Origin of the sequence: Streptococcus panodentis (genome assembly GCF_017884005.1) — a bacterium.
Taxonomy (GTDB): Bacteria; Bacillota; Bacilli; order Lactobacillales; family Streptococcaceae; genus Streptococcus; species Streptococcus panodentis.
Genome location: NZ_QFAY01000014.1, coordinates 1 through 57,671, shown reverse-complemented (window position 1 = coordinate 57,671; position 57,671 = coordinate 1). Strand labels below are relative to the sequence as shown.

At 46.5% G+C, this 57,671-nt stretch carries 50 protein-coding genes and 2 pseudogenes (1 of these 52 running past the window's edge); 7 read left to right on the top strand and 45 right to left on the bottom strand.

Annotated features, from left to right (window positions below):
- Both trkA and DHL47_RS07625 read left to right on the top strand, forming a co-directional pair.
- Nucleotides 1-371, top strand: the 3' portion of a protein-coding gene (trkA, locus tag DHL47_RS07630; protein WP_128835599.1) for a Trk system potassium transporter TrkA. It extends 979 nt beyond the left edge of the window; 371 of the gene's 1,350 nt are visible here — the last part of the coding sequence; its start codon lies off the left edge, out of view; it ends in the stop codon at nucleotides 369-371.
- 4 nt (nucleotides 372-375) lie between these two features.
- Nucleotides 376-1,815, top strand: coding sequence for a TrkH family potassium uptake protein (locus DHL47_RS07625; protein WP_128835596.1), 1,440 nt, complete (start codon nucleotides 376-378; stop codon nucleotides 1,813-1,815).
- 98 nt (nucleotides 1,816-1,913) lie between these two features.
- On the opposite strand, the gene DHL47_RS07620 is transcribed toward DHL47_RS07625, so the two are convergent.
- The 22 genes from DHL47_RS07620 to DHL47_RS07515 all read right to left on the bottom strand — a co-directional run bounded on the left by DHL47_RS07620 (nucleotide 1,914) and on the right by DHL47_RS07515 (nucleotide 22,606).
- Nucleotides 1,914-2,303: a hypothetical protein gene (locus DHL47_RS07620; protein WP_209551450.1), complete on the bottom strand. Its 390-nt coding sequence runs from the start codon at nucleotides 2,301-2,303 to the stop codon at nucleotides 1,914-1,916.
- A gap of 226 nt (nucleotides 2,304-2,529) precedes the next feature.
- A complete protein-coding gene (gene yidD, locus DHL47_RS07615; RefSeq protein WP_209551449.1) occupies nucleotides 2,530-2,772 on the bottom strand; it encodes a membrane protein insertion efficiency factor YidD in 243 nt (80 codons plus the stop codon).
- Nucleotides 2,769-3,494: a pseudouridine synthase gene (locus DHL47_RS07610; RefSeq protein WP_209551448.1), complete on the bottom strand. Its 726-nt coding sequence runs from the start codon at nucleotides 3,492-3,494 to the stop codon at nucleotides 2,769-2,771. The genes yidD and DHL47_RS07610 overlap by 4 nt, the downstream gene beginning before the upstream one ends.
- A complete protein-coding gene (gene scpB, locus DHL47_RS07605; RefSeq protein WP_128835586.1) occupies nucleotides 3,481-4,050 on the bottom strand; it encodes an SMC-Scp complex subunit ScpB in 570 nt (189 codons plus the stop codon). Before scpB ends, DHL47_RS07610 begins: the two co-directional genes overlap by 14 nt.
- On the bottom strand, nucleotides 4,043-4,753 hold the full coding sequence (locus tag DHL47_RS07600) for a segregation/condensation protein A (RefSeq protein ID WP_209551447.1): 711 nt from the start codon (nucleotides 4,751-4,753) through the stop codon (nucleotides 4,043-4,045). The genes scpB and DHL47_RS07600 overlap by 8 nt, the downstream gene beginning before the upstream one ends.
- On the bottom strand, nucleotides 4,753-5,484 hold the full coding sequence (xerD, locus tag DHL47_RS07595; RefSeq protein WP_128835581.1) for a site-specific tyrosine recombinase XerD: 732 nt from the start codon (nucleotides 5,482-5,484) through the stop codon (nucleotides 4,753-4,755). Before xerD ends, DHL47_RS07600 begins: the two co-directional genes overlap by 1 nt.
- Nucleotides 5,481-5,942 carry a cyclic-di-AMP-binding protein CbpB gene (cbpB, locus tag DHL47_RS07590; RefSeq protein ID WP_209551446.1) on the bottom strand — a complete coding sequence of 154 codons (462 nt, stop codon included), beginning with the start codon at nucleotides 5,940-5,942 and terminating at the stop codon, nucleotides 5,481-5,483. The genes xerD and cbpB overlap by 4 nt, the downstream gene beginning before the upstream one ends.
- The gene (locus DHL47_RS07585; RefSeq protein WP_209551445.1) at nucleotides 5,939-6,460 is read right to left on the bottom strand and encodes a metallophosphoesterase; all 522 of its coding nucleotides are present in this window, start codon (nucleotides 6,458-6,460) and stop codon (nucleotides 5,939-5,941) included. Before DHL47_RS07585 ends, cbpB begins: the two co-directional genes overlap by 4 nt.
- Nucleotides 6,439-7,449: a nucleoside-triphosphate diphosphatase gene (locus tag DHL47_RS07580; protein ID WP_128835574.1), complete on the bottom strand. Its 1,011-nt coding sequence runs from the start codon at nucleotides 7,447-7,449 to the stop codon at nucleotides 6,439-6,441. Before DHL47_RS07580 ends, DHL47_RS07585 begins: the two co-directional genes overlap by 22 nt.
- Nucleotides 7,446-8,240: a glutamate racemase gene (gene racE / locus DHL47_RS07575; protein ID WP_209551444.1), complete on the bottom strand. Its 795-nt coding sequence runs from the start codon at nucleotides 8,238-8,240 to the stop codon at nucleotides 7,446-7,448. The genes DHL47_RS07580 and racE overlap by 4 nt, the downstream gene beginning before the upstream one ends.
- Before the next feature lie 184 nt (nucleotides 8,241-8,424).
- Nucleotides 8,425-8,673, bottom strand: coding sequence for a YneF family protein (locus DHL47_RS07570; protein WP_128835570.1), 249 nt, complete (start codon nucleotides 8,671-8,673; stop codon nucleotides 8,425-8,427).
- A gap of 927 nt (nucleotides 8,674-9,600) precedes the next feature.
- Nucleotides 9,601-11,670, bottom strand: coding sequence for an extracellular solute-binding protein (locus tag DHL47_RS07565; protein WP_128835568.1), 2,070 nt, complete (start codon nucleotides 11,668-11,670; stop codon nucleotides 9,601-9,603).
- 255 nt (nucleotides 11,671-11,925) lie between these two features.
- The gene (locus tag DHL47_RS07560; RefSeq protein ID WP_128835566.1) at nucleotides 11,926-12,543 is read right to left on the bottom strand and encodes an HAD family hydrolase; all 618 of its coding nucleotides are present in this window, start codon (nucleotides 12,541-12,543) and stop codon (nucleotides 11,926-11,928) included.
- 4 nt (nucleotides 12,544-12,547) lie between these two features.
- Nucleotides 12,548-13,216: an MgtC/SapB family protein gene (locus DHL47_RS07555; RefSeq protein WP_128836273.1), complete on the bottom strand. Its 669-nt coding sequence runs from the start codon at nucleotides 13,214-13,216 to the stop codon at nucleotides 12,548-12,550.
- Between the two features lie 46 nt (nucleotides 13,217-13,262).
- Nucleotides 13,263-14,948 carry an ABC transporter permease gene (locus tag DHL47_RS07550; RefSeq protein WP_209551443.1) on the bottom strand — a complete coding sequence of 562 codons (1,686 nt, stop codon included), beginning with the start codon at nucleotides 14,946-14,948 and terminating at the stop codon, nucleotides 13,263-13,265.
- Between the two features lie 9 nt (nucleotides 14,949-14,957).
- A complete protein-coding gene (locus tag DHL47_RS07545; protein WP_128835561.1) occupies nucleotides 14,958-15,965 on the bottom strand; it encodes an ABC transporter ATP-binding protein in 1,008 nt (335 codons plus the stop codon).
- A 33-nt stretch (nucleotides 15,966-15,998) separates the two neighbouring features.
- A complete protein-coding gene (locus tag DHL47_RS07540) occupies nucleotides 15,999-17,054 on the bottom strand; it encodes an extracellular solute-binding protein (RefSeq protein ID WP_128835558.1) in 1,056 nt (351 codons plus the stop codon).
- A 304-nt stretch (nucleotides 17,055-17,358) separates the two neighbouring features.
- Nucleotides 17,359-18,171 (bottom strand): glycerophosphodiester phosphodiesterase family protein, encoded by an 813-nt coding sequence (locus DHL47_RS07535; RefSeq protein ID WP_128835555.1) that lies wholly within the window; start codon nucleotides 18,169-18,171, stop codon nucleotides 17,359-17,361.
- A gap of 782 nt (nucleotides 18,172-18,953) precedes the next feature.
- Nucleotides 18,954-20,204, bottom strand: coding sequence for a diaminopimelate decarboxylase (locus DHL47_RS07530; RefSeq protein WP_209551442.1), 1,251 nt, complete (start codon nucleotides 20,202-20,204; stop codon nucleotides 18,954-18,956).
- A 410-nt stretch (nucleotides 20,205-20,614) separates the two neighbouring features.
- Nucleotides 20,615-21,298, bottom strand: a complete 684-nt coding sequence (locus DHL47_RS07525) for a Bax inhibitor-1/YccA family protein (protein WP_209551441.1) — start codon at nucleotides 21,296-21,298, stop codon at nucleotides 20,615-20,617.
- A gap of 30 nt (nucleotides 21,299-21,328) precedes the next feature.
- Nucleotides 21,329-21,820, bottom strand: coding sequence for an HDIG domain-containing metalloprotein (locus DHL47_RS07520; protein WP_128835548.1), 492 nt, complete (start codon nucleotides 21,818-21,820; stop codon nucleotides 21,329-21,331).
- 45 nt (nucleotides 21,821-21,865) lie between these two features.
- Complete coding sequence (locus DHL47_RS07515; RefSeq protein ID WP_209551440.1) at nucleotides 21,866-22,606, bottom strand: TrmH family RNA methyltransferase; 741 nt, start codon at nucleotides 22,604-22,606, stop codon at nucleotides 21,866-21,868.
- Nucleotides 22,607-22,963: 357 nt separating this feature from the next.
- Here DHL47_RS07515 and DHL47_RS07510 point away from each other — a divergent pair, with 357 nt between their 5' ends.
- Nucleotides 22,964-23,242: an acylphosphatase gene (locus DHL47_RS07510; protein WP_209551439.1), complete on the top strand. Its 279-nt coding sequence runs from the start codon at nucleotides 22,964-22,966 to the stop codon at nucleotides 23,240-23,242.
- A gap of 80 nt (nucleotides 23,243-23,322) precedes the next feature.
- Nucleotides 23,323-24,246, top strand: a complete 924-nt coding sequence (gene yidC / locus DHL47_RS07505) for a membrane protein insertase YidC (protein WP_128835546.1) — start codon at nucleotides 23,323-23,325, stop codon at nucleotides 24,244-24,246.
- A 71-nt stretch (nucleotides 24,247-24,317) separates the two neighbouring features.
- On the opposite strand, the gene DHL47_RS07500 is transcribed toward yidC, so the two are convergent.
- The 15 genes and pseudogenes from DHL47_RS07500 to nrdR form a co-directional block, all read right to left on the bottom strand.
- Nucleotides 24,318-25,553, bottom strand: a complete 1,236-nt coding sequence (locus tag DHL47_RS07500) for a sensor histidine kinase (RefSeq protein WP_209551438.1) — start codon at nucleotides 25,551-25,553, stop codon at nucleotides 24,318-24,320.
- The gene (locus DHL47_RS07495) at nucleotides 25,543-26,244 is read right to left on the bottom strand and encodes a response regulator transcription factor (protein WP_164828364.1); all 702 of its coding nucleotides are present in this window, start codon (nucleotides 26,242-26,244) and stop codon (nucleotides 25,543-25,545) included. Before DHL47_RS07495 ends, DHL47_RS07500 begins: the two co-directional genes overlap by 11 nt.
- Before the next feature lie 5 nt (nucleotides 26,245-26,249).
- Nucleotides 26,250-26,870 (bottom strand): GTP pyrophosphokinase, encoded by a 621-nt coding sequence (locus tag DHL47_RS07490; RefSeq protein ID WP_209551437.1) that lies wholly within the window; start codon nucleotides 26,868-26,870, stop codon nucleotides 26,250-26,252.
- Between the two features lie 542 nt (nucleotides 26,871-27,412).
- Nucleotides 27,413-27,895: a transcription elongation factor GreA gene (gene greA / locus DHL47_RS07485; RefSeq protein ID WP_128835538.1), complete on the bottom strand. Its 483-nt coding sequence runs from the start codon at nucleotides 27,893-27,895 to the stop codon at nucleotides 27,413-27,415.
- Between the two features lie 423 nt (nucleotides 27,896-28,318).
- Entirely contained in the window at nucleotides 28,319-29,818 is a 1,500-nt protein-coding gene (mltG, locus tag DHL47_RS07480; protein ID WP_209551436.1) for an endolytic transglycosylase MltG, read from the bottom strand.
- A gap of 43 nt (nucleotides 29,819-29,861) precedes the next feature.
- Entirely contained in the window at nucleotides 29,862-30,383 is a 522-nt protein-coding gene (locus tag DHL47_RS07475) for a GNAT family N-acetyltransferase (protein ID WP_209551435.1), read from the bottom strand.
- Complete coding sequence (locus DHL47_RS07470; RefSeq protein ID WP_209551434.1) at nucleotides 30,380-30,895, bottom strand: GNAT family N-acetyltransferase; 516 nt, start codon at nucleotides 30,893-30,895, stop codon at nucleotides 30,380-30,382. The genes DHL47_RS07475 and DHL47_RS07470 overlap by 4 nt, the downstream gene beginning before the upstream one ends.
- A 15-nt stretch (nucleotides 30,896-30,910) precedes the next feature.
- A complete protein-coding gene (murC, locus tag DHL47_RS07465; RefSeq protein WP_128835531.1) occupies nucleotides 30,911-32,245 on the bottom strand; it encodes a UDP-N-acetylmuramate--L-alanine ligase in 1,335 nt (444 codons plus the stop codon).
- Nucleotides 32,246-32,296: 51 nt separating this feature from the next.
- Entirely contained in the window at nucleotides 32,297-32,956 is a 660-nt protein-coding gene (gene zapJ / locus DHL47_RS07460) for a divisome accessory protein ZapJ (protein ID WP_209551433.1), read from the bottom strand.
- 41 nt (nucleotides 32,957-32,997) lie between these two features.
- A pseudogene (locus DHL47_RS07455) lies at nucleotides 32,998-36,110 on the bottom strand (pilus expression-regulating Snf2 family helicase).
- Nucleotides 36,111-36,636: 526 nt separating this feature from the next.
- Nucleotides 36,637-37,947 carry a ribosome biogenesis GTPase Der gene (gene der, locus DHL47_RS07450; RefSeq protein ID WP_209551432.1) on the bottom strand — a complete coding sequence of 437 codons (1,311 nt, stop codon included), beginning with the start codon at nucleotides 37,945-37,947 and terminating at the stop codon, nucleotides 36,637-36,639.
- Nucleotides 37,948-38,195: 248 nt separating this feature from the next.
- The gene (locus tag DHL47_RS07445; protein WP_209551431.1) at nucleotides 38,196-38,909 is read right to left on the bottom strand and encodes an NADPH-dependent oxidoreductase; all 714 of its coding nucleotides are present in this window, start codon (nucleotides 38,907-38,909) and stop codon (nucleotides 38,196-38,198) included.
- Nucleotides 38,906-39,805, bottom strand: a complete 900-nt coding sequence (dnaI, locus tag DHL47_RS07440; protein WP_128835522.1) for a primosomal protein DnaI — start codon at nucleotides 39,803-39,805, stop codon at nucleotides 38,906-38,908. Before dnaI ends, DHL47_RS07445 begins: the two co-directional genes overlap by 4 nt.
- Nucleotides 39,806-40,954 carry a replication initiation and membrane attachment family protein gene (locus DHL47_RS07435; RefSeq protein ID WP_209551430.1) on the bottom strand — a complete coding sequence of 383 codons (1,149 nt, stop codon included), beginning with the start codon at nucleotides 40,952-40,954 and terminating at the stop codon, nucleotides 39,806-39,808. It lies immediately after the preceding gene.
- Complete coding sequence (gene nrdR / locus DHL47_RS07430; RefSeq protein WP_128835518.1) at nucleotides 40,955-41,428, bottom strand: transcriptional regulator NrdR; 474 nt, start codon at nucleotides 41,426-41,428, stop codon at nucleotides 40,955-40,957.
- Between the two features lie 92 nt (nucleotides 41,429-41,520).
- Here nrdR and DHL47_RS07425 point away from each other — a divergent pair, with 92 nt between their 5' ends.
- Entirely contained in the window at nucleotides 41,521-42,114 is a 594-nt protein-coding gene (locus DHL47_RS07425) for an excalibur calcium-binding domain-containing protein (RefSeq protein WP_245335581.1), read from the top strand.
- A gap of 324 nt (nucleotides 42,115-42,438) precedes the next feature.
- On the opposite strand, the gene DHL47_RS07420 is transcribed toward DHL47_RS07425, so the two are convergent.
- From DHL47_RS07420 to DHL47_RS07395, 6 genes and pseudogenes are all read right to left on the bottom strand, one after another.
- The gene (locus tag DHL47_RS07420; protein WP_209551429.1) at nucleotides 42,439-43,254 is read right to left on the bottom strand and encodes an endonuclease/exonuclease/phosphatase family protein; all 816 of its coding nucleotides are present in this window, start codon (nucleotides 43,252-43,254) and stop codon (nucleotides 42,439-42,441) included.
- Between the two features lie 17 nt (nucleotides 43,255-43,271).
- Nucleotides 43,272-45,455: a PTS transporter subunit IIBC gene (locus DHL47_RS07415; RefSeq protein WP_209551428.1), complete on the bottom strand. Its 2,184-nt coding sequence runs from the start codon at nucleotides 45,453-45,455 to the stop codon at nucleotides 43,272-43,274.
- 479 nt (nucleotides 45,456-45,934) lie between these two features.
- Nucleotides 45,935-46,624, bottom strand: a complete 690-nt coding sequence (locus tag DHL47_RS07410; protein WP_128835514.1) for a response regulator transcription factor — start codon at nucleotides 46,622-46,624, stop codon at nucleotides 45,935-45,937.
- Between the two features lie 9 nt (nucleotides 46,625-46,633).
- A complete protein-coding gene (gene gndA, locus DHL47_RS07405) occupies nucleotides 46,634-48,058 on the bottom strand; it encodes an NADP-dependent phosphogluconate dehydrogenase (protein WP_128835512.1) in 1,425 nt (474 codons plus the stop codon).
- Nucleotides 48,059-48,361: 303 nt separating this feature from the next.
- Nucleotides 48,362-48,598, bottom strand: a pseudogene (locus DHL47_RS07400) (flotillin family protein); the annotation flags it as partial.
- A 30-nt stretch (nucleotides 48,599-48,628) separates the two neighbouring features.
- Nucleotides 48,629-49,159, bottom strand: a complete 531-nt coding sequence (locus DHL47_RS07395; RefSeq protein WP_209551427.1) for a DUF177 domain-containing protein — start codon at nucleotides 49,157-49,159, stop codon at nucleotides 48,629-48,631.
- A gap of 98 nt (nucleotides 49,160-49,257) precedes the next feature.
- On the opposite strand from DHL47_RS07395, the gene DHL47_RS07390 reads away from it, so the two are divergent.
- Nucleotides 49,258-49,587, top strand: coding sequence for a hypothetical protein (locus DHL47_RS07390; protein WP_209551426.1), 330 nt, complete (start codon nucleotides 49,258-49,260; stop codon nucleotides 49,585-49,587).
- Nucleotides 49,588-49,636: 49 nt separating this feature from the next.
- Nucleotides 49,637-50,881: an MFS transporter gene (locus DHL47_RS07385; RefSeq protein ID WP_209551425.1), complete on the top strand. Its 1,245-nt coding sequence runs from the start codon at nucleotides 49,637-49,639 to the stop codon at nucleotides 50,879-50,881.
- Between the two features lie 121 nt (nucleotides 50,882-51,002).
- Here the strand turns inward: DHL47_RS07385 and DHL47_RS07380 are convergent, their stop codons facing one another.
- Together DHL47_RS07380 and DHL47_RS07375 are read right to left on the bottom strand one after the other, a co-directional pair.
- Entirely contained in the window at nucleotides 51,003-55,727 is a 4,725-nt protein-coding gene (locus DHL47_RS07380; RefSeq protein ID WP_209551424.1) for a glycoside hydrolase family 70 protein, read from the bottom strand.
- 72 nt (nucleotides 55,728-55,799) lie between these two features.
- Nucleotides 55,800-56,681, bottom strand: a complete 882-nt coding sequence (locus DHL47_RS07375; protein WP_128835508.1) for an Rgg/GadR/MutR family transcriptional regulator — start codon at nucleotides 56,679-56,681, stop codon at nucleotides 55,800-55,802.
- Nucleotides 56,682-57,671 lie beyond the last annotated feature (990 nt).

Sequence of the window (57,671 nt, the reverse complement as noted above, 5' to 3'; positions counted from 1 at the left end):
CCAGCCTCTTGGACATTATTGACAATCAGGATTTTGCCAGCATTGTGACACCGAAAGGTATCGCTGTGGATACCATTATGCACTTTGTCCGCGGCCGCTACAATGCTCAGTTCTCCAGTCTGGAGGCCCTGCACCATGTGGCCAATGGTCAGATTGAGACCCTGCAGTTCCAGATTACCGAGGGAAACAAAATGACCGGCAAACCCCTGTCTCAGCTTCAGTTCAAAAAAGATGTGCTGATTGCAGCCATTCTCCGGCAAGGCAGGGCTATTTTTCCAACCGGAGAGGATGTCCTGCAGGCGGGAGACCAGATTGTCGTGACCACCCTGCTGCAGAATATCACTGAGATTTACGACTTGATTGCGAGGTAGCCCCATGAATAAATCAATGATTCGCTACCTGCTGTCCAAGCTGCTGCTGATTGAGGCCGGTCTTCTGATCATTCCCCTGATAGTGGCTCTGATTTATCAGGAGCCGCTCAACGTCTATCTCTCTATCGGAGCCACCATGGCCATTCTTCTGGTCTTGGGCGGCCTGGGCTCCCTCTTTAAACCCAAAGACGTCCACATCTATGCCAAGGAGGGGATTCTGATTGTAGCCCTTTGCTGGATTCTCTGGTCCTTCTTTGGAGCCCTGCCCTTTGTCTTTTCCGGTCAGATCCCCAGCATTATCGATGCTTTCTTTGAGGTGAGCTCGGGCTTTACCACGACTGGGGCGACCATTCTTGACGACGTCAGCGTCCTCTCCCACTCCCTGCTCTTTTGGCGCAGCTTTACCCACCTGATTGGCGGTATGGGAGTGCTGGTCTTTGCTCTGGCCATTATGGACAATGCCAAGAACAGCCACTTAGAGGTCATGAAAGCCGAGGTTCCGGGCCCGGTCTTTGGCAAAGTTGTGTCCAAATTAAAAAATACAGCTCAGATCCTCTACATCATCTATCTGGCTCTCTTTGCCTTTTTTGCCCTGCTCTATTTTCTGGCCGGCATGCCGCTCTTTGACAGTCTGGTTATTGCCATGGGAACAGCCGGCACCGGAGGTTTCACCGTCTACAATGACGGCATTGCCCACTACAACAGCTCGCTCATTACCTATCTGGTCAGCTTCGGCGTGCTGGCTTTTGGGGTCAACTTCAACCTCTACTACTACCTGCTGATTCGCAAGTTTAAGGCCTGCTTCGGCGATGAAGAACTGCGAGGCTATCTGTGGATTGTCTTTGTTTCCACAGCTTTGATTGCTTTCAATGTCTTTCATCTCTACCAGGGCTTCGCCAAGAGTCTGGAAATCTCTTTCTTTCAGGTGTCCAATATCATTACAACCACTGGCTTTGGCTACGGCAATACGGTCAAATGGCCGCTCTTTTCTCAGGTCATTCTGCTCCTGCTCATGTGTATCGGGGGATCGGCCGGCTCAACCGCCGGAGGTTTTAAGGTGATTCGCTGTCTGATTACGGCCCGTATCGCTAAGAATCAAATCCTCTCTACCCTGTCACCCAATCGGGTCCTGACCATGCATGTCAATGGGGCAGTGCTGGACAAGGATACCCAGCACAAGGTCCTCAAATATCTGGCTGTCTATGTCCTGATTGTGGCTGGGCTGATTTTCTTTGTCAGTCTGGATCATAACAATCTTATGACCGTAACCAGCGGCGTTCTGTCTTGCTTTAATAATATTGGTCCCATGATTGGAACGACGGATACCTTCTCCATTTTCAGCCCTTTTTCCAAACTGCTGCTGTCGTTGGCTATGATTGCCGGCCGGCTGGAAATCTACCCCATCCTCCTGCTCTTTCTGCCAAGAACCTGGTCAAGGAGGTAATAAAGCATTCTTGGGACATTTCTAGAACTATCCGAAAATTTATATGAAATAAACTCCCTGTATCAACCGCCAAAAAACGGTGATACAGGGAGTTTTCTTTATGATTTCAGACTTTTCAGAGCTTCTTTCACCTCTTTGACCGTTGCTGAGTCAGGACCATTGATATCATGGACCTGCTCTTGGCCGGCTTGGTTAGTAGATACAGCGGCGTCTGGCTGATTCGGATTAACTTGTGGAGCATCCTGACTCCGATAGACAAAGCCGCCAGTCTTATCTGCACAAATGCGGGTATCATCTGAGAGCCCTTCAAAAAACTGGTCAATTTCCTCTTGACTGCTGTCTTTGAGATTTTCTGTCAAGACTTTAATCGTGTAATTATTTGCCTTGACAGCCGGGGCGGCCTGCTCAGAAGCAGCATCAGCAGCACGAAGCTGAACGGTCCAAGTCAGCAGCAAGAGAGCCGCCAAAATGAGCAAAATCTTTTTCATTAATTGTGTACCTCATATCTGGAAGCGTGCACAGGGTTAGAAGTAAGGAACCCTTTAGCCTTGTTTTCCGTTAGTGATGTCGTCACCAAGGTGAATTGGCCTCTAACCTGGATGATTTCCGAATGTTTCCTTTCTAAAAAGTTCCCTACACTTTGAGTATAACACACACACATATATATGTCAAAAAAGTTTGTATAAAAAAAAGAAAAAGAAAATAAAAATTCCTTTATTCTGATCTACTTCTTCTTAGGCTGAAATGGTCCGGCACCGGATCGTCTCCCTCCTTGGACCAGGGGTGGCAGCGCAAGATGCGGGCCAGGCCCATCAGAACTCCCTTGGCGCCGTGCTTCTCGATGGCTTCAATCATGTAGTTGGAGCAGGTCGGCCGAAAGCGGCAGGAAGGAGGAAAGGCAGGTGAAATAAAGCGCTGGTAAAAACGGACCGGCGATATTAGGATTTTTTTAATCATTTTTTTTTGGTCACAGCCAGAGTATGGAGCTGGCTGATTTCTTTCTTGCTGAGGCGGCGAAAGTCACCTGGACGCAGACCGGTCAGATCCAAATATCCGAAGCGGGTCCGAGACAGCTTGTCCACTTGGAGGCCGACCGCTTCAAACATCTTTTTGACCTGGTGGTTGCGGCCTTCATGGATGGTCAGCTCAACCACAGAGCGGTTCTTAGCTGGATCCGTCTTGAGAATACTATAAACAGCTGGCTTGGTTTTCTTGCCGTCAATGACAATGCCGCGGGTCAGCGGACGCAGGACTTCTTTACTAGCCAAGCCCTTGACGCGCGCCACATAGACCTTGTCAATTTCATTGCGCGGATGAATCATCTCGTCCGTAAAGTCGCCGTCATTGGTCAGAATAAGCAGGCCAGAAGTATCCCAGTCCAAGCGGCCCACAGGATAGATCCGTTCCTTGACTTCGGGCAGGAGGTCAACTACGGTCCTGCGCCCTTTGTCATCGCTGACGGAGGAGATAACGCCGCGCGGCTTGTTGAGGAGATAGTAAACTTTTTCCTCATTATAAATCGGCTGACCGTCTACTTCTACCAAATCGCCCGACTTAATGGTGGTGGCCAAATCCCGCACAGTCTCTCCATTGACAGTGACCACCCCCTGCTTGATTAGCTCCTCGGCCTTGCGCCGGCTGGCAATCCCGGCATGGGCGATGTATTTATTGATTCTCATCGATATCTGTCCTTTCCGTAAAAAGCTGGCTTTCTTCAGCTATCAGCTCTTGCTCCTCAACTACCGGCAGTTCCTCTAAGTGATTAATCCCCATATAGTCTAAGAAATAATCGGTCGTCACATAGAGATTGGGCCGGCCGATGACCTCTTTCTTGCCATCTTCCCGCACCAGCTCAAAGGCCAGGAGTTTGGCCAAGGCACCGCTGGAATTAACCCCGCGGATATCATCCACCTCCACTCGGGTAATCGGCTGCTTGTAGGCAATGATGGACAGGGTCTCCAGAGCTGCTCGGGACAGGCTCTGATTGATGGGAGCCCGCGAATACTCGCGCAGAAGATCCGCAAACTCTGGCTTCGTGACCAATTTATAGGTTCTGGAAGTTTCCAGCAGGGTCAGGCTGGAATCCGGATTGGCCTCATACTGCTCAGCCAGCTTCTCCAGACTCTGCATCACACCGGTCGGCGGCAAAGAAAGGATTTCCGACAACTGGTGAACTTTCAGACCATCTTCTCCTGCCACAAAAAGCAGGGCTTCAATCTCCGCTAACTTACTCATTTCCTCTTCCTACTAAATAAATATTTCCAAAATTTTCTTCCTGAATGACCTGAACTTCCTGTACCTTGACCAATTCCAGCGTCGCCAGAAAAAGGGTGATGACCTCATTCATATCCTTGGTCTCTGCAAAAATCTCCTGCAGAGCCAGACGTTTCCTGCCTGCGCAGCGGCTCCGCACCACTTCCATCATGTCCTCAATCTTGTACTCATCCCGGACAATGGTCGTATGGCTCTTAGAAAACTCCTCCTGTTTCTTGGCCATTACCTTGGAGAAGGCCAAGAAAAGATCAATAGTCGACTTGTCATGCAGGAGCTCAGCGTCTTCATAAACCAGCTCTAACTTCGGCTTGGAATAATAAAGCGCCCGATCCTCGTGCTGGACAGACATTTTCTCACCCAAGAGCTTAAAGCGGCGGTATTCCTCAATCTGACTCAGCAGGTCCTGCTCCAAATCATCCTCCAGATCCACCTCATCTGCCACCTTGGGCAGGAGCTTGCGGCTCTTGATCAGCATCAGCTGACTGGCCATGACCATATATTCGCCGGTCACTTCCAGCTTCATGGCCTGCAGAGTAGCGACATAGGCCAGATACTGCTCGATGACCTCCGTAATGGGCACATCGTAAATATCCACCTGATACTTGGAAACAAGGTGCAGCAAGAGATCCAGCGGCCCCTCAAAATCTTTTAATTTGATATCCATTATCTGTATTTTTCTAGCGTAATAATCGTTTTCAGGCCCAAGTCACGGGCAATATCATAAATGCCGATGCCTTTCTCCCGCTGACGCAGGATGAACTGCTCCCGCAGACTCTGGGCCGACAGGCTGTCCTGCCCCTGCTCCAGCAGAAAGGCTTCCAGCTGGCGAAAGCCCCACTGCCGAGAATAGGATCTGCCTTTTTTCTCAAAGAGATAGGTCCCGGTCAGATTGACTTCCAGCTCGCCCAGCAGGCTGTCAGGAATCTTGATAATCCGCTTCTGTCCGGCTTTTTCAATCCGCAAAATCTGAAAGTCAAGATCGATGTCTTCAATCTTGACCTGCAGAATCTCACTGGGCAGCAGGCCCATTTCCAAAATCAGCAGAGCCATGAGACGGCCCTTGGGAACCGCAGACTCCTCCCAGAAGGCTGACAGGTCCAGCAGTTCATTTTCCTGCTCCTTGGACACTGCCACCTTGGGCAGGGTCAGACGGTGGAACTCCTCAATAACGCCGTTTTGGTACAAAAAATAGAGAAACTGGTTGACCGCAGACAGCTTGCGCTTCTGCACTGCCGCCTTGAAATCCTTGATAGAGGCCTGATAAATCCGCAGATTGGTCTCGGTCACCCTGCCGTGGATTTCATCGACAAACTGGTCTAAATCATAGGCGTAGGCAATTTTGGAATTTTCTGAGATGTTCTTCTGATCTAAAAAAGGGGTAATCTGTTCTTTCATTTTTTGCAAATCTTATATTGGCTGGTGAAATTATGCATCAGTGCATTCATCGCTTTCAAAATAGACTTTCTGGTGATAATCCCGTGAAAATGGCCTCCCTTATCCACCACCGGCAGGAAGGACTCATCGACCAGCTTATGGAGGACGTCAGAAAGAGCATAGTCTGGCTCCACCGTCAGCCCATCCTTTTTGGTCATATGCACAATATCAGTGGTCATAAAGACTTCTTCCGGCAGCTCATGCTGCAGGCGGTAGGCCATAATATCCGTCAGGGAAATCGTGCCGACAAACTGTTTATCCGCCGTCACCACCGGGATACGGGAATAGGTCATCTGACTGAGCAGCAAGAGGGCATGATCCACATTGTGAGTATCCACCATGACCGCTAAATTGGCCTCTGGTGTCAGAAAAGTCTCTTCATGCTCCAGCAGATAGGCTTCAAATTCTTTGGCAATCATCGTGCAAACTCCTTAGAAAGGCTTGGGTAAAGCTGGTGTTCACGTGTGTAGTAGTCCACCCGGAAACGGTCCGCTTCGATTTCCAGCTTGGCGTAGAGCCGCTCGTTAATCAGACCGCGCGGCTGGCTGATAGAGCCCGGATTGACAAAGAGGATTTTCCCCTCCATCCAGGCCTCAGGAATATGCAGATGGCCGTACAGACAGATGGCCGCTCCTACTTCCTGTGCCCACAGATCTAGCTTTTGAAAAGAAAAATTGATATGAAAGAGATGGCCGTGGGTCTGGGCGATAACGGTGCCGTCCAGATCTGTCACCAAACGCTCTGGATAGCCGTCGTAAAAGTCCATATTGCCGGCCACGACAGAAATGCCCTCCCAAATCTCATCATCAAAAGGCAGCTCCGAATCGCCGTCATGAAAAATAGCATCCACCTTTCCCAAATAACGATTTTTTATCTCCTCTACAATCGCACGGTCCCCATGAGAATCACTCATGACTATGATTGTTTGCTTTGCCATGCTGGAAATACCTCCACTAATTTCTGCACTGCCTGAGCCCGATGGGACTGAGCATTCTTTTCTTCCAAGGTCAGCTCGGCAGATGTTTTTCCTGTTTCTCCCACTAAAAATAAGGGATCGTAGCCAAAGCCATTTTCTCCCTTTGGCTCATGGGCAATATAGCCCGGCCAATCCGCTTCTACTACCAAAGATTCCCGATCCGGACTGGCAACGACCAGCGTCGTATGGAAATGGGCCGAGCGGTCCTTAATATCAAAAACCATGGCCAATTCGTGCAGAAGCTTGATATTGTTTTCATCATCGCTCGCTCCCCTGCCGGCAAAGCGGGCTGACCAGACACCAGGCATACCGCCCAAAACATCCACTTCCAGCCCCGAGTCATCTGCCAACACCATCTTGCCAGTCTGCTGACTGATGGTTTCTGCTTTCAGACGGGCATTTTCCTCAAAGGTCGTCCCTCTTTCTTCCACCTCAGGCAGCTCGGGATAATCATTGAGGTTCTCCACCCTGTAGCCCAGCTTATCAAAAAGCTTGCGAAATTCAGCTGTTTTGCCCTCATTGCGGGTAGCGATTAAAATCGTATCTCCGACCGAAACTTCTTCGCCTTCCTTTCCAAAAAAGTCATTCAGGCTGATTTCCTGCTGACTGAGAAAGAAAATTTTCTTCAGCTTATCATGGTGGGTGATCAGGATCGCTCCCTTATGGGAAACCACCTTAAAGTGCGTCGCCTGAGCTTCATTGATCATATCCAGAACAAATTGGATATAAGAAAGCGGAGAGTGGTATTTGACGACTACGGTTGAAAAACTGCCCCGGTCCCGATTGACTAGGCCGGCCAGCTCATCATTGATCCTCTCCAGCAGCTGCCTCTCTTCGCGGGCAATCCCTGAAAAGGTCTGGCACATTCTCCGATAGTCCACCCATTCCCCCAGAAACCAGTTGGCCTCATCAATATACTCATAAATCTTGTTTGCATTTGTCTTTGTCATAGTCTTACATGCTCCACAGTTATCTCTTTTCCGAGCCAGCTCTCTGCAATCTCCGCAAAGCTCTTGGCACTGGCTGTTGTGTAAAATCGGTGGTTCAGTTCCTGCTTATCACGGCTGCGGTTGATTTCAAAATAATTGAGCAGGACAGAAATGTCCCGCACGCATTCGGCCCCGCTGTCAATCAGCTTGACCTGGGGTCCCATAACATTTTGAATAATCGGCCGCAAGAGCGGATAGTGGGTACAGCCCAGAACCAAGGTATCTACACGGCCGGCCAGCGGCTGCAGACTTTCATAGACCACCTTTTTGGTCACGCTGGAAGTCAGCTCATTGGACTCCACCAAAGGTACAAATTTGGGACAGGCCAGACTTTCCACCTGCATGTCCGGAGACAGGGCCTGGATCTTCTGACGGTAGATGTCTGATTTGACTGTCATGGGGGTTCCAATGACACCGATTCGGCCGCTGGCTGTTGACTTAATAGCCGCGCTGGCCCCCGGCAGGATGACACCCAAGACAGGAATCGCCAGCTGCTCTTTGATTTCCTCCCAGACGACTGCCGTTGCTGTATTGCAGGCAAAAACTATCATCTTGACATCCTTGGTCAGGAGAAAGTTGACCAGCTGCCAAGTATAAGCCCGGATCTGCTCAGCAGGCCTTGGGCCATATGGGGCCCGTGCCGAATCTCCGATATAAATTACCTCTTCGTGGGGGAGCTGCCGCATGAGCTCGCGGACAACAGTCAGCCCCCCCACACCCGAGTCTAAAAAACCGATTGGTCGATTGTCCATAAGGTCTTCTTTCTAAAACAAGGGATTGGAAGCCGAGTCCAAATCCCCATTTTTTATATAAGAACCTGTATGCCTGCAGCTTACCCCATCCAAGGAGAACATCCTCTCTCACTGGCCAAGCCGCCTCCGTAGAATACAGGTCCTAAATTCTGCTCAGCCTCAAAGCAGCGAGGCTGGCTGCAGATTATTTTTTCTTTTTGCTGTTGGCCAGCGCTGCTTTCTGCTGGCTGATAATCTGACGGTACACCTGATGCACCTTGGCCTCACTCGGCCGCTGGCCGCTGGCACTGAGCAGAGTACGGACTGCTTCCACATTCAAGCGCGGATTTTCCGCAAATTCCTTTTCCACCTGACGGCGCAGCAAGTACATCCCCAAAATGATGCCTCCGGCAAAGGCGGCAATCACCAAGAAAATTGGTAAAACTAGATTCATATCAAGAACTCCTCTATTCCATTTTTACATTACTTCTTATTATACCATATTAGAAAATTTTTGCCTAGTAAGAGAAAACTTTGAAAAATAAAGCTTTTCAAGATTTATACTAATTCTATTTTAGTTTCACATCCTTTTTGGCGGACGTCAGCTTCAACAGCCCGGGAATCTTTTTCAATCTGATTCTAGAAACTGGAAGTAAGGCTGAAAGGCTAGGATTCGAGCAAACGCAGCTTGCAGCAAAAGAATTGCAGAGTTCCACAGCATGCTGCTGAGCTTAGAGCCTCAATAACACTGCTTTCACTAATTATTGGCAAGAGCTAGTAAAATTCCATCACCGAGAAAAGGTCGGAATTATTTCAATACTAATGTAAAATGACTTCTAAAGTTTTAGATTTCAGATTGGAAATTGTATAGTCTTTTCCTTTGCTTTTAGTAGTGATCGGAAGCTTTATCTATAACCTCAAAACCTCCACTGGAGCTTTTGAGCAATCAGCTACCGAGTCAAGAGTTTTTTACCAAAACAAAGCGAGACTGAAGAACTTTTATACAGCATCTTCCAAAAGTTACATCCCCCTGTGAGTGAGGACACAGTCACCACGGGAGTCTGTCTCAGCCTCCTTATCCACAGCCTTTCGATCTCACTATCTTGTTTCTAGGTTCGGACTGAACGAAAGCCGAGAACTGCGTTCCCTTTATCTCCAGCCTCCAACAGTCCTTCTGGACTGTTGGAGCAAGGCAAGTTAACGACGAAATAAAAGATAAACTAAATGACGATATTGGCCATTCCCCCTATCTTCTATTTGATCAATTGATTAGATTATTTAAAAGCGCCAACTACAACAGTGACGCTTCTATTTTAAAATTTAAATTTAAAATTCTGATAAAGTTGTTTATAAAAAAATTTTGCTGTGCAAATCTACTCGCCTATTTTTCTAACCGTTTTTGCAGGTGTTTTTTTATTTCTTCTCCATAAGTTTTTTCTTTCTCAAAAGTCATCTGCAACTCTCCGATATGAAATCGACTGCCTTTTCTCATTTTTTCTGAGAAATCTTCTAACCATGGATAACTATTTAATAACGTAATGTCATTTTTGGCATTCTTCGTAATGACAAAACCTCCCAGATGAGATAAGACTTGCAGGATTTCATCAGAATAAAGCCAAGTCATAAAATCAAGCGCCAAACGATTATTTCCATTTTTGATAATTCCCAGACAGCCTCCGCCAAGCAGGGGAGATTGACCTGGAATATCAGCAACACCTATCATGCTGCTGCTTAAAACGCTTGAGCCACGCAAAAAACGAAAGGCATAGTTTGAATAAATAATTTCCATAGCTGTCTTTCCCAAGGCAAAATTATCAGCAACCTGACGCCAGTGATCCTCTGAATTATTTAAAGAAAAATCCCTGCTTGCAGTATATTCCTCCAGTGTTTTTTCAAACAGTTCCTCAGTGAATGCTTCCTGTTTAATTTTCTCCTTTAATCTTGGAATAAAATCACTGTACGACAAAATTGGATTTAAATCTGAAATAGTATGCCCGTATAAATTGTATTCTGTTTGAATAGATTCATTTCTTAAAAATCTTGTAATTCGGTCAAATTGTTTAAAATTTTCAGGAACTTTTAAATGTTCTCTGGTTGTTTCAAAATACCGCCTTTGAAATAGCTTATCTTCAAAGAGATCCTTTCTGTAAAACAACATCTGAACACTAATATCAAGAGGTATTGTATACAGTTCGTCATTAATATGTACATACTCAGCCACCAGTTTTGCATCAAACTTCTGCATTATATTTTTTATCGCTGCAGAATCCTGTAAGTTTTGCAGTAAGGCTTTATCAACACTCCTTAACCAAGCCATATCCAACCTGACTAATTCATATTCCTGCAGTTTTGGTGAACGTTCCATTACTAATTCATACAGCAGATGATAAGGCAAGGTATCAATTTTCACTTCTATGCCGGAAAGACTGTGATATTTGTCCAGCAACGACTTCATCGCCTCTGTCATCGGGCTCTCAATCGTCAGCATTTTTATCTTTTGTTTTTGACCGCTGACTGGAACTGACAGCTGTTGATAGAGACCATCAGCCTGAATTTCCAAATCTTCTTTCGATAGATTATCAATTTTTCTAGCAACTGCATTCGCGCATTTTTCGATATTTAATTCAATATAATCCATACCCGATTGATGAAAAATCTGTCGATTGCAAATTGTCACGATGTGGGTATTGGCTTCAAATCCGTTCCACTCCGCCGTTTTCATAAACAGTTCTGTTAAATCCGGACTGGTCGAAACAACCAGCGTGTGTCTTGCAGATTTCTTGACCAATTCAAATAAATTCAATAATATTTTTGAATCATTAATACGAGTAACCGGTATAGGATTGTCACAGTCAAGATAATTTTCTAAATCATGGATAAACTGTCTGTCTCTTTCAAGCTCATGAGATAAAATCCTTAAATCTGTTATATCATAGCGCTGTATTAAATCAGAAATAGCATAAAAAGTTTTATCATGATTAAAACCAATATTGATTAATTTAGGTAACTTCTTAGAACTCCAAAAATCCACATAATAAATATTTAAACTGTTCTTAGAAGAAAGATAGCTGTTTGTTGGCCTCATTCCGCAGCAAACAATTGCCTTAGGCAGACTGGCCGAACGTTTTTCAATCGCTTGATCCACTTCTTTTCTATCAAAAATATAAGAAACTTCTACCTCTATATTTTTGCGATAAAAATATTTAGATAAAATGGATAAAAACAGGGTATATTTGTCCTGAAGGCTCATAGGCAGCAGAACAACCACCTTGTCCGAGTTCTTTTTCCTTAAGAGCTGGGCTTGGGAATTAAGCTGATAGCCTAATTTTTTCGCTGCTTCTTCAACTAACTGGATTTTCTGGGTGCTAACATTCCCTTTTTTGTTAAGTACATTGGAAGCTGTGCCGTGAGAAACACCAGCCATTTTTGCTATATCTTTAATCGTGACCATATGAATCCCTTTGATACTGTATTACTTAATACTCTCTTTCTGTTTAAACCCACACATCCATACCTTTGACTCGTTTCAGCTACTCCCAGGTTGTTGGCAGCAGCGGATAAAGAAAAAGCAGTTTCCAACTTTTGTCAAGTCAGCCTCACTTTCGGTTGTATCGACTTCATCCGTTACTTCAAAGCAACTTTCTGAGCGTTTCGAGGTCCAGTGTGAATGTTCATCGTTTGAGTATAAGTTCATTCTATCACAATTTTAGTATTTACCAAAACGTTCTAAATAATGATTCAGCTGCTCCACTGCTGTTTTTTCATCAAAGACCTGGATCGCTTCCATTCCAACAGTTTTAGCAGCCTGAACATTTTCTGCCATATCATCCAAAAAAAGACAGTTTGACGCTTTCAAATCATACCTTTCTAAGAAACACCTATAAATACTTGCATCAGGTTTCATAAGCTTTTCCTCAAATGACAGCAGCTTTCCCTGAATGACTTTAGCTATCGGCAGCCAGTCTTCTTCCAAGCGATAATAAATCTCCGATGTATTAGACAAGATATAAATATGATAGCCTTTTTTCGCATAGCTGATGGCAGCTTGCTGCAAAACAAGGCGTTTATCCAAGGCCTGATACCAATTATAAAAAATATTTTCTATGGTCTTGCTGTAACTGCCATCCAAACGAAGACATACCTGTTTCACAGCATCAGAAAGCGGCAGCAGCCCCTTATCTACCTGATGCCAAATCTGTGATTGAAAAATCGCCAGATTCAGCCTGTTGGCCCGTTCAGCATCCTTTTCATAAAAATCAATCACTTTTTGGGGATTCCATTCAATGAGAACATTTCCCATATCAAAAACAATTGTATCAATCATTATCTCACTCTTTTATTTCTTCTATATATTTTACTCCTGGCTGCTGATGAATATCCTCGATGAACTTTAAATGATCAAATGTATCATTTAAAGTCAGAGAAAAATAACAGCCGATTTCTCCTTTTTCATTGTTGGCATGGTAAAGCGTATCCGTATCAATCAAGCCATTTTGAATGTTGTTCACTTTAATCTGATGATTTGAGAGATAAATCAACAAACGATTAAAAGCCTCCAAAGATGTTAATACCAAATAAACATCTACCTTCCGTGAACGTTTTTGGATATAACTCTTTAAAGGCTGAAAAATAGTCATAATGAGCAATAATGCTACAGCGCAGGCGATTGCTCCCGAATAGAAGCCTATTCCGATGGCTAAGCCAATAGCTGCTGAGGTCCAAATACCCGCTGCAGTCGTCAGCCCTTTCACTCGGTTGTTCTTCGTAACCAGTATCGTACCGGCTCCTAAAAAACCAATCCCACTGATAACCTGAGCGCCCATTCGGGTTGGATCTCCTGTATGATAAATTTCAGAAACAAATTCATTGGTCATCATCACCATAGCTGACCCCAGACAGACCAATATATAAGTCCTAAAGCCTGCCGACTGCGCTTTTCTTCCTCTTTCTAGGCCAATGATTCCTCCAATGATAACAGACAGTAAAATACGAAACATGATAGAAGTAAGACTTAAGTTATCTCTACCTATCACTACTATCCTCTCATTTCTTTCTACGATATTGAGTAACAAATAATGCAACAGATGACATCAGCATCAAAACAACTGTATAAACAAAGCTCATAGCCTGAGCGTTTGATGTGGCTGTCTCATCACTGGCAGCTTTAATAACAATTCCCAGCGGCTGATACAAAGGGTGGTATAAAAAGACAGATAAATCATAGTCAGCCAATAAGGAGTTGAAATTCAGCACAATAACGGACAGCACGGTCGGCATGATGAAAGGAATAATGACTTTCACCATTGTATAGAGAGTGGAGGCTCCCATACTCTTTGCCGCTTCCTCCATATTGTCGTCAATACTGAAGAATACCGCTTTAATCATACGATAGGAAAAAGGCAGCTTGACGACTATATAGGCAATCAGCATAATAATAAGAGTCCCGACCAAAACCTGATTGAAAACTAACAATCTTGGAACATTATATGTAAAAAGTAAACCAATAGCAATCAAGGTACTCGGCAAAACCCAAGGCAGGAGTGCCCCGTATTCGAAAATCACATCGAATTTCTTCTTGGACTTATGCACAATTCGAGCAATGATAATCGCTAAGAAGGTCACTAACACAGCTGCCAGCAAAGAATAAATCAGACTGACCAGATAAGGAGTGAAGGCTGATGAACTTTCAAACAGCTGCTGATAATTATCTAAAGTTAATTCTGACAGAATTAACTTACCGGATTTAATAGCTGCTGAGGAACTGAATGAATACAAGACAACCAGAACAATCGGCATCATATAAATCAAAAACAGGATATAAGCAACGACATGAAGAATAACATTCCAGACAGGAGATAAAATCTTCTGCTTATGCAAGGCAGCCTTCGTTTTACTGACAGAAATATAATTGCCGCCGCGCTCCACTCTGTTTAAAATAGTCAGCAAAATAATTGTTGCCAGTCCTAAAATAATCGCCAGAAAAGCTGCAATATCACGAGATGCAGTAGTCTTAGCAAACGTAATAATCATCGGATTTATGGTCTGAAATTCCGTTCCTCCAACAATCAAAGGTGCTGAAACTGCTGATAGACCAGTCAGAAAAGTCAGAATAGTTAAGGCGAACAGCGTCGGTTTCAATGTCGGCAAAACAATTTTGTAAATAACAGTTAAAGGCTTGGCTCCCATATTTCTGGCGGCCTCAATCGTATGGTAATCAAGCGAGCGCACTGCATTTGTCAGAAACATAATATGATTGGAAGTACAGGCAAAGGTCATAATGAACAAAACCGCACCATAACCATGAAACCAATTTGAATCCAAGTTAGGCAAGATTATCTGAAAGAGCGATGTCATAAAACCTTTTGAACCATAGACAAATTTATAGCCTGCAACCAATACCACGCCACCGTAAACCAGAGAAGTCATATACCCCAGCCGCAGAATTTTGGCACCTTTGATCTCCCAATATTCTGTCAAAAGGACAATCAGAGTACCAACTATATTAACAGTAACAACCATAGAAACAGCTAAGATAAAGCTATTGGTAATACTGTTGATAGCCCTCTCCGAATTTAAAACCTTGGTCACGGCCGTAAAAGTTAAATTTCCATTTTTAAAGAAAACATCTTTTAATAGATTTAAATTTGGAAATACTACAAAAGCAACGATTAGCCACAGAAGCGCTGATTTTAGTATCAGCTGTTTCCAGTTGACTCTTTGTTTTTTCATATCAGCCTCCTAGTACTGCAGTACATCATCAGGATTAAGGTATAAGGTTATGCGATCGCCGATTTCTCTGTTTGAAATGCCATCGTTTTTTTCCAGAACAAAAATAGTATCGCCGTTTGCTAATTTTGCTGTATATTTAATTAAAATACCTTCAAATTCATAATCGCTGACCACTGCCTGACAGCTCAAATCCCGCTCGCTTTCTCTGGTGAAGCGAAGCCTTTCCAAGCGAATAAACCCTTCCTTATCCTGATAGTGATAATCTGTACCATGAGAAATCTCCTGAAGAACTTCTGCCGACAGAACATTGCTGTCCCCGATAAATTCACAGACAAACTGGGTCTTTGATGCATTGTAAATTTCTTTAGGACTGCCAACCTGCTCAACATAACCATTATTAAAGACTGCAATCCTATCGGATAAAGTCAGAGCCTCTTCTTGATCATGTGTAACATAAAGAGTTGTAATTTTTAGATCTTTCTGCAGTCGTTTCAGCTCCTTGCGAAGATCAATTCGTAGTTTTGCATCTAAATTGGATAAGGGTTCATCTAAGCATAGAATGGTAGGTTCCAGCACCAAAGCACGCGCCAAAGCAACCCGTTGCTGCTGACCGCCCGACAATTCCGAAACATTCCTCGTTAACTGCTGTTCAGAAATCTTAATCTTTTTCGCAACCTCGTAAACCTTTGCCTTAATAATATCTGGACTAACTTTTTTAACTTTCAGACCAAAAGCAATATTTTCATATACTGTCATGGTCGGAAACAAAGCATAGGACTGAAAAACAATTCCAATGCCTCTCTGTTCCGGCTCTGTATGGGTAATATCCTTGCTATCCACAAAGATACTGCCTTTGCTTGGAGTTAAAAAACCGACTAAAGCTCTAAGGGTTGTTGATTTTCCGCAGCCGCTAGGGCCTAGGAAAGTGAAAAACTCACCTTCCTCGATTTCTAAATTTAAATTTTCAATGGCGACAAAATCCCCATAAGAAATTTCGATATTATCAAATTTAATCATCTTGCTTCCCTATAACTAACTAATTAATTTTAATTATTGAACAAATTCTAATTCAGCTTTTTCGACCCATTTGTCAATGTTTTCAGCAATGAATTCCCAATCCATTTCCTGCGGATTAACTTCTTCTCTAAATTTCTTCACGTCTTCTGAAGCAGATTCCAGCGCTTTCTTGTTGGCCGGAATGGTTCCAAATTTTTTACTCCATTCAGCCTGCAATTCTTCTCCGCCAAACCAATTAATAAATTCTTTAGCTAACTCCTGCTTTTTAGATGAAGAAATGACAGCTGCCTGTTCTGTAACAAATGGTACACCGACCTTCGGACTCATAACTTGGAAATCATAAGAGCGTTCGCTTTCAGCCTGCAATAGACCTGAACCCCAGACCATGCTGTAGTCAAGGCCTTTGTCTCCCTCTAAAATAGTTGTCGCAAAATTTTCATCCTGCGCATAAATATAAGCATTTTGTATGTACTTTTTAGCAATATCCCATCCTTTATCGGAAATACCTAAATCGCCATTTTTATCTTTATAACGAACTAGAATACTTGCCAGCACTGTCTTAGAAGTTCCTCCGCTTAGACTGAAAATACCGTACTTATCCTTGTACTGCGTATCAGCTAAATCGCTCCAGTCACTCGGCATTTTCACATCCTTTTTCCCAATCAGAACAAGTGGCTGAACAACCGTTGGATAGTAGTAACCCTCTTTATCGCCAAGACTTGTATCTACATCGGATGCCCATGATGGTTCATACTTGACGAGTAAATCCTCTGCTTTGAGTTTATTGTACTCCAGATTATTAAGGCCGTAAACCATATCGGCTACTCCATTATTCTTCTCTGCAATTAGACGGTCAGCCAATTCTCCGCCAGGAATATCAACGACTTGAATATTGAATCCTGCTTCTTTGGCTTTTTCTGTCAGCCACTCTTTCCGGCCATCTGAAGCAGAGTTAGAATAAATAACCAATTGCTGATTCTTATCAACCTTACCAGTTTCAGACTCAGAATTTTCATTTTTAGCAGACGAGCCGCAGGCTGTCAGTACCAATAAGCAGAAAGCTGTCATCAGCATCATCAGTTTTTTCATTTTATGTTCCTCCGTTTTTAAGATTTTATACTCAATGAAAATCATCAGCAAATTAGGGAGCTAGCCGCAGGTTGCTCAACAGTCTGGGAGATTGTTGAGGCGCGGATAAGACTGACAAAGTCAGTCAAAGTCTTGCGGCTGATACAAGCTTCGCTTGCCTTATCCGCAACCTTTCTACCTCACTATCTCGTTTCTAGGTTCGGGCTGTAAAGGTCTACCAGACCTTTTCACTCCCCCGGACTGGTAAAGCAAGGCGACACTGATGCAGTTTGAAGAGTTTTTCAAAGAGTATTAGTAAATAATTTTAACCCTTGTTATAGTTTTTTAATAATAAAGGCCAGTCTGTCTGAATAATGTCAAAACCAAGATCCATCAACCGTCCCCAGCTTTCCTCTGCGCCTTCTATAATCGCAAGATTATCATCTAGACCAGCAGATAGTAAAATAGTATCATTTAAAGTTAAAGCATTGACCCACAATAAAATATTTTTTCGCTTCAAAGATTCTATAGTGTCTTTTTTCAAAAGTTCTGAATCAAAATTTTCAAAAATCAATTCTATAGCTGCAAGTTCAAGCTCTTGGTAAGACAGAACCAAATCCAGTTCTTCTTTCGTCGCTACAATCGGCATAAACTGAATCTTTAAACCTGACTGAACCAGCATATCTAGATATTCTTTCTTAGCAGGTGCTTTTAGCAATAACTGATTCAAAAGTTCACTATCTTTTAATTTATCTAAAAAAGTGTCCCAATAAAACCAGCTGCGATCAATATTAATCCAGCATTTCCCGTACAGCTTACTGAAAATGAAATCCAAACTTTCTACTCTTTGAGAAATAAATTCTCCCGAAGTATTCCGGACTGGCTGCTTATCAATTTCAGCTGAACTCATCTTGAGTATATTGAGCTTCTCACCAAAAACAATGTCTTCTTGCCCATCATGAAAGCCATAGAATTTTCCATCAGTTGAGCGTATCACGTCCACTTCAACCATATCAGCTCCATGCCTCAGAGCATTTATATAAGCTAAAGCAGTATTTTGAATGACATTCCCACCGCTAGTACCCCTATGGGCTGCAACAATAACGCCTTTTTTGCGTAACTCTAAAAGAGATTCCATAAAGTCCTCCTTATCTTTTAAAATGTAACCCCTTACATTTTATTATACATTATTTTTGGAACGTGTCAATTATTTTTGTTGTTTTTCTTCTGAATATATGAATAAAAGTGTTTTCTCCGCAGAATTTTCCAATGTATTTTCTAATTATAAGGCATTGGTTTGGAACGTATCAATTTTTGTGCAAAAAAATGGAGGGTTGACTTGCATGTCGGAAGTCTGGCCCGCTCTCTGTATAAGAACTAAAACTGTTCAATTTTTAGTTCTTGGCCCAACGTCGCAAGCTTCAGCAACCTGTTAAACTGTTGAGGGTTTGGGAAAAACTAAATCTTATTCACCACCTCAAATAGTTAGTCACGATCTGCTGGGTTAAGAATTTTTGGCTATAAAAATAGGCTCTATAATTTCTGTAGTGGGTAGATCCACTCCAGATAGTATAGAGCCGTAATATTTTTCGTATAAGATATTACTCATTAAATAGAGCTTCGAGTGTGAGCTTAATCTTTCCTGAATAGTGGGGTGTTATAAACATGCAATGTATAATCAATCAACTAATCGATAGATTTGTACTGGCAACAGTCTTAGCTTCATTCCCTTTGGCCTTTAATAAAATTGCATTTGTCTCTTCTAAACTGCCATTTAAAGAAATCACTAAAACAATATCGTCCTGACTCGCAATTTCAGGTATCCTTTCAATAGAAAAGCAGTCTATATAATCATTTGACCCAAGAGAATTCTATATAAAACTGTCATCTGGTTTGAGAGACTTTTATACCAAATTTTCTCTATTTTTCAAAATCAAAGCCATAGAGCGTCGCAAAATAATCTTCGGGTCTTTCTGCCCGGCGAATCATGCGGGCTTGGCCGTTTTCCTGCAGGAGAATTTCGCTGGAGCGGAGCTTGGCATTGTACTGATAGCCCATAGAAAAACCGTGGGCACCGGCATCGTGGATGACCAGCGTGTCGCCGATCTGACTGACAGGCAGCCGGCGCTGAACGGCAAATTTATCATTATTTTCACAGAGGCTGCCGACCACATCGACCAGCTCCGTTTCCCCGTCAGGACGGTCCATATTGGTGATATGATGATAAGAGCCGTACATGGCCGGACGCAGCAGATTGACCGCTGACGCATCCACCCCCAGATAGGTACGGTAGGTCTGCTTCTTATGGGTTACTTTGGTGACCAAAAGACCATGCGGCGCCAGCATAAAGCGGCCCAGCTCGGTATAAATCTTGACCTGCCCCAGTCCTGCCGGTGCCAGGATTTCTTCATAGGCCTGACGAACGCCTGCGCCGATAGCGGCAATGTCATTGGCCTCTTCTTCGGGCCGGTAGTTGATACCGATGCCGCCCGAGAGATTGATGAAGTCCAGCTCGACTCCTGTCTCAGCCACTACTTCTACAGCCAGCTCAAAAAGCTGGCGGGCCAATTCAGGATAGTAGTCGTTGCTGACAGTATTAGAGGCCAAGAGGGCATGGATTCCAAACTGCTCAGCACCCAGCTCCTTTAACTCTTTAAAAGCCTGAATCAGCTGCGCCTTGGTCATCCCAAACTTGGACTCTTCTGGGTTGTCCATAATGCTGGTTCCCAGCTCAAAGACTCCGCCGGGATTGTAGCGGCAGGAAATGACCTTGGGAATGCCCGCAGTCTCTTTCAGAAAAGCCACATCTTCGTAAGCGTCAAGGTTTATGGTCGCTCCCAGCTGGCGGGCAAATTGGAATTCCTCTGCCGGAGTGTTATTGGAGGAAAACATGATATCCGGCCCGGCAAAGCCCAATTTCTGGCTCATCAGCAGTTCCACATAGCTGGCACAGTCTAGCCCGCAGCCATCTTCCTGCAAAATCCTGAGGATAGTGGGATTCGGCGTAGCTTTGACTGCAAAATACTCCTTAAAGCCTGGATTCCAGGCAAAAGCCTGATGCAGAGCACGCGCCGTCTCCCGAATCCCTCTCTCGTCATAGAGATGGAAAGGCGTGGGAAACTCCTCTGTGATCTGGGCTAATGCTTGGCGGCTGATAAAAGGTCTTTTCATACTCTTTCCTGCTTTCTCTTTGCTTGCTTCATTATATCATAAAAAAGCAGGGGAAACAAAAAGGCCTGAACGCTGCCTGACTCTGTATAGCTCCAATTTGTAAAATAAAAATAAAAAAGGCGGTGGGACAGAACTAAATTTTTAAAAATTTAGTTCGTCGTCCCAGCCCCGCGAGGATGATTAGGAGCTTTTTGGAGTCTAAAAGACGAACAGTCTTGACACATCCTAACGGATGTTTCATCCGTAACCTCAAAGCAGTGCTTTGAGCAATCAGCTACCGCGTCAAGAGTTTTTTACCAAAACAAAGCGAAACTGAAGGACTTTTTATACGGTATCTTCCAAAAGATTCATCCCTCTGTGGGTGAGGACACAGCCATCATGGGAGTCTGTCTCAGCCTCTAAATAGCTCCTCAATCCCTTCTGCCAAAAATACGCAGCAGATTGAGGAAAAGATTGATAAAGTCCAGATAGAGCGAAAGCGCAAGGGAAACGGCCCAGCCATTGCCGGGATTGCCATTGGTCTGCTCATAGACATAACGGATTTTCTGATTATCCCAAGCAATCAAACCTGAAAACACGACTACTCCGATGATGCTGGTAATAAAGTCCATCATCGAACTTTGCAGAAAGATATTAACCAGACCAGCAGCAATCAGGCCAATCAGAGCCGCCATACAGGCTTTCCCGATACCAGAAAGGTCTTTTTTGGTCACCTTGCCGATAAAGGCCATGATAAAGAACATAATGGTAGCCGTCACAAAGGCGGACAGAACGGTTGATTGGGTATACAGAGCCATGATAATGCTGAGGGTAAAACCATTGAGCCCAGAATAGAGCAGGAAAATAGGCAGCGCTGCACTGCTGTTTCTCAGAGCCATTCCCGAAGCCACCAGGACCAGAATCAGCTCAGCTGCACCAGCTGCGTAAAAGATCCAAATGGAGCCTGTCAGAACAGAAATAATGACGTCCTGAAAGAGGGTCAGCATCAAGGCTGAGACAAAAGCCGAAATTCCCAGACCGATTCCGACCAAGGAATAGATTTTAGCATAGAAGGTATTAACATCCGTCTTATCGTGGATAATTGTATGATTCATAGTTTCTCCTTTATCATTGTACACTGAAATTCAGGGTTTCATCATTCTGCGATGAAACAATTTGCGATTACCAATTTTCCGCCGCCAAGGCTCTGTCGCTTCTTTGACAGCACAGTATTTGTCAACCATGGTCACGATATAGGACTCCCTGTAACGCGGCGGTGCAAGGGTTGCCCCCCACATATGCTTGACAATAATATCCTCTTCGACTTTATTTAATTTGGTAATTTTGCGGGCATTGCGAACGGCTAAGCGGGGATGAACCCAAGCATGGCTTTTTTTAAACTTGGTCACCCGCCAGTCATAGTAGAATAAATCATGCAGCAGAGCGCCGCGGGCCGTACTGCGGGCATTCCAGCCAAGCTTTTTAGCAATTCTATAACTAGTATAACTGACATTGATAGAATGTTCAAGTCGGTTGGAATGAATATGGTGGGGAATTTCCTTTAAACGCTGAACACTGGGCTGCTCAAGCAGACGGCCAACATAAGCCATAAATTCCTTGTCCTCCCTGTAAGGCATCGCATCACCTCCAATTGCTTTCTATTATACCTCATTTTCTGAATTTTAGCTTAAGAAAAAAATCAAAATGCCGGCTGCGACTGCAACATTCAGGCTTTCAGCCTGGCCCTTCATGGAAATATGGACCAAAACATCTGCTGCGTCTGCTATTTCTGGGCTGATGCCCTGGCCTTCATTGCCCATAACCAGCGCAAACTTTTCGGGTCTGCTCAATTCCCTGTAATCAAGGGAATCTTCCGACAGAGTCGTTGCCAAGAGCGGCAGGTGAGAAGCCCGAGCCAAGGCAATGAAAGCGGCCGTCTCCATGCGGTAAACAGGCAGGTGAAAATGGCTGCCCTGCATAGAGCGCAGGGTCTTGAGACTGTAAATATCAGCTGAATGACTGGAAATAACAACCGCATCAAAGCCAGCAGCATCCGCTGTGCGAATCATGGTACCGACATTGCCCGGATCCTGAACATCCTCCAGAAAAAGACAGCGCCCAAACAGGCTTGCAGGCGGTTCCTCTTGGTCAAGAGCAATTTCTGCCACAATTCCCTGCGGGGTCTTGCTGTCTGCCAGGTCTGCCAGAATATCCGGACTGACAAAGACTGTCTGGGGAAAGGCCGCCAGCTGCTCTGCATAGTCTGCCAAGGCAAAAATCCGAATCAGCTCAGCCTGACCCTTCACCGCTTCCTCAAAAAGATGCCAGCCCTCGATTAGATAGGAAGCCCTGCGGTATTTTTTTTGATGCAGTTTTTTAGCTTTTTTTACCACATTATTGGCTTTTGAGGTTATAATATTCATAAGTACATTATATCACAATTTGTCGGATTGCACTGATACTGAGGGCCGATTGCTCAAACGATGAGAATGCTGATACTCTTTGAAAAGCCAAGATGCTACTTCTTTAGGGAAGATTTACTCTCAATCGTCTCATACTCAATGACAATCATCAGCAAACGAGGAAGCGAGCTGCTCAAAAGCTCCAGCGGAGGTTTTGAGGGGACAGATAAAGCTTCCGCTAGGAATTGTCAAAAAGCTCCGCTGGCTGCGCTGCTTTGCCTTGTCATCTTTGACTGTCTTTGAACAGCAAACAGAAAGAGTATCCATCTGCTCTGGCTTCTCGGTCCAATCCATTTCCAATTCATTCAGGAGGCTACCATGCAAAAAGTAAAAATGACTGCCCAAGGCCGTGTGCAGGGGGTTGGTTTTCGCTGGGGGGTTTACTCTCTGGCACTTGAAATCGGCGGAATCACCGGCCGGGTCTGGAATAACGACGACGGCACCGTTGGGATTCTGGCCCAGGCTGAAACACCGGCACTCATGGCCAAATTTATCCAGGAAATCCGCAAGGGCCCTACTCCTTTCTCTAAAGTCAGCTATTTAGATGTTACCATGGCTAACTTTGACTCCTATACAGACTTTAAAATTTCAAATTAGGTCTGCAGAACTATTGTATATTTTGCAAAAAAACAGTAGAATAGATAGGTATTATTTTTAAGAAACAAAGGAAAGAAAACGTGAAAAAAATTAAAAGATTCTTATTCTCAGCGATGGGACTGGCTGCCCTTCTGGTCCTGTCTGGCTGTGTCGGCCGGGATAAGGCCGGCAATCCTTCTGGCCTGATTTGGGACGTGATTGGCCAGCCAATGGCAGACGGCATTCAGTTTTTTGCTAAAAATGCCGGTCTGGGCTATGGCTTGGCCATCATCATCGTTACCCTCATCGTGCGGATTATTATCCTGCCGCTGGGAATTTACCAGTCTTGGAAAGCAACGCTGCAGTCTGAGAAGATGAACTACTTCAAGCCGATTTTTGCTCCGATTCAGGAACGGGTCAAGAATGCAGAAACACAGGAAGAAAAACTGCAGGCCCAGCAGGAGCTCATGGCGGCTCAGAAAGAAAACGGCCTCAGCATGTTTGGCGGCATGGGCTGTCTGCCCCTGCTCATCCAGATGCCTTTCTTCTCTGCCCTCTTCTTTGCAGCTCAGTATACTCAAGGAGTGGCAGGCAGCTCCTTCCTCTGGATTGGCGATCTGTCCAAAAGCGACTGGGGACTGACAGCTATTGTCGGAGTGCTCTACTATATCCAGTCTGTACTCTCCCTGCACGGAATCGAAGATGAAACTCAGAGAAACAGCATGAAACAAGCCTCTTTTATGAGCCCAATCATGATTGTTGTCTTCTCCGTCTTCTCTTCAGCAGCAGTGACTCTCTACTGGGTAGTCGGCGGCTGCATCCAGATCATCCAGCAGTTTATCATCAACTATCTCATCCGTCCGCGTCTGAGAAAGCAGGTGGCAGAAGAATTTGAAAAAAATCCTCCTAAAGGCCTGAAAAAAGCCAGCCGCGCTAAAGATGTTACTCCACAGGCACAGCCGGCCATCGAGCAAAAGAGCAAGAAGAAAAAGAACCGCAATGCCGGCAAGCAGCGGTCCAGATAAAGCAACAAACTTTAAGAGCTTTTGATCATAAAAACGAGACTGAGACATTTTGTCTCAGCCTCGTTTTTTGCTTATAGAAGGACAGTAAAGCCAATCAGACCTTTTTTGTAGGAAACAGAAATCTTTCCTTTAAAAACCCGGACCAGACTTTCTGCCATGGACAGGCCGATACCGTAACCGCCCTGTCTGTGATTGTGGGACTCATCTTCCCGATAGAAGCGGTCGAAGAAACGGCTGTAGTCCACATTTTTCCCGTCAGCATAGCTGTTAGCGACAGTCAGACGAGCTCTTTTCCCGCGCTTCGCCTTGGTCAGAGTCACAAAAATCTGCCCGCCCTCATCGCAATATTTGCAGGCATTGTCAATCAAAATGCTGACCAGCTCATAGAGTTCATCCTCAGTCGCCTTGACATGAATGCCCTCCTGCAGCTTGATTTCATAATTCTTGCCGGCTTTTTCAATGACAGATTTGAAGTTATTGGCTGCTTTTTGAGCCACTTGGGAAAAGTCAACATCTACCAGAGTAAGATCCGGCTGTTCTTCTAGGCGGGACAGAACGACCATCTGATTGATGAGATTGCTGAGCCGCTCTACCTGATCCTTGGTGCTTGCTGTCCACTCATTTTCACCCGTCATCAGCTCCTGCAGCTCCGTATTGGCCGAAATGATGGCCAGAGGCGTTTTTAGCTCGTGACCAGCATTGGTGATAAAGCGTTTCTGATTCTCATGGTTCCTGATATAGGGACGAATGGCAAAGCTGGAAACGACGGAAACAGCCAGAACGAAGAAGAGCAGACTATAGAGCGACAGCTGAATCGACAGCCAGAAAAAGTCGTTGCGGTCTTCCAGATAATTCGTCGAATTCAGGATAACGACCAGATAGCGTTTGGTCTTTGCATCCTGAGTCACCTGATAGGAATAAAACTGATTGCCGACATTGAAAATTCCGCTCGTACGGCTGCCGGTGACAACCGCCTGGGCATAGTTGAGAGCCTGCTCCTGGGTCAGATTGGATATATGCTCCAGATTGGAGGAATAGACGGTCTTGTCTTTATTGTAGACCACGCTGAAATAACGATACTGATAAATGGTATCAATGGTGATGCGGTCGTTTTGCAGGCTTTCGGCCGTTTCCTCCACACTGGGAAAATCACCGTTATGATCCGAAAGGATATTCAAAACTGCCTGAATCTCGTCATTCATTTGCAAAAAACGGACAGAGTTGAATACTCCGACCAGCAGAAAGAGGATACCTGTGATAGCGACCGTAGCAATCAGAATAAAGCGAATCCTAAGCTTACGAAACATGGCTTGCTCCTTCCCCGTCCAGCGGCACCAAGGCAAAGCTGCCCCCCTCTTCACCCGAAATAGCCAAATCGGCATGGATAGCCTTCAGCTTTTGCCGCAGGTAGGAGATATAAATCCAGACAAACCCCTCATCCAACTCCTCGTCCTGATCATTGGACCAGACATGGCGGAAAATCTCCTGCGTAGACAGCTCTTTGCCGGCATTCAGCATGAAAAACTCCATCATCTTGGATTCCTTGCCGGCCAGACGGATAGAATTGGAACTGGCCAGCTCCTGCTCTCCGACATTAAGGCTGGTCTGTCCCACCTGCAGCAGATTAGGGGTAAAGGCTTCAACGCGTCTGGACATGGAGCGCAGCCGGGCCAGCAGTTCCTTGAGCGAAAAAGGCTTGGTCAGATAGTCATCAGCCCCAGCATCAAGACCCGTCACCTTATCGTCCACCTCTGACATGGCTGTCAGCATGATGACATGGGTCCTATCGCCGGACTGGCGGATTTCCTTTAAGGCTTCAATCCCTGTCTTTAGCGGCATCATAATATCCAAAATCATCAGATCATAGGCCTTCTTTTTAGCCAAATCCACCGCTTCCTGACCGTCAAAAGCGGTATCTACCTCATAGCCTTCCCGCGTCATGGCCATTTCCAAAACGCGGGACAGCTGCTGTTCGTCTTCTGCTAATAGTATTTTCATCAGGCTTACTCACTTTCTCGGATCAGATTGCGGATAGTCTGCATGGTAACATCACAGGAAGCCAGCTCATCCGCACAGCGCTTGAGCTCCCGGACGATTCGCTTGCTGTCCTTGATTTCCTGCTTATACTTGAGCTGATGCTCCAGGCTGGCCCAGGAGTCCATGGCAATCGTGCGGAGCTGGATTTCGGCAAAATAGCGGCCGGGAATGCGGCCCTGACAGTCCTCATAGGGCGTTTCGACTTCCAAAATCAAATGATAGGAGCGGTAGCCATTGGGCTTGGCCGTCTCAATATAGTCCTTCTCCAAAATAATCTGACAGCCGTCCAGCTCCCGCAGCAGCTCAATGGTTTGGTAAATATCATCAATAAAACCGCAGACAATACGGATACCGATAGCATCACGAATCTGCCGGAGAGCGGCTTCCGGACTCGGAGTCAGATGCTTGCGCTGGCATTTTTCCAGCATGCTGTCTGCATCCTTGACCCGCGCACTGAAATGCTCAAAGAGCTTGTGCCCTGTCTCCCTTTTGACCTGCTGATTAGCCGCCTGAATCCGCTGACTGAGGTCTTCTAAGATTCGAGGCAGATACTCACCGTATTTCCCATAAATATCCTGCTCTTGCATGCTCAACTCCTGACTAATACTCTTCGAAAATCAACACCAACCGCTGTCTGTTTCTTTTATAGTCTTTTCGTTTGCTTTTAGTACGAGGCAGCGAGCCGCAGACAGTACTGGCGTACGGCAAGGCGGGCTAAAAAAGCAATAAAAGATAAACTAAATGACGATATCTGCAGCCTCAAAACCCCACTGAATCTTTTGAGCAGATGACTCTTCGTCTGATGCCGGTATAAGAACCTGTGTTCCGAAATCTTTTCTGTTCTCATTATAGCATATCCATCTGTCATTTCTCTGTTTTTACTTTGTTTCATGTGTGAAAATTTTTGTCTCATAGAGCAGCCAAAGAGCAGGCTTTCTGTTTTATCCTCATTTCAGTTTATCTTTTATTCCCTTGTTAGATTGGCTGGCACCGACACTGTTTGTATGGAAACTGCAGCTGCCATCCTGTCTGCTCCTGTCTGGTTTGCTGAGGATTTTCTTTGAATATGACAGTACACCTCCTGCCTTAAAGTAAACGAAAAAAACAGCTGCTGCTGCTTTTTTTCTTCTTAAACTGTTTTTTCGACTTTCAGAATTTTAACATCGTAGCTGCCGACCGGAGTTTCAACCGTTGCTGTATCGCCTGTTTTTTTGCCGATCAAAGCCTGTCCAATCGGGCTTTCATTGGAAACCTTGCCGGCAAAGGCATCTGCACCGGCAGAGCCGACGATGATATAGACTTCTTCGTCGCTTTCGCCCACTTCCTGAATGGTAACGGTTTTGCCAATCGCCACTTCATCTTTGGCCACGGCATCGCTGTCTACAATCTCAGCATAGCGGATTTTGGTTTCCAGACTGGAAATCTGGCCTTCGACAAAGGCCTGCTCATCTTTGGCCGCTTCGTATTCGCTGTTTTCAGACAGGTCGCCGTAAGAGCGGGCAATCTTAATCCGTTCCACCACTTCCGGACGGCGGACCAATTTCAATTCTTCTAATTCTTTTTCTAATTTTTCCTTTTCCTCGCGGGTCATAGGATAAGTTTTTTCAGCCATTGTTTCTTTTTCTCTTTTCTCTTATTATTGTTAGTCTTTTAATTTTTCATACGCAAAGAATATCAATTTTTGACCAGGCAAATCGACAAAGGCAGAACCATCCTTCATCAAGGTGAGCTGCTAGAGTCAGCTTCGATTTTCATTGCGTATCGTCATTAGTTTGTCTTTTATTGCTTTGTTAGCTTAGACAGCCTAGAGAGTGAAACGGTCTGGGAGACCATTTCACTGCTAAAAGCAAACGAAAAGACTCTAACAGAACTGTGTCTGTTTAAAACAGGGGCCGGGAACCTTTGATTCCTACCCCTGATTTTATCATCGTTAAACACCCGGCCGGACTGGCTTAGCCCTCTCCGACCGGATCCTGATAGCTGCTCCTTGAAAAGCAAACCATCCTTTTATCCAAAACTTGGTTTTCTTTCAGCATCAGCTGGAGCTGCTGCTGGATTGGGCGACTTTGCTGTTGACATGCTCTTCGACATTTTTAGCATGTTCTTCATAAGTATTGGCAAAGTAAACAGCTCCTGTTTCTACATTGGCAACAAAGTAGAGGTAGTCTGTCTTACTTGGATTGATAGTTGCTTCCAGGGCTGACAGGCTCGGGCTGTCGACCGGTCCAGGCATCAGGCCTTCATTTTTGTATACATTGAAAGGTGAGTCAATGTTGGTATCAATTTCAGTATCTTCTTTCAGCGTTGTCTTCTGGCCGAGCTTGCCCTGAGCATAAAGAATCGCAATATTGCTCTGCAGCGGCATGGCTTGGTTGAGACGGTTGTAGAAAACGCTGGCAATATCCTTGCGGTCTTGGTCTGTTGAGCCTTCCTTTTCAACCAGTGAAGCAATGGTCAGCACTTCATTGACCGTCAGATTCTTAGACTCGATGGTGGAGTAGTAAGGAGACAGGGTGCTGTCCATAGCAGCCAGCATCTGGTCAATCAAGCTCTCAACATCTGTGTCCTCTCCGTAGTCGTAAGTAGCAGGGAAGAGATAGCCTTCCAAGCGATACTTGACGCCGCTGTCCTTGCTGGGCAGGGTTGCCAGCAGCTGCGGATACTTGGCTGCCATTTTGGCAATGAAAGATTCGTCCTGAACCTTAGCCAAGAAGTCATCCTTTGTGAAAGGCGTTGCGCTGCTCTTCTTAGAGACGGCTGCGGCATTGGCTGTAACAGCCTCCGCCATCTGCTCCAGTGTGTAGCCCTCCGGAATCGTGACCTTGCCGACAACCGGCGGCTGCGGCGTATCTGTCCCGCCTTCCTGCAGTTTCTTGGCAATGGTATCCAGATCCATGCTCTTTTGCAGGTTGTAATAGCCTGACTGGTAATCGCCATAGCTCTTGATTTTAGAGTAAAGGTTAAAGACCTGAGCATTTTTTATCAGGCCGTTCTTCTCCAAAATTTCTCCAATCATCTTAGAGCTGGAGCCTTCCGGCACCTCAATGGTCACATATTCAGTCGCATTGGCATCGACAGGCTTCAGAGCAGAAGTAACATAGCCGTAGCCGACAACACCGACAATCGCCAGCCCCAGCAAAACAATGATGAGGACCGTGGTCATAATCCTGCGGGCCAGTTTATTCTGGCGTTTTTTCTTCACAGTATTGTTGGCACGGTTGGCACGGGAAAGATTTTCGGTCGGTTTCTGCTCAGCCTGGCCGTAAACCTTTGGCTGTGCCTTCTCTTCTTCTGCAGTCTTATAGGAAACATCTACCGCAGCAGGTCTTGCTTCAATGTCATGATCTGCAGGGACAGCCTGTTCAGGAGCAGCCTGAGCCGGCTGGCTTTCCTGACCGGCTTCCGGCTGAGAATGCCTGTCTCCGTTTCCCTCGGCTAAATCTCTCAAAATCTGTTCTCTGAAGCTCAGATTTTTTTCTTTATCTTGTGAATTTTCAGTCAAAAATTTGACCTCCTTCATCATAATCCCTAACATTATATCTTAAATGCCTGATAAAAGCAACAAAGTTAAGGCTTATTTAGATTTTATCCTTGGTATCCGGGCTGCGGCGGGGATTTTCCCAGACCATATCATACCAGATTTCATCAGCATAGACTGATGCTGACAGTCCTTCGTTGACAAAGCCGTGTTTTTCATAGTAGGCTGTCAGATAGTCGTGGCAGGTCAGATTGATACCATGGCGCTCCTCCTTTCGGGCAATGTCCTTCATCGCCTCCAGCAGCAGCCGGCCCACACCCAATCCCTGCGCTTCCTTGGAAACAGACAGGCTGGTAAGGGAGATAAAGCCGCCTTCCAGATGGCCGTAGTCCTCTATCTCCTCTGTAAAAGAAACATCTTTTAAATAGCGTTCTGGCCGAACTGGGCCTTCCAGATACCCCAGAAGTTTTCCGTCTTTTTCTGCCACCAAAAAGGTAGTAGACAGAGTCTGGATATGAGCCGACAGACTCTCTCGGCTAACGGCTTCTTCTGGGCTGAAATTTTCCAGTTCAATAGCATAAATAGCATCCAAATCCGCCAATTCTGCTCGCCGTATAATCATAGCGCTCCCTCATAGCGGAGATTTTCCCAGACCATATCAAACCAAACCGCTCCGCCATGGACAGAGTCTGAAATCCCCTCATCCCTAAAACCGTTCATTTCATAATAAGGAAGCAGGTCGTCATGGCAGGTCAGATTGATTCCCTGACGGTTTTGCTGGCTTGCTCTTTCTTTGAGAGCTGCCAGCAGCAGGGTCCCCACTCCCTGCCCCTGAAAATCCGGGCTGACAGACAGACTCTGGATAGCGATAAAGCCGCCTTCCTTGGGATTAGCTGTAACTTTGGCAAACAAATCATCTGTCAGATGACGCGAGAAAACAGCCGGCCCTACGACATAACCCGCAATCTGACCATGAAGCTCAGCCACCAGAAAGGTATCGGCAATCCGTTCAATCCGCTCTTTCAGCGCTGCCGGGCTGGCTGCTTCCTCCTCAGAGAAATTGAGGCTTTCCAGGCGAACCAGCTCCTCCCAGTCTGACAGCTGAGCATTTCTGATCTTTATCGGACTCTTCATTTATCCTGTTCCTCCTTACTGAACATTGCTGGTCAGATTGGACAGAAGGCGCTCAAAGGAATATTCATAGGTCTGAATATCACCAGCCCCCATAAAGACATAAACGGCATTGGAATGGTCCAGAAGCGGCGATACATTGTCTGCATCAATGACCTGAGCCCGTTTGACAATCTTTTCGGCCAGATCTTCGACCTTGACATCACCCTTGTCCACTTCCCGCGCAGATCCGTAAATCTGAGCCAGATAAACCGAATCCGCCTGATTGAGGGCTTCTGCAAATTCATCCAAAAGGGCAATGGTCCGTGTAAAGGTATGAGGCTGAAAGATCGCTACAATTTCCTTGCTCGGGTATTTCTGACGGGCCGCATCCAGAGTTGCAATGATCTCTGTCGGATGGTGGGCAAAGTCGTCGATAATGACGGTGCCATTGACAACCTTTTCGGTGAAACGGCGCTTAACGCCCCCGAAAGTCTTGAGATGCTCCCGCACCAAATCAAGGTCAAATCCAGCGATATATAAGAGGCCGATAACCGCCGTCGCATTCATGATATTGTGGCGGCCGAATGTCGGGATGTGGAATTCCCCCAATTCCTGACCGCGGAAAGAAACCTTGAAGTCAGAGCCGCTGGTCGAGCGCAGCAGATCGTGAGCTACAAAGTCATTGCCCTCCTCCTTGAAACCGTAGTAATAAATCGGCGCATTGGAAGTCAGCCGGCGCAGCTGCTCATCCTCTCCGTAAATAAAGAGGCCCTTGCTGATTTGCTTGGCATAGTCATTGAAGGCATTGAAAACATCTTCCAGACTGGTAAAGTAGTCTGGGTGGTCAAAGTCAATATTGGTAATAATCGAATACTCCGGATGATAGGGCATAAAATGCCGCTCATACTCATCCGACTCAAAAACAAAATACTTGGCATTGGCAGATCCGCGGCCAGTTCCATCCCCAATCAGATAGCTTGTATCGGTGATATTGGAGAGGACATGGGATAAAATACCGGTCGTTGAAGTCTTGCCGTGGGCACCGGCCACTCCCAGACTGACAAAGCCGCGCATGAAACTGCCCAAAAATTCATGATAGCGCTTATAGCCGATACCATTGGCATCTGCGTAGGCAATCTCTGCATTATTATCCGGCCGAAAGGCATTGCCGGCAATGATTTCATAGTCTGCCTGAATATTTTTCTCATTGAAAGGCAGAATGCGAATCCCTGCTTTTTCCAGCCCGCGCTGGGTAAAATAATATTTATCGACATCGCTCCCCTGAACCTTATGGCCCATCTGGTGCAGCATCAAAGCCAAGGCACTCATTCCAGAGCCCTTAATCCCGATAAAATGATAGGTTTTGGTCATACTTTCTCCTTAAGACTGAAAGACATCAAAACGACTGTCCTGCGTCTGCTCTTATTCGTTATCAAAATGGGTCAGATCCAGCTCTTGGGCCTTGCTGTGCTTCGAATGGTCTTCCAAGACCTTGTCCTTGTTGTAAATCTGACTGGTTTTCAGGAAATCATAATTATTTTTCTGAGGCTTTTCCTGCACTTCCTGCGGCTGCGGTCTGTAGTCTGGCTGGATGTCTGCCAGAATATAGGTTTCCTGCCTTAATTTGTCGCCGAATCTGGTAAATTCACCTGACTGGCTCTTTTGGAAGGGAGCCGTTGGCTTGGGTCTTTCCTGACTGGACACAGCCGGAACCTTTCTGTTGCGGATTTTATTAGGAATCTCACCGGTCAGATAAGGGGCCGAGCGCTTCTTTTTCAAATCCGCCCGGGCTTCCTCACGCGCCTGCTCAGCATAGCGGATAGCCGGATCTTTCTTATCAATCGGCTTTTTAAAATCCTTGATAACCGCCTGCTTCTGCACCGGCCGTCTGACAGTCTGACTGGCAGCCAGCGGAGCGTGTCTGCTGGAGTCCACAATGGGCTTCCACTCCAAATAATTACGGTCTGTGTAGTCTCCCATAATATTGCTGATGAGGTCTAACTCATCATAGAGATTCATGTGCGGCATTTCCGTCAGCATGATCTCATCGTCAGCAATCTGAGGAAATTGTTTATCAGTCATATGTTTTCCTTTCAACCCTTCATTATTATAAACTATTCAAGCTATTTTTCAAGCGATTCTGCAGAAATTCCCAGAATTTCCCGAATTTCCTCCAAGGAAAGACTGGAGCGGGTCTCTGAACCATCCAAAATAGTGGACACCAGATTGCGCTTATTCTCCTGCAGCTCCTGAATTTTTTCCTCAATCGTTCCCCGGGTAATCATGCGGTAAACTTCCACATTGCGCTCCTGACCGATACGGTGGGCCCGGCCGATGGCCTGGGCTTCGACCGCCGATTCCACCAGAGGTCTACCAGAATCACCGTATCCGCTCCGGTCAGGTTGAGGCCGACGCCGCCTGCCTTGAGCGAGATCAGAAAGGCAGAGCGCTGGCCTTGGTTGAAGGCTGTCGTCATATCCTGACGCTCCTTGGCCGGGGTAGAGCCTGTAATCTTGAAGGAATCCATCCCCAGAGTGTTCAATTCTGACTCAATAATGTCCAGCATACCACGAAATTGTGAAAATATGAGGACACGGCGATTACCGTCTTGTATCTGTTCGAGAAGTTCGCGCAAACTTTCCAGCTTGCCGCTTTCGCCCTGATAGTCTTCCATAAAGAGCTGAGGCGTATCGCAAATCTGCCGCAGGCGCATCAGGCCGGACAAAATTTCTACCTTGCTGCGGTTGAGCTCATCTTCTGTCGCCTGCATGATTCTGTCCTGCATCTGCTTGAGCAAGGCCAGATAAATGGTCTTCTGACTGTCTGCCAGCTCATTGCGATAGGTCACTTCAATCAGGTCAGGCAGCTCCTGCAGAACATCCTCTTTCTTCCGCCGCATCACAAATGGCTTGATGTAGCGGGCTACCGTTTCAGGCGGCAGCTTGAGAAATTCCCTCTTGCTGGGCAGAAGTCCCGGCAGTACAATCTGAAAGATAGACCAGAGCTCGCCCAGATGATTTTCAATCGGCGTTCCCGACAGGGCATAGGTATGGGCTACCTCAAAATCCCGCAGGTACTGGGCTATTTTGGTCTGGTCATTCTTCATCACCTGCGCTTCGTCCAAAATCAGATAATCAAACCGCAGTCCCCGGTATTCTTCCACATCCTGCCGAAAAGAGGCGTAGCTGGTAATGGTAATCTGGCGGTTCTGGGCAATCAGCTCATCGCGGACATTCTTCAGACCGTAAACAACTGCCACATCTAAGTCCGGAGCGAACTTGGCAAGCTCATCACTCCAGTTGTAAATCAGGCTGGACGGCGCTAAAATCAAGACCCTCTTGGACTGATCCAAGCGCGAGCTGAGAAATGAAATGGTCTGAAGAGTCTTACCCAGCCCCATATCATCGGCCAAAATCCCGCCAAAACCGTACTTGTCCAGCATAGACAGCCATTTGATCCCCGTCTCTTGATAATCGCGCAGCTCGGCCTTGACCTTGACAGCCGGCAGAGCGAAAGTCTCCGGATGGGTCAAATCATAGGCCAGCTGCTGAAAATCCTGTGAAAACTGGACCCTGTCTTTGCCCTTGAAAAATTCAGACAGGTGATAGGCGGCAAGACTGTGGGCCTGGATGACGCCGTTTTTAGAAGATTGGCTTCGCAGGTTTTGCAGGGTGCGGCTGATGCGCTTGGTCTCTTCATCAAAGATCAGAACCTGCCCATTCTTGCTGATAAAGAAATCCTGCTCACCAAAGAGCGAATCCAGCACAGCATCAATCTCTGACTGGTCAATGCCGGCAAAATCAAAGCCGATTTCCAGCAGACCGCCGGTCATGTTGATTGAAATTGCCGGCTGCTCTACATGAGAGAGTGCCTGCAGCTCCTCGGACAGACTGACCTGCCCCAAAGCTTCAAAACGCGGAATAACAGCAGAGAAGAAATGGTAAATCTCCTCCGGCCTAAGCGGCGGGCGCTGGCTGTAAAAATCAGCTATAAAACCGGCAGCCAGCATCTCCCGGAAAATCCGCTGCTCCTGCTCAAAATTGCTGGCAAAAGGCAGACGTTCCAAGCTTCGGCGGTTGGTAACCGTCCTGTCGCCGTAGTCAAAAGCCACATCTAAAATCAGCCGCTGGTCCTGACCAAGACCAAAAGCAAAGCTGGCTTGAAAATCATGGATAATCAGCCGCTCAGGCGCTTCTACCCGGCCAACCGTCCGAAAGTCACCCAGACTGCTGGCCAGCTTGCTCTGCTCTGTCAGATCAAACTGCAGGCGCTTCATACGGTCCTGCTCCAGCGGCAGCTCCCGCAACGCCTTGACCAGTTTGATTTGCTGCTGATTGAGCTGATAGAAGGTATCGCCGTAGAAGATATATCGGCCGTCGTAGAGCAGCTTATAGTGCTTCTCTGCAATGGCCAGCTCAAAATACTCCTCATCTGCTTCCACCTGAAAATGATAGATGTCTGCTTCCTCGTGCAGATCTTGGAAGAAAACTTCCGCATAATCATAGAGACTGTAATCCAGACGGAAAGAAGCCAGATTCATCAGGCGGGTGACGCCTTCCTCAAAAAGACTGGCCGGAAAATAAAGGTTGCGCCCTGCGTTGGGAAACACCAAGGAAGCATCCTGCCCTTGATAATCCTCTGTCAGTCCCTGTAAAAATTCGATTAAGTCCTGACTGGCCTCATCAAAATTTTCCATATGAATCGGCTCATAATAGCTCTTGCCAATCTGATAGTGTCCGCCCTTGTCCAGTGTCCGCAGGAAAGACAGAATATCCCGAACCACATAAGAACGCTCATCCGGCAGCCGGCTGATACGGAGACTCCACAAAAACTGACCGGTATAGGAGTCTTCCTGACCGGTGGCAGAGAGCTCATAGCGCACTTCCTGCTCCCTCTTTTCCGGCAAAATCTTATCCAAAAAGAGACTGCCGATAGACACTAATTTCTGCGTTTCCTGACTGGTCGACTCCTTCTTCTCCATACTGTCCAGCACATCCTTGCCGGACGGGTCATTTTTCAGAAAATATTCCAGAGCAGCCAGATGGGCACAGTATTTCTTCTTCTTAAAGAAATCACAAGAGCAGAAAATCACATCATCATCCAAGCTGTAGCGCAGATTAAAATCATCCACACGTGCGTATAACAAAGAGTCTCTGACCTCAAGAATGACCACCTTCTTGCTTTCAAAAAGAGCAATCCCTTCCGTTCGGATCTTACCAGGAATTAATTTAGCCATAACTACCACCTTACATTTATCCTACTATTATACCATAATTCAGATATAAAACATAAAAAGAGAAAGCAACAACATTTTCAGCTTGCCCTCTCTTCTCCGTCCGGACCGCTTCCAGCTCCCGAACACTCCTGTCCTTTCCTATTTTACTGAAAAAGAGGCTGGGACAACAAGTACCCAGCTTCCTCTATTTCGATTGTTCAATGGACCAGACGCAGTGGCTGGGAGAAATTCTGCTGATTTTAGACAAGCAGCATCTCCCCTGCACAGTTCATTAGAGGCTTTAGCACCATCAATCACCGCTGAGCAGCTGCTCATCTGTTGATTCATCAGCTTTTACAAGCCGCTGCTTTGGCATCAAGTTTTACTTTGCTTTATTCACAAGCTCCAACAGACCGCCCGGACTTGTTGGAAGCAACGGCATCACAAAAGATAAGCGGACCCCTTGTCTTAGCAGTAAACGGCTGCTTCTGCTCTTTGCCGGAAAAGGAAAGCAGGCATTTTCCCCATCCATTTCTGAACAAAGGTCTTATTTCCGCTTCCTTGCAACCAAATGGATAGGCGTACCTTCAAAGACAAAGGCCTTGCGGATTTGATTTTCCAGAAAACGCAGATAAGAAAAGTGCATGAGCTCTTCTTCGTTGACAAAAATGACAAAGGTCGGCGGTTTGACCGATACTTGGGTCGCATAGAAAATCTTGAGGCGTTTGCCCTTGTCGGTCGGGGTCGGATTGATGGCAACGGCATCCATGATGACATCATTGAGGACAGCCGACGGAATGCGGGTATTCTGGCTCTGGCTGATCTGCTTGATCAACTCCGGCAGTTTGTGCAGCCGCTGCTTGGTCAAAGCAGAGACAAAGACAATAGGAGCGTAGGACAGGTACTGGAATTGGTCGCGGATGTCCGCTTCCCAGTTCTGCAGGGTTTTGTTATCTTTTTCCAAGGTATCCCATTTATTGACCACGATAATGATTCCCTTGCCAGCCTCATGGGCAAAGCCGGCAATTCGCTTGTCGTACTCGCGAATGCCCTCTTCAGCATTGAGCACCATGAGGACTACATCTGAGCGGTCAATGGCCCGCATAGCCCGCATGACGGAGTATTTCTCCGTATTCTCATAGACCTTGCCCGACTTGCGCATGCCTGCCGTGTCGATCATGGTAAACTCTTGACCCTCACTGTCAGTAAAGACTGTATCAATGGCATCGCGGGTCGTACCGGCCACCGGACTGGCAATGACCCGCTCCTCTCCCAGAATAGCATTGATCAGACTGGACTTGCCGACATTGGGCCGGCCAATCAGGCTGAACTTAATCATATCGGGATTTTCCCGAATTTCTTCGTTGGGCAGATTTTCCACAATGGCATCCAGCACATCCCCGGTGCCAATCCCGTGAACGGAGGAAAGCGGGAAGGGATCGCCCAGACCCAGAGCGTAAAAATCAAAAATCTCACTGCGCATCTCCGGATTGTCGACCTTGTTGACTGCCAGAATAACCGGTTTATGGGTCTTGTAGAGCATACGGGCTACATACTCATCTGCGTCGGTAATCCCCTCTTTTCCAGATACGACAAAGACAATGACATCGGCTTCTTCCATGGCAATTTCTGCCTGATGCTTGATTTGCTCTATAAAAGGCGCATCCACATCATCAATCCCTCCGGTGTCAATCATGCTGAATTTGCGGTTGAGCCACTCAGCCGTCGTGTAAATCCGGTCCCGAGTCACTCCCTCAACGTCCTCCACAATGGAAATCCGTTCACCGGCAATCCGGTTGAACAGTGTTGACTTGCCGACATTGGGCCGGCCGACAATGGCAATAGTTGGTAAGGCCATCTTATTCCTCTTTCATCTGAATGAAGGCTGGGACAACAGCCCCAGCTTCCTATAGTTCTATCGTCTGACTTACAAGACGCAGTGGTTGGGAGCGGTCCTGTTGACTTTAATCAACTAGAATTTCCCCCTGCACAATTTGTTAGGCGCTTCAGCGCCGATGAACCACTGCTGAGCGGTTTCTGATTCATTGATGTATCAACTCTTACAAGCCGCTGCTTTGACATCAAGCTTTGCTTGACTTTATTCACTTATCCTAATTTTTTATCTTTTAGATTTTCCTGACTGGCTGGGTGCGGTTCTTGGCCAAACTGGGCAGCCAGACGCTGGCTCCAGCTTTCTTTCGCCCGTTCTCCGGCATAGTCTGCCTGCACCCGGTCATAGGTTTCAATAACTGCTGCATTCTGTTCCCGGTATTCTTCCTCAAAGACAACTGCTTCATAGGGCAGGCGCGGCTTGACCGCATGCTGCTGAGCCGGTTTCCCCAAGGCGATGCCAAAAACCGGATAGGTGTAGTCTGGCAGTCTGAAAAGCTGAGCGATTTCCTTGGAAGCATAGCGGACCAAGCCAATTATCACCCCGCCGTAGCCCAGACTTTCAGCAGCCAGCAGAGTATTCTGCCCGGCCAGCGCCGCATCAACTGAGCTGATCAGCAGATTTTCCGTTCCCTGCGGGTAAAAAGCGTCCGTATGGAGCTCCACTCCCTTATGAGCCCGATTGAGGTCGCCGACAAAGAGCAGAAAGACCGAAGCCTGCCGAATGGCTTCCTGAGGCACTAGCTGAAAGAGGGCCTCCTTTTTCTCCTGACTGCGGACGACAATGACCGAGTAGGACTGGAAGTTTTTCCAGCTGGAAGCAGCCCGGCCGGCATCAATCATGCTTCGCACATCCGCTTCCGGAATGGGCTCATCCTTAAAACGGCGGACGGAAGTATGACGCTTCATTAAATCAATGGTTTCACTCATCGGCGGTTTTCTCCTTCCAGACGGACTTCCTGGGCCAAGAACTTGATGCGCTCCATGACCCGCTTGGCCTGCCAGGTCTCGTCGCCATTCTTAGAATTAGCAAAATGCCGCTCCAAATCAGCAAAACTGAAATTGGAGGTAAAGAAAGTCGGCAGATTTTCCTGCATGCGGTGCTGCAGGATGACCTGCAGAATTTCATCGCGCATCCAAGGGCTGGACTGCTCGGCGCCAATGTCATCCAAAATCAGCACCTGCGCTGTCTTGACGCCGTCAATCTTTTCCTTGACCAGACCGGAGCTGATGGCATTCTTCACATCCAGAACAAAGCTTGGATAATGCAGCAGAGTCGTAGAAACACTGCGCTTTTCCGATAAATCATGGGCCAGAGCTGCCATCATGTAGCTCTTGCCAACTCCGAAATCCCCGTAGAGATAGAGAGCTTTTTGATAATCGGGATAGTCAGCCACAAAGTTGGTCAGAAGCTCAAAAGCCTGATAGCGGCCGACATCATCCAAGTCAATCTTAGCCAGACTGGCTTCCTTGAGACTGGCCGGCAGATTGATGAGATTAAGACGGCTGCGAACAGCCTCCTGCCGCTCCTGCTCAATCAGCTCCGGCGTTTCCTCATAAGAAACATCAGCATATCCTTCATTCCGAACCAAGACCGGCTTGTAGCCCTTGGCAATGTAACTGTCATCCCCCAGCAGAAAACGGTTGCGCTCCGTGATATACTGATTAAACTTGGAAATGCTGCGCTGAATCTCAGCCTGCGACAGGCCTTCCTGCTGGATAAAAGCTGCTACATCAGGGTCTGCCATGATCTGCTTGACCAATTCCTGATAGTCAAACTGCCGCACTTTATTCATATGAGGCAGGGTCTGTCCGATTTTTTCCATTTAGTCGCTTCCTCCTTCAAGTTTGGCTAAGAGCCGGCGTTTTTGCTCTTCCAGTTCAGCCTGCTTTTCAGCGCTGGTTTCATTCTTATAATCCGGCTGACTCCAGTCAGGTACGTTGCTGGTCTGTCCTTTGGAAAAGGCCGGTTTTTTGCTGCCCTGCTGATGGCGCTCACGGATTTTGAGAACGGCTTCCTCAGCCGATTTGACACCCTGATAGGCAAAGTCATTGGCGGCTTTAAGGGCGTATTTTTCATTGACATTGGCCGAATCAACCTTATTAAAGGTCAGCAGCAGAATGACATTGATCACCTCATCAAGGAGACCCAGCTCTGCCAAATCCTGCAAGAGCTTTCGCTCAGTCCGCGTGATGGCTGCCTGACGCGTTTGCTTAATCTCTGCCAGAAACATCATCGGCGCCTTGCTCTTTGCCTCCCGGATAATGGAACGCTCCTGCTGGCTAAATTCGCTGTCAACAGGCCGCTGGGCCAGCTTCTGCTTCATGCGCTTGGTAGAAATGACCTGAGAAACTGCTGTTTCCTTAGCTAAGAGATAGGTCTCATACCAGGTCCATTTTTTCTGCTCTGCTATGGCAAAAAGCTCCAGCACGTCTTCCTTTTCATCCGCAAAGCGCAGATTTTCCTGCGCCATGCGCTGCTTGAAGTGCCCTAAGTCAAAATCGTTGACCTGGCGGGGACGTTCCTGCTGCTGATTTTCCAGACCAAATACCTGCATAAAAGGCTTGATCCGTTTTTGACCGCTGGCGTTCTCAGGTCTCAGCGCTTCCGCGGCCGCCTCGCCAATTTTCTTCTCCAGCAGCTTGCTGTAGACATTATGCTGGAAAAATTCATCGGCAGACAGGGGCGGATAAAGCTGCATCACATAGGCACCTTCTTCCTCATAAATAGTGAGCAGCCGCATAGCACTCAGGCGGTCCAGACTGCTTTCCAGAATGTCCATCCCAAAATCCAGATGATTGAGAATATGGCTGAACAGATGCTCTTTCTGGCCATTATCCCAGAAAGCCAAGAGATAAAGATAGAGAGCAGCCGCCTCCCTCCCTAAGATCGGAAGATAGAGCCGGGAAAAATTGCCCGTATCCTGACTGACCAGATGATTGCGCAAGAAAGAAAAATGATGATTTGGTTTCATTTATTTTTCCTTTTTTTTCTTGGAACCCTTGGTGATCTGCTTGAGCAGACTTTCCAGCTCACCTACATCCTTGAAACTCCGGTAGACGCTGGCAAAGCGGACATAGGTGATCTCATCCAGCTCGGCCAGCTCATCCATGACCAAGGAACCGATATATTCGCTGTTGATTTCATTGTCACTCTGACTGCGGACCTTTTGCTCAATCCGATTGACAATGGTCTCAATTTCATCGCTTGATACAGGCCTTTTCTGAGCAGAACGGATAATCCCGTTAAAAATTTTATCCCGAGAAAACTGTTCGCGTGTGCCGTCTTTTTTGACAACAACCAAGGTCCGCTCCTCTACACGCTCATAGGTTGTAAAACGGTGCTGGCACTCCTCGCACTCACGGCGGCGGCGGATGGTGTTCCCATCCTCAGCCTGCCGGCTGTCCACTACACTTGACTTACTCCCACCACATTTCGGACAACGCATGACATCCCTCCTAGAATCTTAATACTTCATTATAACACGTTTTCAAGAATAACAAAAGACAGCAGTTTGAGGTCTAAAAAGGGAGGAATCTGATGTTATCAAAGAAAAACATTGCAGCTTGCTCTTGTATCCTGCTGGCTTGCGTTACCCTTTCTGCCTGCTCTTCGAATACAGAAGATACCAAAGCCGTTTCCAACTCCTCCTCTTCTGCAAAAATTAGCTCAGCAAGTAGTCGGTCATCGGCACAAAAAGAAAAAAATAAAGCTGAAAAAGAGCGCCAACAAAAAGAGGCTGCAGAAAAAGCGGAACAGGAACGAATAGCACAAAGGCAACGGGAAGAAGCTCAAAAAGCCGCCGAAGCGAAAAAACAACAAGAAGAAGCTCAGAAAGCTGCCGAAGCGAAAAAACAACAAGAAGAAGCTCAGAAAGCTGCCGAAGCACAAAGGCAACAGGAAGAAGCTCAGAAAGCTGCCGAAGCACAAAGGCAACAGGAAGAAGCTCAAAAAGCTGCCGAAGCACAAAGGCAACAAGAAGAAGCCGCTGCTGCACAAGCAGCCCAAGCCAATGTCTACTACAAAAATTGTTCTGAAGCAAGAGCAGCCGGAGCTGCACCAGTCTATCAAGGCCAGCCTGGATACGGCCGCCACTTGGATCGAGACGGTGACGGTATCGGATGTGAACGATAAGCCAGAGACCAAGCAAAAACTTTTTATCGTCATTTAGTTTATCTTTTATTCCGTCGTTAACTCGCCTTGCTTTAACAGTCCGGGGGAGTGAGGCTGAGACAGACTCCCATGATGGCTGCGCCTGTCCCACCGCCATTGCCAAAAGCAAAGGAAAAGACTGTAAATAGAAAAACGCATAAAAACAGGCTGTTCGAAAGCGCTGATTTTATGCGTTTTTTAATAAAATCTTTCGTCATATTTGGCTGGAAATAAAAACTTTATCCTGCCTGTTCTTTTGCCGGTGAGAACTCAGCCATCACAAGGGTGCGTCCCACCATCTTTTCTCTAAATTTTCACCTCTGCTTCTAAACCAAAGTGGTCGCTGACAACTGGACCATTTTGACCGTCAAAAACAACAGCTGAGCGTTCTGCCTTCATCCTCCGACTGGTGAAAATATAATCAATCTTCAGGGCAGACTGATTCTGATCCCAGCCAGCGATACCGCCTTCCACCGTCGCCTCTCCGACAGCCTCTGCAGCAGCCGTATGGCTGTCCTGCAGGTTCAGCGGGCTGGCCAACATGGTCTGATAACCTTCCTGATCGGCTGGATTATTGAAGTCTCCCATCAAAAGCAAAGGTGTCTCCGCTTTCAATAGCGCTGCTTGCAGCTTGGACCACTCGCTCTGAAACCCCTTGTCCCACCAAGACAGATGGCAGGATGCTGCCGTCAGCAGCTGACCTTCCACCTCTGTCTCCGCCAGCAGAACCTTGCGCGTCCGATAATCTGCAGGATTGTTGACTTCTGATACCAAAATTTCTCTAGGAGCCAGCGGCTTTCTGGATAAGATTGCCACCCCTTCATGATAAATGTCAAAGCCTATGTGATTATAGGCCCAGGACCAGTAGTAATCCAGTCCCTGTGCGGATAATTTCTCCGTCAGGCAGAGAGCGTAGTTATCCTGATGAAGGGCAATACTGCCCGACACTGCCTGATAAAGCGGAGCCTGAACAGCCTGTTCAGACTCCGTTAATTGATTGACTTCCTGCAGGCAAATGACATCATATTGTTCTTGAAGAATCCGCTCAGCTAGCCAATTGAGCTTTTTGTCTTGTTCTTCTTCCATCCAGCTATGAGTATTTAAAGTCAGGAATTTTGCCATGGTCTCTCTTTTCTATCTTACAGTTCAACTTTGGCGACAACTGTCTTGGCAGCAGCTCGGCCGAGTCTTTCAATCTTTACAGACTTGATGGCTGCTGCATTGGTGAAGACGACAAGAGCTGAAGTTTCACGTCCCGCTTCCTTGATTGCTTCCAAGTCAGCCGTCACAAGAAGCTCACCAGCAGCAACGGTTTGGCCTTCTGCCACATGGACTTCAAAAGGTTTGCCTTCAAGGCTGACTGTATCCAAGCCGATGTGCACCAAAACTTCCAAGCCATTCTCCGTCAAGAGGCCAAGAGCATGCTTGGTAGGAAAGACATTGGTCACTGTGCCGGCAACTGGTGAGTAAATCTGACCGTTTTCAGGCTCGACAGCAAAGCCGTCTCCCATCATTTTTTGTGAGAAGACTGGATCTTTGACATCTTCCAGCTCGATGACCTGGCCGTCAGCGACTGCTTGGATGTTTTCTGTCACACCCTTGTAAGCAACTGCCGCAGCTTTAGATTCAGCCTTTTGATGCGGCAGGGTTTCGGGAATGACTTCTCCTGAGTCCAATAAATCCTGAATATCGGATTTGAGGACATCAGCTTTCGGTCCGTAGATAGCCTGCACCCCTTGGCCTTTCATCACCAGACCCATGGCACCTTCAGCCTTCCACTGCTCCTCGCTGCCGACTTTTTCTGCCTCCTTGACCGTTACCCGCAGACGGGTCATGCAGGCATCCACATCTACGATATTCGCCCGGCCGCCCAAGAGATTGATAATATTGACCGCCTGAGAAGCAGCAGCCACCTTGCCGCCGTCAGCAGCAGATTCTTCTCCGCTTTCAGCAGTTTCATAGTTGCCATTGCGGCCCGGAGTCGCGTAGTTAAACTTCTTAATCATAAAGTTGGCAATGAAGTACATGAGGACTCCAAAAAGAAGCGTCACCCAAATAAAGTTAATAATATCACTGCCCAGACCGGCATTGACAGCCATCGGAGTCCGGGTCAGAAATTCAATCGAACCAAAAGAATGAACGCGCAGATTGACAATGTCAGCCATAGCAAAGGCTGCTCCCTGCACAACTGAATAAACCAAGTAAAGCGGTGTTGCCACAAACATAAACATGTACTCAATCGGCTCAGTGACACCCGTCAGGAAAGTCGCCAGAGCTGTCGCAATCATCATCCCTTTGTACTTGTGCTTCTTGTCTGGATCCACATTGCGGTAAATGGCCACAATAACTCCTATCAAGATCCCAAAAGAACCAATCATTTGCCCCACTTTGAAACGGGCCGGATGAATCGTATCCAGCAGCTGCTGGTATTGGCCGGCATTGGCCCCCTTTAGGTTCACCAGATCGGTGACCCAAGCCAGCCAGAGCGGATCTTGGCCAAATACTTCTGTGCCCTTGGCCGCACCGGTCAGCACCTCATAGGTACCGCCCAAAGCTGTATAGTTCATTGGAATCGTCAGCATATGGTGCAGGCCAAACGGCAGCAAGAGGCGCTCCAGAGTGCCATAGAGGAAGGGCGCCAGAATCGGCGCTGTATCCTGAGAGTTGGCAATCCAGACACCGAAAGCATTAATCCCGCTTTGGATCAGCGGCCAAATAAAGGAAAGGAGAATCGCAACGACGGCCGAGCGGAAAATGACCACAAAAGGTACAAAACGTTTGCCATTAAAGAAAGACAGAGCATCCGGCAGCCTGCGGAAGTTATAGTATTTATTATAGGCAGTTGCGCCGACAAAACCGGCGATGATTCCGACAAAGACCCCCATATTGAGAGCCGGAGATTCAAGGACGCTGATAAAATAATCTGAAACCTTGATGGTCCCGCCCAGAAGAGTCTGAACAGTCGCTTCCTTATCTGCCAGCAAGTCCGAGGTCACGCCGAACATAATCCCAGTGATACGGTTAATCAGGATAAAAGACAGGCCGGCTGCAAAGGCCCCGCCGGCACGCTCTTTAGCCCAGCTGCCGCCGATAGCCAGCGCAAAAAGAATATGCAGATTGCCGATAACGCCCCAGCCGATTTGCTCTAGGACACCGCCGGTCGTGACCAAAAATCCCAGATTGGGATTTATCATAGGAATCGACTTCCCAATACTGATCATCAGCCCTGCCGCAGGCATAACCGCAATGACCACCATTAAAGCTTTTCCGAATTTTTGCCAAAATTCAAAAGTGAAAATGCCTTTGAATGATTCTTTCATCATCCAGACCTCCTTTTATGTTTGCAAACAGTTTTTATGAAATCGTTTGCATTGATTCTAACCTTATTATACCATTAATTTTAGTTTTGTAAAGGCTTTTATAAAAATATTTACCACTTTTGGGCTTTGCTATAGAAAAATCTCCCTTCTTTTAGCAGAGTTTTTATTTTTGGACAAGAAAACGATTGCATGAAACAGCCGTTCAAGGAGAGAATGATTATGCGACCCTCTTTCAATTTTATACTCTTCGAAAATCTCTGCAAATCAAATCAGTGTCGCTTTGCCTTACTTTTAAGACATTTCCTCACGGAAGTTACAGCAGGAGTTAGAGAAACCTTTTTGGGATTTCCCGCGACTGGATGAGCAGCTAACCGCCATCCTGCCTGCTTCTGCCTAGTTGACTGCTGATCTTCTTCGAGCATTATAGTCATGATAGACCATTAAAAAAGTTCTGACTTCCTTAAGAAATCAGAACTTCATGTTTATTCTTGCATAGCATAGCCGACACCGCGAACCGTCTTGATATAGCTGGGCTGGCCGGCTACATCAATTTTACCGCGCAGATAGCGAATATAGACATCCACCACATTGGTTTCTGTGGCACCTTCGTATTTCCAGACCCGCTCCAGAAGCTGTTCCCGGCTCATCACTTTGTTGCTGCCCATGAGAGTGACCAGCAGGTCGTATTCACGCCGCGTCAGGGCAATGACTTCCTCACCGCGGTAAACCGTATGATTTTTAAGATCTACCCGCAGATTACGGTAAGAAGTCGGAATTTTCAGGAGACTGCAGTGCTGATCAATGAAGTCCCGCCCCCGGAAAATAACGGACACGCGCTCCACCAAATCGCTGATGATAAAAGGCTTCACCATATATGATACAGCAAAATGCTGAATCGCCTCCAGCCGCTCTGCTAATTCCTCACGGCTGACCAGCACGATAATCACAGAGGCTGGCTTGAAGACACTCAGCCGCTCCGCAAAGTCAGAGGCTGTCATATCCTGCAGGTCATCATTGAGCAAAAGCAAGTCATAGTCCGTCTCCTTCGTCAGCTTCAGACCTTCCTGACCAGTCTCTGCCACATCTACGATAAAGCTTTCTTTTTGCAGTTCCAGACTGACAAACCGAGCAAGATTCTTTTCATTTTCTACTAGTAAAATTCGCTTCGCCATTGGCTTATCCTATTTTTCGTCGTACCAAGAATAGTGGTAAATACCTTCTTTGTCTTTGCGCTCATAGGTATGGGCACCGAAGTAATCGCGCTGAGCCTGAATCAGGTTAGCCGGCAGATTTTCCGCCCGGTAGCTGTCAAAATAAGCAATCGCACTGGAGAAAGTCGGTACCGGAACACCTGCCTGAACTGCCAAACTGACTACATCACGGACCGCCTGCTGGTATTTAGCAGTGATGTCTATGAAGTATTCATCAAGGAGCAGATTCGCCAAATCCGCATCGCGACTGTATGCATCGGTAATCTTTTGCAGGAAGCGGGCACGGATAATACAGCCGGCACGCCAGATAGAAGCAATCTCACCAAAAGGCAGATTCCACTTGTTTTCTTTAGACGCTACGCGCAGCTGAGCAAAGCCTTGGGCATAGGACATGATTTTGGAGAAATAGAGAGCCTGACGGATTTTTTCAATCAGCTCTGCCCTGTCTCCGCTAAATGTGAAGGCAGCTGGTTTTGGCAGTACCTTGCTGGCCTGTACCCGCTCATCCTTGTAGGTGGAGATATAGCGGGCAAAGACTGACTCCGTAATGAGAGGCAGAGGCACACCCAAATCCAGTGAGGACTGGCTGGTCCATTTCCCTGTTCCCTTATTGCCGGCAGCATCCAAAATATAGTCCACAATCGGGCCGTCCTGCCCTTCATCATCCTTGCGGGTCAAGATGTCAGCAGTGATTTCAATCAGATAGCTGTCCAGCTCACCCTTGTTCCACTCAGTGAAGATAGCAGCCATTTCAGCAGCAGACAGGCCCAGCAGGTTCTGCATGAGGTCATAGCTTTCAGCGATAAGCTGCATATCACCGTACTCAATGCCGTTGTGGACCATTTTGACATAGTGGCCGGCCCCGTCAGGACCGATGTAGGTCACACAAGGCGCTCCGTCTTCTGGAGCCTTGGCAGAGATTTCTTCCAAAACATCTGCAACCAGCTCATAGGCTTCTTTTTGGCCGCCCGGCATGATAGAAGGACCCTCCAGAGCGCCTTTTTCTCCGCCGGAAACACCTGTACCGATGAAGTTGATGCCTGAGTTAGCCAGCTCTTCATTGCGGCGGATGGTGTCCTTGTAGAAAGTATTGCCGCCGTCAATCAGAATATCCCCCTTGTCCAAGTGAGGCAGAAGCGCCTGAATGGTCGCATCAGTACCCGGACCTGCCTGCACCATGAGCATGATACGGCGTGGTTTTTCAATAGAATTTACAAACGATTCCACATCATAGCTGGGTACAAAATTCTTTTCAGGATGGCTCTTTACCACATCTTCCGTCTTATTGGCAGAGCGGTTGTAAATCGCTACTGTATAGCCGCGGGATTCGATATTGAGAGCCAGATTGCGGCCCATAACAGCCATACCGACAACACCAAAGTTTGCTTTTGTCATTTTGTTCTCCTATACTTAGTTTGTTTTATTTTATCATTTTTAAGCCTTAAAAGAAAGTATTAAGTCGGAGACGGATTGGGAGAGTGGGTAAAGAACAGTGCTTTAGCCCGGCCTCCTTTATTTTTATCATCATTTAGTTTATCTTTGATTACGTTGTTAGATTGTCTTGCTGAACGCCTATACCTCCTGCTTCTGACTCCTGCCCGCCTTACTGACGAATTTTATGGAGCATGGATTCATTCGATTCATTTTTTTACATACAAAAGACAAATCGCTCGTGACGACTTGTCTGTGCAGTCTATATTACTTTTTATCCGTTTCAAGATTTTCCGCTTCGATTACAGGCTGTTCCTCTTGCCTGAGTTTATTAACTGTCATATGAACACCTAAAGCTCCTGCCAGCAGCTGACGGATATCAAATCCTGCCCCTTGCGATACCTGATCAATGCTCTGCATAATATCGCCAACCATCTTAGAGGCATTTCCTTCACCCTACATGGTAATTTTATCTACTTTCGTCAAAGGCTCTGCAACAGTTTGAATTCTCAAACTTTTTTATTTTTTGCAAAATCATTCATCAAAGAGGCCTTGCAAGTCAGCAAAAGGGCTGTTTTCTTCTTTTTTGGCGGCCTGAGCTGCGGCAAATTCTTCCTCTGTCATAACCTGCCAATCCTGACCGGACAGAAACCCCTGGCCGGCTTCTTCTGCTGCGGTCAGGATTTTCAAAGGGATATGAAGGAGAATATTATCAGCCACACTTTCAGCCAGATTGATTTCACCCTTTTCAATGGGCAGGACCAGATCTTGATCAATCAGCTCCTGCGAGGCCGTCTTGCCTTCTTCCATGAAGACTTCATTGACCAAGTAAGACTCCTGCAGCTCCACCGGCTCCATACTGCGGCTGGAAGCAAGGGTGATGGTGTAGGACAGGTCGTAGTCCAGAAAATACAGGCCGTCCTCATACTGGGCTTTGCCGCTGGCTACAATCCCCTGAACATCTAAAATTTCAGCATTGCGCCCTTTCAACTCTTCTGTCAAGTCCAGCTTTTTATCAAAAGCCAGCCCGTCTGGATTTTTGCGAATTTCTTGTATGTTCAACATAAGTTCCTCTTTGTTTTTTTCTTTTATTATATCATGTTTGGCCGCTCTTCTGTTATTGAAAATTATTTTGTTATGAGCAAGTGCAAGGAGGGAAGACGATGAAACATCTAGGACAGGTTTTTAGATTTTTTGAGAGGCCAAGCATATTTCTTTATCCGAGGCGACTGGCGGATAATTCTCAATTAGAAAGCGGAGTTTTTGATGGTGGTGGGACAGACTCTGCTGACGTTAACATCTTTACTCTAAAAATCGCTGAATCAATGCAACAAGTACTCTGCTTTCTATTTTATATAAAACTCAAAAGAGCTCTCGCAAGTCACTTTCAGAATCTGACCACTTACCTAGGAGACCTGACCACTTGCGGAAAAGCTCTTGCAATCAGGCTCTATCCTGCTATAATCAAAGCTGTCAAGACCTTGCAGTTATAGATTATATTTGAAAAATTTTTCAAGCAATTCATTGCTAAAGGAGATTTGTATGAAACTTGCCTTACGGAATACATTATTTGCTTTTATCAGCCTCTCCCGAATCTTCAATACCTTGGGAGCTTCTATTTTCAATATTGTTTTTGTTGTATTTGCTTCCAGCATGCCCAACCCCAAGTTTGCCATTGCCCTGGCTAATTTCATCGTTCTGGTTCCGACTTTCTTTACTATTTTTGTCGGTATCAAAGCTGATAAGACCGTCCATAAAGCTCGTTGGCTGATTCATTTTGGCTATGTGCAAGCCCTGCTCTTTATCCTTGTCGCCTTTATGACTCGTTCCAGCTCTTATCTAGCCTTTTCAGTGGTCTGCTTCATGAATATTCTTTCTGATATTATCAGCGACTATCGAAGTGGTCTGCAAATGCCAATTTTGAAAAAGAACATTCCCGAGCAAGATCTAATGGAGGCCTTCTCCTTTACCCAGCTTATCAGTTTTCTTTGTAGTCTAGCTGGTCAGGCTTTAGGAGTTTGGCTCTTAGCAATCAGCCAGCAAAACTTTTTCCTAGTCGCTTTAGTCAATTCTTTAACCTTCCTGCTCTCCTCTACCACCCTCTATCTCGTCCGACGTCGATTGACCCATGATCCGGTAACCATTTCTGAGAATAAACCTCCTCTCAAGGAAGAACTGAAAAAAATGTATACATCGTCCAAACTCATCTTTGAGCAGGAGGGCTCTAATAACTTTCTCAAACTGCTGGCGCAAATCTTGGTCATTAACGCTATGGCAGGTTCTCTGATAGCTCTTTATAATCTCTACTTGCTAGACAACCCCATCTTTCATCTATCTTTTAGCCAGTCGCTCTTGATTCTTCAGACGACGCTTGTCCTAGCCATGATCGCAGCCAGCCTGACTCCCAACGATTACTTCAGCCGTTTAGCACTCCATCAGCTCATCATCTGGGCCGCCCTTATGATGATTCTGCTTGCTGTCAGCAACTTCTTGCACCTTCCTGTTTTCGTCGGCATTGCTTTCGGCTTTTTACTTGCTTATATCTCCGGCAAGATCAACCCAAAAATCAACACTCTCTTGCTGAGCAAGCTGCCTTCCAACGTTCTCGCTCAGACTTCCAGCTTCCTAAGTCTGCTCTTTTCCTTCTCCGTTCCTCTGGGGACTATGATCTTCTCCAGTCTAGCTCTTTGGAATATGAAGGCTAGCTGGCTAATCTTCAGCTTTATCGGCGTGATGGCTCTGATCCTGTCTCTTGAAAGAAAGAACGATATAAAAGAAGCCCGATGAATTCAATCCTATTGCCTTGGAAGGAACAGCAAACTAAAAGATGATAAAAAACGATAACTCATCATTTGGAAGTTATCGTTTTTTGTGTATCAGAAAGCTAAAAGTTCAAATTTCACTTACCTTATACCCAGTTGAAGCGTCTGCCCCGGCCGCTGTGGTCAAAGTAGTACCAAGTACCGTCATCCAGCTGAATCCACTTGTTGCGGACCATGGCGCCGGAGTTTGGATCATAATAGCGATAAGCACCATTGACATATCTCACCTGACCCTTGACCTGCTTGCCGTCAGCATCAAAGTAAAGGTCTTGGCCGTTGATGCGCTTTGCACCGGTGTAAGCAGCGCCGTCCTGACCGAAGTAATACCAAACAGTTGGCGTCACTTCAACAAACTTGCTGACGGCCTGTTCACCAGAATCGGCATCGTAATAGTAATTTTTACCGGATACAGCCACTAACTGCCCTTTAACCTGCTTGCCGTTGGCATCAAAGTAAAGATTTTGCTTGCCAATCCGTCTCGCTCCAGTATACGCCACACCGTCCTGGCCAAAGTAATACCAAGCATTTGGAGTGGGTTCTGCAAAGCGGTTGGTCACCAGCTCGCCTGAATCTGCATCAAAGTAGAAATACTGCCCTTTATCGTTCTTAATCAGCTGACCCTTGACCTGACTGCCGTCTTGGTTGAAGTAAAGAATCTGCTGATTAATCGTCTGCAGGCCTGTTACTGCTTTTCCAGCTTGGTCAAAGTAATACCAAATATTCTTGGCTGCTTCGACAAATTTGCTGACAGCCATTTCGCCTGAATCCGCATCAAAATAACGGATAGACTTATCTGCCAGTGTCACCACTTTCCCCTTGACCTGCTTACCGTCAGTATCAAAGTAAAGGGTTTGCTTGCCAATCGTCTGGAGACCTGTCAGTGCAGTGCCGTCTGAGCCGAAGTAATACCAGTTGTTGCTGTCGCCTTCCTGTGCAAAGCGGTTGAAGACCAGCTCACCAGAGTCCTTGTCAAAGTAGCGGAGCTTGCCGTCCTTGGCCCGCGCCATCTTCCCCTTGACTTGGAAACCATCCTGATCAAAGAATTTCACCTTGCCCTCCAGCGTTACCAAGCCTCTGGCCATAACACCCTTGGCATCAAAGTAACGCCAGTTCCGTCCGTCTGTACTGTAGTAGCGGTTTAAGATTTGAGCACCCGTCTTATCATAATAATACTGATTGCCTTCTTCATCTTCACGAAGAGCATCGCGGAGCTGGATACCGTTTTTGAGGAAGTACAGTTTCTTGCCGCCCAGTTCATAAGCGCCGGTCACTAGGTAGCCTTGCTGATCAAAGTAATACCAGTTGCCCTGCTCGTCTTCGATAAAGGCATCCTTGGCTTGATAGCCGCTGGTTGAGAAGAATTTAATCCCCTTAGTATCGCTCTTAAAGCCAGTCTCAGCCTTTCTGTTGAGGAGCTGCTTCGGAAGGAATGTATAGCCTTTTTCTGTTGACAGGTACTCATTGCTGGCCCAGTCTTTCAGGACATAGTAAGCACCGCGGCCCAGAATATTGGTGCCATTGAAGTACTTAGCAGACCACTGGGTGATTTTCTCATCGGTGGTCATTTTTTGACCGGTGGAGATTTGCTTGCGCTCAAAAATTGACGGATACTTAGCCTTCAGCTCATCCAGGAAGGCGCCTCCGTATTTGCCTTGATAGTCCTTGCCGTCTGTCTTGGTGTTGGCTACATAGAGGCTTTCCTTGATTTCTGCGCCCTCGCGGTAAACACCGTAGTTATTCACCCGGGTTGCTGTCACTACTTCTTTGCCCGGCAGATTGTAAATCTGGTCTGGCACCCAGTCTGCAATAGCCTGAATATTGACACTGTGCAGAGCACGCAGGACATTGAGCAGATCTTCCAGAGAGCCGTATTTATTGTTCTTGCTCAGGGCCATGTCGTAGCGGTCTTCAAATGCATACCCGTTTTGGATAATGGAATCAAGGAAACTTCCGTCCTGACTGGACACATACTGCGGCGGCAGCTCAAAGGAGGTGACTCCCCACTCTTTAAAGAGGTTGACATTTTTAGCAATGACTTTATTTGTGTACTGGTCGTCTCTTTCTGCAAAGTCTTGGAAGTTAGAGAACCCTTCATAAATCAGCTGTGAATCAAGCGCTGTGCTGGAATTGTAAACCTGACCGCCTTTGGACTTGCTGTTGCTTGGAGCTACGCGGACATCTTGGTCTTCTGTCGCACCGACCGGCACCCAAACCGCCAGATAGCCTGACACCTGTACATTGCTGTAACCGGCAATATCATTCATATCAAAGGTCAGGATACCGTTGGCATCGGTCTTCTTCCACAGGGAGCTTGGCACCTCTTCATCTGACAGATAGCGGCTGATGCCGTCTTTAGTCGTCAAGAGCAGCGGACGGTAATATTGGTTCTTGTGGGCTGCTCCCATATTAACCTGCAGCTTGTCCCAAGTATTCAGTTTGAGATTCGGATTATTAGAAGCAATAACCGCCATCCCTTGGGTACGGGTTTCCGCTGTCCCAGCGTCGCTTGCCTCATTGGCACCCGTTCCGTAACGGACAGAGGACAGGATGCCATTGTATTCCCACTTGCTGCTGTCACGAGCTACGCCCATATAGTCCACTTTCATGTCCTGGCCGCCGGCTGCATACTTGATACGGGCACGCATGAGGGCATCCAAAGCATCGTAGTAAGGCGATTTTTCAGCCATGTACTGGCCGTCATCTGTATAAAGGTCGCCGTAGTAGACACGGGTAATGGAGTCCTTATTGGACAGCATCAGGGCGTAAGCTGTCGGAATGTTGAACTGAGTATATTCCTTGTCAGCCTTGCGCATATCAGCATTGTAAATCTTGAAGGCTGCTTTCAGCTCATCCATGGTGAAGGTCAGACCATCTGTATTGGGATTGATATTTTTCTTGATAATATCGGCAATAACAGTCTGTACTTCGCTGTCATGAGCCCGTACAAAGACATAGTTGGCCATCCGCTCAGTATTTTTATTGGCCTTGGAGCGGTCATTGAGACTGTTGCTGATGGTTGGCTCTACACCGCTGCGGACACTCAGAGGACGCAGGAAAGAGTAGAGAAGAGACAGGCGCAGCTTGTTGTCGATCGGCAGCTGAGCACCCTTATTGTCTTTGTTATAGTCTGGATCATTGTCAGACCAAGCTTCCAGAATGGACAGATGCGCAATCGCCTTGGCTTCGCTGTCATTGACCCCATAGTAAGCCTTGAAGTAGTCAGAAGCAATCTGCAGGAGGTCGGCATTGACATTGTCCACTGCATCCACCCGCACTCCGTCAAAGTTAGCAGTCGGATCATTGGCTACGATACTGCCGAAGTTCATCATAAAGTGGAGCCAGTTGAGCTGTTCTGCCTGAACAGCTGGATTGGAATTGTCAATATCATTGGCCAGCAGAAATTCGTATCCGCCGTTTGACTGATCGATAAAGTATTTTGGTGTCCCGGTTTGGCTGGTCGGTGTGCGGTTCAGCAGACGGTAGTCTGAATTAGCATAAGAAGTTCTCTTATTATTGGTATAGAGCAGAGCGCCGCCTTGCAGATGATCTTTGTTGTCCCCAAATGTTTCGGACTCAGTAGAGATATTCCAGTTTGGCTGGGTCTTGACAAAGGCTCCCATCAGGGTTCTCAGCCAGGTCGTGCTGCCTTCCTGACCGATTTTTTCCTCGATCTTTCTTTGGACATTCTGAGCAGCCAGAGTCAGGGCAGACTGCTCTGCCTTGCTTTCAAAAGCGGCGTTGCCTCCCAGCCCCTGCTGATTCATGTAGTTGAGGTAGTTGATCTGAGTCTGCTTGTCAGGCCACCAAGCCATCAAGAGCGGACGGAAATCCTTTTCTGTTGATGCAGTCCAGGTCGTGCCGTTTTTGAGAATTTCTTTTGGCCGGTACCAGCTGTCGGCCGTCAGGTAGTTGTCTACCGTTTCAATGTCCTTGGATGTAGTGCCGTAGAAGGCATTTTTTCTGGTAAATTCATTATTAAGACTGGTCGTTCCCTGCTTGAACTGATATTCAGCAGAGTCCAGCAGAGCACCGGTTTCCGCATCAAAATACAGGATTTTGCCATCCAATTCAAGGACAAAGTTCTTCTTAACCGTGCCGTCATCCTGAACATAATACTGTTTGCCGTCAATCGTCTTGATATGAGCCAGCGCATCCTCTTCATGCCCTGTTTTATCTTCTGCTGCGGCCCGATTTTGAGCAGCGGCTAATCTTTCAGCCGCTGTCTTTTGACCGGCCACAGCTTCTGGGCTGCGGTCCTTATTCAGAAGGGCTTTTTGGGCAGCAGCATTGTCAGAAACAGCTGACTCCGCTGGCTTTTCAGCAGCCTGCCGGACTTCCTTCGCTTGAGCAGGCGCTGCTGTCTTGGCAGCTTCACTGGTTGCTGCCGGGCTGGCTGGCTGTGCTTGGTCAGCAGATACTGCAGCCGTCTTTTCTGCTGATGCAGGAGCTGGCTGATCCGCTTTTGGGGCTGCCTCTTTAACAGCAGCCTGTTCTGCATCCGTAGCTGTCACCGGGCTGGTGAGTGCTGCAGCTTCATAAGTTCCCTTAGTTGCATTTGCAGCAGCCGCAGTTTCTGCCGGCAGCTGATCAGACAGACTGCCCTGATTGGCTGAAGCAGCTTCTGTTTGGTCCGTTTGCTTTTCTGAGCTTTCTTTATCAAGCGCTGCCTGATTCAGATCGTCTGCATGAACAGTCTCTGCCTCAAGGCTGAGAACTTTAGGGGCAACGAGAAGCGACAAGGCAGTCACACTGATGGCTACCCAGTTCTTCTTGACCTTATGCATTTTATAATGAACTTTTTTCTCCATCATAAAACCTCCTTCTGAAATAATTAAGTATAAAGTTTTACCTTTATTTTAATCTTTTTCCGAAGGAGGTTGCTTCTATTTGCAAATCTGCAACTGCGGCAGGACAATCCGCTCCATCTGCTCTTTCATCCTCTGAGCGGCACCATAGGCGCTTAAAAATTCTAAAGTCCCCAGACACTGCTCCATCTCCGTCAGGGCATAGGAACCGCCGACTCTGTATGAATAGAGAGCCTTGTAAAATTTTATGAGAATTCTCTCATACAGCTCTGTTTCAGGGATTTTTAAATTATCCATATAATTGAGGAATTTCATAGCCACCTGCAGGTGATTTTCTTCGATGCAGACACTGATGACATTGAGCAGCATGGCGATAATCCGCCTGCGGTTTTCCGGCAGATTATTATAGAACTGGGTACGGTTGATCATCTCACTGGCAAAGGTTTCCAGCGTGCTGGATGTCAGCAGGTCCACGCTGTTGGTAAAGAGCCAGAGCTCATAACGGCCCCATTCATCCACTGAGAAGAGATAGTCCGTCAGGTAGTCCACATCTTTTTTACTGACCTGAAAGTGCTGGTCGCAGTGAGAGAGAGTCCCCATGGCAATGATGGTATTGAGCCGGTAGTTCTTTTTCTTGGGAAATTCTTTCTCCAAAGCCTGGCATTCAGCCAAAATGCTCTCCAGTTTCACCAGATTGTTTTCCCGATAAGCTTCTGACAGCCGGTTGGAAAAGACCAAATCATCTGCTTCTGTATAGTTATGGTAGACATACTGAAACTCATCCAGCGAAACAGCCATATTCTTTAAGCAATTATAGAACGCATCCACCGTAATCCCGCTCATACCGCGCTCATAGCGTGACAGCTGAGCTACTGAAATATCGCCTGCTGCCACCTCCTTAAGAGACATATTTTTTGATTCTCTGATAATTTTGAAAATTTTCCCTGAAGTTTTTAGCATCAGCACACCTCACTTGCAAATATGTAACAAGTTTTTTTACTACTTTTAATATACTAGTAAACTATTACGATTATATTAAAAAAATATTACGAATGTTTTCACGATGATACAATTAGATTAATTTGAATTCTAAAGTAACACAATATAGTGATTTTTTTACTTTATTAAAAATTAATATAGAAAAAAGCTGGAAAGACAGGCCTTCCAGCGATATAAATATGCATCTTTTCAGAAATAAAATTTGTTTTTTCATAAATGAGAAATGATACTAAAAAAGCTTGGAAGAATCAAGCTTTTTCACCCGCAGAAAAGGAACGGCAGGCCAGATTTTCTGTCTCCTTTCTATTTTGCAGAGGATAAAGCAAAACCAAAAATACTTTTATACTAGACTTGTTCAGAAACCCTTCCTTGAGTCTGTCCGCCTTCAGCAGTTCGGCCCGCTCACACAATCCAGCGGACTGTGGAGCTTGTATCGTCATTTCGTTTCTCTTTGATGACTTTGTCAGCTCACCTTGCTCCAACAGTCCAGAAGGACTGTTGGAGGCTGGAGATAAAGAGGATGAGACAGACTCCCATGATGGCTGCGTCCTCACCCGCAGAGGGAGGCATCTTTTGGAAGATATTGTATAAAAAGTCTTTCAGTCTTGCTTTGTTTTGGTAAAAAACTTTTGACGCGGTAGCTGATTGCTCAAAAGCTCCAGTGGAGCTTTTGAGGTTATAGATAGAGCTTCCGAGAGGAAGCAACAAAAGCATTGCTTTGAGGTTACGGATGAAACATCCGTTAGGATGTGTCAAGATTGTTCGTCTTTTAGACTCCAAAAAGCTCCTACCATTGAGGAAAACTTTGTTTTCCCCATCCCCAACCTCTCACAGTCCCCCGAACTGTTTTGACACAAACTGCGTTTGTTTTATTCCCAACCTCTCACAGTCCCCCGGACTGTTTTGACACAAACTGCGTTTGTTTTATTCCCAACCTCTCACAGTCCCCCG

What these genes read in the sequence shown, in the direction of transcription:
- DHL47_RS07625 (WP_128835596.1), top strand. Translation starts at nt 376, where the DNA reads ATGAATAAATCAATGATTCGCTACCTGCTGTCCAAGCTGCTGCTGATT.
- DHL47_RS07620 (WP_209551450.1), bottom strand. Translation starts at nt 2,303, where the DNA reads ATGAAAAAGATTTTGCTCATTTTGGCGGCTCTCTTGCTGCTGACTTGG.
- yidD (WP_209551449.1), bottom strand. Translation starts at nt 2,772, where the DNA reads ATGATTAAAAAAATCCTAATATCGCCGGTCCGTTTTTACCAGCGCTTT.
- DHL47_RS07610 (WP_209551448.1), bottom strand. Translation starts at nt 3,494, where the DNA reads ATGAGAATCAATAAATACATCGCCCATGCCGGGATTGCCAGCCGGCGC.
- scpB (WP_128835586.1), bottom strand. Translation starts at nt 4,050, where the DNA reads ATGAGTAAGTTAGCGGAGATTGAAGCCCTGCTTTTTGTGGCAGGAGAA.
- DHL47_RS07600 (WP_209551447.1), bottom strand. Translation starts at nt 4,753, where the DNA reads ATGGATATCAAATTAAAAGATTTTGAGGGGCCGCTGGATCTCTTGCTG.
- xerD (WP_128835581.1), bottom strand. Translation starts at nt 5,484, where the DNA reads ATGAAAGAACAGATTACCCCTTTTTTAGATCAGAAGAACATCTCAGAA.
- cbpB (WP_209551446.1), bottom strand. Translation starts at nt 5,942, where the DNA reads ATGATTGCCAAAGAATTTGAAGCCTATCTGCTGGAGCATGAAGAGACT.
- DHL47_RS07585 (WP_209551445.1), bottom strand. Translation starts at nt 6,460, where the DNA reads ATGGCAAAGCAAACAATCATAGTCATGAGTGATTCTCATGGGGACCGT.
- DHL47_RS07580 (WP_128835574.1), bottom strand. Translation starts at nt 7,449, where the DNA reads ATGACAAAGACAAATGCAAACAAGATTTATGAGTATATTGATGAGGCC.
- racE (WP_209551444.1), bottom strand. Translation starts at nt 8,240, where the DNA reads ATGGACAATCGACCAATCGGTTTTTTAGACTCGGGTGTGGGGGGGCTG.
- DHL47_RS07570 (WP_128835570.1), bottom strand. Translation starts at nt 8,673, where the DNA reads ATGAATCTAGTTTTACCAATTTTCTTGGTGATTGCCGCCTTTGCCGGA.
- DHL47_RS07565 (WP_128835568.1), bottom strand. Translation starts at nt 11,670, where the DNA reads ATGGTCACGATTAAAGATATAGCAAAAATGGCTGGTGTTTCTCACGGC.
- DHL47_RS07560 (WP_128835566.1), bottom strand. Translation starts at nt 12,543, where the DNA reads ATGATTGATACAATTGTTTTTGATATGGGAAATGTTCTCATTGAATGG.
- DHL47_RS07555 (WP_128836273.1), bottom strand. Translation starts at nt 13,216, where the DNA reads ATGTTTCGTATTTTACTGTCTGTTATCATTGGAGGAATCATTGGCCTA.
- DHL47_RS07550 (WP_209551443.1), bottom strand. Translation starts at nt 14,948, where the DNA reads ATGAAAAAACAAAGAGTCAACTGGAAACAGCTGATACTAAAATCAGCG.
- DHL47_RS07545 (WP_128835561.1), bottom strand. Translation starts at nt 15,965, where the DNA reads ATGATTAAATTTGATAATATCGAAATTTCTTATGGGGATTTTGTCGCC.
- DHL47_RS07540 (WP_128835558.1), bottom strand. Translation starts at nt 17,054, where the DNA reads ATGAAAAAACTGATGATGCTGATGACAGCTTTCTGCTTATTGGTACTG.
- DHL47_RS07535 (WP_128835555.1), bottom strand. Translation starts at nt 18,171, where the DNA reads ATGGAATCTCTTTTAGAGTTACGCAAAAAAGGCGTTATTGTTGCAGCC.
- DHL47_RS07530 (WP_209551442.1), bottom strand. Translation starts at nt 20,204, where the DNA reads ATGAAAAGACCTTTTATCAGCCGCCAAGCATTAGCCCAGATCACAGAG.
- DHL47_RS07525 (WP_209551441.1), bottom strand. Translation starts at nt 21,298, where the DNA reads ATGAATCATACAATTATCCACGATAAGACGGATGTTAATACCTTCTAT.
- DHL47_RS07520 (WP_128835548.1), bottom strand. Translation starts at nt 21,820, where the DNA reads ATGCCTTACAGGGAGGACAAGGAATTTATGGCTTATGTTGGCCGTCTG.
- DHL47_RS07515 (WP_209551440.1), bottom strand. Translation starts at nt 22,606, where the DNA reads ATGAATATTATAACCTCAAAAGCCAATAATGTGGTAAAAAAAGCTAAA.
- DHL47_RS07510 (WP_209551439.1), top strand. Translation starts at nt 22,964, where the DNA reads ATGCAAAAAGTAAAAATGACTGCCCAAGGCCGTGTGCAGGGGGTTGGT.
- DHL47_RS07500 (WP_209551438.1), bottom strand. Translation starts at nt 25,553, where the DNA reads ATGTTTCGTAAGCTTAGGATTCGCTTTATTCTGATTGCTACGGTCGCT.
- DHL47_RS07495 (WP_164828364.1), bottom strand. Translation starts at nt 26,244, where the DNA reads ATGAAAATACTATTAGCAGAAGACGAACAGCAGCTGTCCCGCGTTTTG.
- DHL47_RS07490 (WP_209551437.1), bottom strand. Translation starts at nt 26,870, where the DNA reads ATGCAAGAGCAGGATATTTATGGGAAATACGGTGAGTATCTGCCTCGA.
- greA (WP_128835538.1), bottom strand. Translation starts at nt 27,895, where the DNA reads ATGGCTGAAAAAACTTATCCTATGACCCGCGAGGAAAAGGAAAAATTA.
- mltG (WP_209551436.1), bottom strand. Translation starts at nt 29,818, where the DNA reads ATGTTAGGGATTATGATGAAGGAGGTCAAATTTTTGACTGAAAATTCA.
- DHL47_RS07475 (WP_209551435.1), bottom strand. Translation starts at nt 30,383, where the DNA reads ATGATTATACGGCGAGCAGAATTGGCGGATTTGGATGCTATTTATGCT.
- DHL47_RS07470 (WP_209551434.1), bottom strand. Translation starts at nt 30,895, where the DNA reads ATGAAGAGTCCGATAAAGATCAGAAATGCTCAGCTGTCAGACTGGGAG.
- murC (WP_128835531.1), bottom strand. Translation starts at nt 32,245, where the DNA reads ATGACCAAAACCTATCATTTTATCGGGATTAAGGGCTCTGGAATGAGT.
- zapJ (WP_209551433.1), bottom strand. Translation starts at nt 32,956, where the DNA reads ATGACTGATAAACAATTTCCTCAGATTGCTGACGATGAGATCATGCTG.
- der (WP_209551432.1), bottom strand. Translation starts at nt 37,947, where the DNA reads ATGGCCTTACCAACTATTGCCATTGTCGGCCGGCCCAATGTCGGCAAG.
- DHL47_RS07445 (WP_209551431.1), bottom strand. Translation starts at nt 38,909, where the DNA reads ATGAGTGAAACCATTGATTTAATGAAGCGTCATACTTCCGTCCGCCGT.
- dnaI (WP_128835522.1), bottom strand. Translation starts at nt 39,805, where the DNA reads ATGGAAAAAATCGGACAGACCCTGCCTCATATGAATAAAGTGCGGCAG.
- DHL47_RS07435 (WP_209551430.1), bottom strand. Translation starts at nt 40,954, where the DNA reads ATGAAACCAAATCATCATTTTTCTTTCTTGCGCAATCATCTGGTCAGT.
- nrdR (WP_128835518.1), bottom strand. Translation starts at nt 41,428, where the DNA reads ATGCGTTGTCCGAAATGTGGTGGGAGTAAGTCAAGTGTAGTGGACAGC.
- DHL47_RS07425 (WP_245335581.1), top strand. Translation starts at nt 41,521, where the DNA reads ATGTTATCAAAGAAAAACATTGCAGCTTGCTCTTGTATCCTGCTGGCT.
- DHL47_RS07420 (WP_209551429.1), bottom strand. Translation starts at nt 43,254, where the DNA reads ATGGCAAAATTCCTGACTTTAAATACTCATAGCTGGATGGAAGAAGAA.
- DHL47_RS07415 (WP_209551428.1), bottom strand. Translation starts at nt 45,455, where the DNA reads ATGATGAAAGAATCATTCAAAGGCATTTTCACTTTTGAATTTTGGCAA.
- DHL47_RS07410 (WP_128835514.1), bottom strand. Translation starts at nt 46,624, where the DNA reads ATGGCGAAGCGAATTTTACTAGTAGAAAATGAAAAGAATCTTGCTCGG.
- gndA (WP_128835512.1), bottom strand. Translation starts at nt 48,058, where the DNA reads ATGACAAAAGCAAACTTTGGTGTTGTCGGTATGGCTGTTATGGGCCGC.
- DHL47_RS07395 (WP_209551427.1), bottom strand. Translation starts at nt 49,159, where the DNA reads ATGTTGAACATACAAGAAATTCGCAAAAATCCAGACGGGCTGGCTTTT.
- DHL47_RS07390 (WP_209551426.1), top strand. Translation starts at nt 49,258, where the DNA reads ATGAAACATCTAGGACAGGTTTTTAGATTTTTTGAGAGGCCAAGCATA.
- DHL47_RS07385 (WP_209551425.1), top strand. Translation starts at nt 49,637, where the DNA reads ATGAAACTTGCCTTACGGAATACATTATTTGCTTTTATCAGCCTCTCC.
- DHL47_RS07380 (WP_209551424.1), bottom strand. Translation starts at nt 55,727, where the DNA reads ATGATGGAGAAAAAAGTTCATTATAAAATGCATAAGGTCAAGAAGAAC.
- DHL47_RS07375 (WP_128835508.1), bottom strand. Translation starts at nt 56,681, where the DNA reads ATGCTAAAAACTTCAGGGAAAATTTTCAAAATTATCAGAGAATCAAAA.